Source organism: Proteus terrae (assembly GCF_003144325.1).
GTDB classification, from domain to species: domain Bacteria; phylum Pseudomonadota; class Gammaproteobacteria; order Enterobacterales; family Enterobacteriaceae; genus Proteus; species Proteus terrae.
Window position 1 is genome coordinate 115,343 of sequence record NZ_PENS01000002.1, and the last position, 53,024, is coordinate 168,366.

Below are 53,024 nucleotides of genomic sequence, written 5' to 3' on the forward strand. Positions count from 1 at the left end.
TTCGTAACGTAACGGATGTGGATGATAAAATCATCAAACGTGCGATTGAAAATAATGAAACATGTGAGCAATTAACGACTCGTATGTTAGCTGAAATGCATAAAGATTTTGATGCATTAAATATTGCTCGCCCTGATTCAGAGCCGCGTGCAACACACCATATTGCTGAAATTATAGAATTAACAGAAGCGTTAATTAAACGTGGACATGCTTACGTTGCCGACAATGGCGATGTGATGTTTGCGATTGATACTGATCCTGATTATGGTTTACTTTCTCGCCAAGATTTAGAGAAACTACAAGCCGGTGCTCGTGTTGAAGTGGCTAACGTAAAACGCAATCCAATGGATTTCGTCTTATGGAAAATGTCTAAACCGGGTGAACCAAGCTGGGAGTCTCCATGGGGAGAAGGCCGCCCGGGTTGGCATATCGAATGTTCTGCGATGAATGGTAAAGAATTAGGACATCATTTTGATATTCATGGTGGTGGTTCAGACTTAATGTTCCCTCATCACGAAAATGAGATAGCACAATCAACTTGTGCCCATGATGGCCCTTACGTTAATTACTGGATGCATTCTGGTATGGTGATGGTAGACAAAGAAAAAATGTCTAAATCACTTAATAACTTTTTTACTATTCGTGATGTATTGGCTTATTACGATGCTGAAACAGTGCGTTATTTCTTATTATCAGGCCATTATCGTAGTCAACTTAACTACACTGAAGAAAACTTAAAACAGGCTCGTACTGCATTAGAACGCCTCTATACTTCATTACGTGGCACTGATGCAGATGCACAACCTGTGGGTGGTGAAACGTTTGAAGCACAATTTATTGACGCAATGAACGATGATTTTAATACACCAGAAGCTTATTCAGTTTTGTTTGATTTAGCTCGTGAAGTGAATCGCCTAAAATCAGTTGATATGAATGCAGCGAATGGCTTAGCCGCGGTATTACGTAAACTTGCTAAGGTATTAGGTTTATTAGAGCAAGAGCCTGAATTCTTCTTACAAAGTGGCGCTAAAGCAGATGATGCTGGTGAAGTTGAAAAAATTGAATCGTTAATTCAACAGCGTAATGATGCTCGTAAAAATAAAGATTGGGCTGCTGCTGATGTTGCTCGTGACGCATTAACAGCGATGGGGATTGTTTTAGAAGATGGTCCTCAAGGAACAGTTTGGCGTCGTAATAATTAATACAATGATTGAGTAGTTACACTTAATACATGTTTAATATAAAAATATCGGATATTTAATATCCGATATTTTTTGTCTGATGATTAATTTATTGACTAATAATACTAGTTTTTCTTTCGTTATCTTTTTGTTTATCTTCAAAATAAGAAATCACATTTTCAGAGAAAAAAAGCCGATGTGTTAAGATAACGATAATAGAAAAAACAACAAAGCCAATCTCTGACATATTTGTTAATGACATCGAAATACTAAGCATAAAAAAGAGCGAAATAGATAAACATACCCATGAAATTTTCAAAAAAGAGTAAGCATTTCTACTATTTCTAGCTAGTTTTATCCATGCTGTAACTTGCATTATCATTGTTATAATTAGACACAGCATGATGAAAAAACCCACTAGCATTGTTTGGCCGCCACCCATTGCCATTGCTAATAAATAAATTGGTGCCCCGGCAACTAATATAAATAAACTTACACCTAAAAATAATACCGAAATAACTTGGATCCATAAAAGTACTATGGGCCTTTCCATAACTTCTCCTAAAAACAGAAATAAGTTTTTATTGGCTTTAGAATATCTTTATCAAATTTTATTAAAGTGAAGTTTATCGAATAAATAGAAAAAATAAAGTTTGATTTAATAATAAATAAATATTAATCAATTTAAGAGATTCTATTTTAGAGCTTTATAACATAGCGTTAATATATTTAATGAAGGCAGTGGTAATTCTACTTAATATTATTCAACTTACCACCGAATGTTATTACTTATAATTTTAGAGGAGTTAATTCTACTTCTGCCATCATTTTTGCTAATTGTTCACGATCGTGAATACCAACATTGGTTTGGCTTACAGCAAGCGCAGAAACAGCAGTAGCTAGACGTAAGGTGTGCTCACTGGTTTGTCGCATCATTAAACCATAAATTAAACCACCCACCATTGAATCTCCAGCACCAACTGTACTTACAACATCACATTTAGGTGGTTTTGCCATCCATGCACCTGATGCATTTACCCACATAGCACCTTGTTCACCTAATGAAATAACAACATGGGCAATACCTTGCTGACGTAATGTTTGTGCCGCTTGTACAACATCAGAAAGTTCAGGTAAAGGTCTGCCTGCCCAAATCTCTAATTCATGATGATTAGGTTTAACTAACCAAGGAGAGGCTTTTAATCCTGCGACAAAAGCATCTCTGCTACTGTCGAAGATCAAGCACATACATTCGCGACGTAAGCGTGTCATCCACGCAGTGAAATCATTGAGATCAACACTCGGGGGAACACTACCGCTGACACAAATCATATCAAATTGACCCGCCCAACTTAGCGTGTCGTTAACAAAGCGAGTCCAGTCTTGTTTTGTGATTTCAAAACCTGAAAAATTGAAGTCAGTCACTTTGCCATTAGGCTCTGTGAGTTTGACATTAATACGAGTACGGCCTTCAACCATTTGAAAACGGTTAGCGATACCGGAGTCACTGAACTCTTTTTGGAATCCATCTTGGTTTTCTTTGCCTAAAAAACCGCCAACAGTAACATCAACGCCAAGGCTTTTTAAAACCTTAGCCACATTGATGCCTTTACCAGCAGCATGGAAGCCAGCCGTTTTAACACGATTAACTTCACCAAGTTCAATGGGATTACTTAAACCAACAAGATCATATGCAGGGTTAAGTGTGATGGTTGCTACTCTGCGTTTCATGCTAGTTCCTTACCTTAAATAAAAGAACAGGCATCGGTTTTTGCTGTAATTTAGCAAAGACAGAGATACCTTGAGTGGGTAAGTCGAGCATAAAATCTCCTGTTAGATAAAGGGCAAGAAAGACTTAAATATCACAAAATAACAACTAAAATAGTGCTGTTAGGCTGAATCGTTTCAAATTATAACCTGTAATTTAGTACAAACAATGTTCTTTTGCCTAATGAAAGTAGAAATAAATTAGATCTAAATCACATTTAAGGGCATTTAAACATGAATAAACGGATAAAAATATCAATAAAAAGGGTTGTTGCTGAAGTTTTACAGTAATGGTTAAAAAGTGTTATCCATATATAAAATAATAACTTATAGCATTTCTTTTTATCTGTTTTTTTATAAAATGTACAATTTGCTGAACTGCGAAAGGAGATTATAACCATAGATCGGCTTAAAAATGATGATCTAAATTTAAATAAATTAAATTAAATTTTATTATTTTATTTTAATTCAATTGGTTATATTGATTTTTCTTTTTGGAATATGACTAAATAAGAAAAAAGAGGGAGAAAATGCGAATTAAAGGCAAAAAAGGATTAAAAAGAAAAAAGCGAGGCTAAGATAGCGACGCTTTTTCAATATTAATTAATTTGCTGATTATTTGCTGACGCTAACGGAAAACTCACCAAAGGTGACCACTTTTCCTGCAACAATTTTACAGCGTTTACGGGTTTCAACTTCGCCGTCAACACTCACTAAACCTTCAGCAATGACACTTTTAGCAGAAGCTCCGCTTTCAGTCCAACCTTGAAGTTTTAATAAATCACAAAGCTCGACATAGTCATGCCCATCTAATTGAAATGTTTCCATCGATTAATTATTTCCTGTTTCAGGGTCGTGATACTCTTCGCATGCTTGCAAAGTATTTTGAATAAGTGTGGCTACTGTCATTGGACCTACACCACCAGGGACAGGAGAAATCCAGCCCGCACGTTGAGATGCTGCCTCAAAATCAACATCCCCGACAACTTTACCACTTTCAAGACGGTTTATACCGACATCAATCACGATTGCACCCGGTTTAATCCACTCACCAGGAATAAAGTTAGGCTTACCTACCGCCACAACAACTAAATCCGCGTGCTCAACATGAAAGCGCAGATCTTTAGTAAAACGGTGAGTAACCGTTGTTGTACAACCCGCAAGTAATAGTTCTAAGCTCATCGGGCGACCAACAATATTTGATGCACCAATAATAACGGCATTTAAGCCATTCATAGGAATATTACAACGCTCTAGTAGTGTGACAATACCACGAGGTGTGCAAGGGCGTAATTTAGGTGCTCGCTGGCATAGGCGACCGATATTGTAAGGGTGAAAGCCATCCACATCCTTATCAGGATGAATGCGTTCTAAAACCTTAACATTATCAATTCCGGCAGGTAAAGGGAGCTGAACGAGGATACCATCGATGGTGTTGTCTGCATTAAGCTGGTCGATAAGATTTAATAAATCAGCTTCACTGGTAGTATCTGGTAAATCATAGGAGTGAGAAATAAAGCCTACTTCTTCACAAGCGCGACGTTTACTTCCAACATAAATCTGTGATGCTGGGTTATCACCCACTAAAATAACAGCTAAACCAGGCGCTCGTTTTCCTGTATTAATACGTTGTTTTACTTTTTCTGCAACTTCACTTCTGATGGTCTGCGCAATCGATTTCCCATCTATAATTCTTGCTGACATCTATACATCCAAATTATTCAATTACGGTATTGGTCTATTTTGTCAGATCAAGAGCAATCTGTCAGTCGAATACTTGCCATATTTTGACCATATAGTTTGATATCGTTGAAAAAGCGTTGACTCTCAGAATGTTGAACGTATAATTCACACCCGTTATCAGCAGTGATTGCTGACGTCTAAGTTCCTCTAGGCGCCCTTAGCTCAGTTGGATAGAGCAACGGCCTTCTAAGCCGTAGGTCACAGGTTCGAATCCTGTAGGGCGTACCATTTAAAATCAAACGCTTACATTCATTTTAGATTCTCTACTTTTCTCAAGTGGGACGGATTTGGGACGCAAGTGCCAAAAATACTGTCTATTTGCTTTGCATGTTCAGTTAAATGATTGGGAGCTAGGTGTGCATACCTTCTAACCATATCAACTGATTCCCATCCGCCCATTTCTTGCAATACTGAAAGCGGAACTCCGGACTGAATTAACCAACTCGCCCACGTGTGGCGCAGATCATGAAAGCGGAAGTTTTCTATTCCTGCTCTTTTTAACGCTGCCCTCCATGCCGTGTTAGAATCAACTCGCATTTTCCTAACGCTTGGCGTTAATGTTCCGTCTTGTCTCTTCTTTGATTCAGTATGAACAAATACCCATTTGTGATGGTTTCCTATTTGCTCCTTAAGAACCTGACAAGCAGTGTCATTTAAAGCAACACCAATTGCTTGGCCTGATTTGCTATCCTCTGGGTTTATCCATGCAACTTTCCTTTGCATATCAATTTGACTCCACTCTAAATTGATAATATTTGATCGCCTTAATCCAGTGGCTAATGCAAATGTAACTACGGATTTCAGTGGTTCAGGGCATTCTTGAATCAGTCTTTTAGCTTCATGATGCTCTAACCACCGAACCCGCTTTTCTCTGATTGTTGGAACTTTGATAACTGGAGATTTTTCTAACCATTTCCAGTCACGTTCAGCAGCTCTTAACAGAGATTTCATGATGGCGAGATGCTTTGCCTTGGTGGCATTGCTGACAGGAATATCAGTAAATGCAGGAATTTCCTTTCCCTTTCTTTTTGCTGATCCAACTTGTTTTTCCCATCGCTCCCTTGCTTTTCTGTTTACCATCTTATTGATAACGGAATATATTTTTGCTTCTGTAATATCCTTAAGTCGGTATCCTTCAAAGTGATCTAACCAAAAAGAAAGCCGACCTTTATCGTCATCCAGTGATTTTTTGTCCGCTTTCTCTTCAATCCATCGAACTATAGCCTCTTCGAAAGTAACATCAGGGAAGTCACCAAGACGTTCTATGCGCCATAACTCGACCTTTCTTGTGTCGTGCAACTCCTGCGCGAGCTTCTTGTCCTCTGTGCCAAGAGATTCCTTGATTCTTTTACCGCTTGGCGTCGTGTAGTTTCCGTACCATATTTTACCTCTTCTGAATAAAGACATGACTTTCCCTCTCGTGTCTCACCAGCGTTCACTGGTATATTGTGAATTGATTTATTAGCTGCCGCAATACACGCAGCTCTCGTAAATAGATATGGTGAGTTTTTCTTTGATGGATCCTTTCTTGTGTATGCAATCAATCCTAGCTTGCACCAACGAGAAAGGGTATCTTCTGATATACCAATAAATTCCGCAGCTTCTTTTCTAGGTATGGTTATTCCTTCCATTCTTCTCTTCCTTTTGCAGATTTCTGATGTATTGGCACATAACATCTTTGGTATTGTACTTTGTGTGATTTAATGGTTTAAACTTCGGTGTGTATTTATCGAGGATCTGAGTGGTTAGTTTGTCGTTTGGTATTCCATGGCTTCTTAGTTCGATTAAGCATTCCTTTGCTATTTGTCGTCGCGCGTTTTCCATTGCTTGTGCATTCATAGCCTTTGCCTTTTATTACGCAAAGTGACCATATATGATTTACGACAGTTTTCTATTTCGACTGGGTAGATATTCTTTCCTATCTTTATTTTGTGGCTAACGATTATTCCTGTTCTATTATATTTCTTTTTATGGGCTTTCAGTGCCTCATTAATAGCAATCCTTTCTATGGGTGTGACTTCACCGAGAATTATTAATCTCATAATTCACCTATGCTATTTTCCATTCATTTAATATTCTATTGCCGATATTAATTATTAAACCCTATATCCTTTAACCGATATATTCCCGTTTTTCTTTCTAACTATCCATACTTGCATATCATTAAGAGAATAAGCACATTCTTTATATTTAAGGTCAATGAAATTAGATAAGCACCAATGTGAGTATGCAATTAATTCAACATCATCTTTATTTTTAACTGTTGTTGTTATTCTCATTCTCCGCATCCTTGATTAATAGAAATAATTCCATAGCCTTGCGATAAAAATTATCATTGTAATTTTCCAATCCATTCCACACGCTTAACTCTGGGTATTTAGCGCAACTAACATCCCACGCTATTCCATCATGAGTTATAGATATGAGGTTATCTTTAATAATCGGCATTGCGTCAGATGGGTTATTGCAGGGGTCGAATGTGCCATACACATTGTACTCATCGGTATCACCTAAAAATCCAATTAACTCTACCGTTTTTGCATGTTCGTTGAGATTGTAATCACATGGCAAATAATGACTAGCAACCTTTTTATTAATCTCGAAGTCAGATAGTTCGGTGTATTTATTCATTATCAGCCTCTAATATTTCATTAATAGTATTTCTGATATCAATTAAGTCTTGTTTTGTAACGTCCATATTCCAAGATGGAGTATTTAAAATAAAACAATCCTTTGTTGTAGGTTCAATTTCAATGCAATCTTTGTAATTTTCTAGTCCAGCATAATATTTATCTTTCATTCCATACCTCTCCACAAACAACCTCAATATTCTTCACTGACATTAAATATTCAGCACGTTTATTGCATTCCGATTGCGTGTATATATCTTCCGTTACAGGTACAGCAGAACCCTGTATTAGCATGAGTAATACATATCCGATTATTTGCATGGTTATTTAGTTTTATATGTGTGGGCTACTTTGAATTTAGAGTTTAAGCTATTAGCTCTTTTTTCCGCATCTACAATTGAAATAAATCCTTTTTCAATCATATTTCCATTTAATAAAATAACTGGTTTGCCGTTAATTATTTCTGCCTTATATTTATCATTCATTTTTTATTTTCACTCCATTGCTGATTAATATATCCGCGCATACGTCAAAGCCTGTATTTACCCCATCTTCATATGAGTAAAAGCTTGGTTGGAATTTATATGGTAGCTCGACCTCCAAACTCTCGCGTGATGCTTGCCATATATCAAACGGAGAAATATCGTATAAATCCTTTCCGTCAGACCATTCTTCAAACTGCTGTCTTGATTTATCCATCACTCCACCTTTCTAAACTCAATAACCCACGCCCACGGATTAGATGACCAACTGTCAAAACCATAAATTGATTCCCACAACTTTGAAAAAATATACTTGGACAATACCGAAATATTGGTGATACCTTCAGCAATAGCATCTTGTTCACTTATATCCTGCAGTCGCTCTACGCGAACATTAGTAATTTCTAACGTAATGCGCGAATATCTACGAGGCATGTGTATAGATGGAGTCCACTTAATTTCTTCATACCATCCTTCCTCTAAATCAGATGGTTTATGTGTAGCTTTATATGCAATTGTTGATTCCGTGCATACCCCTGTTTTAAATGTTTCACGAACCCAAAGGCGATCACCAACCTTGCCAAGAGGACAAGGAAACCAACCGCTGGTATCGTTATGTAAATCGCCAGCCCATCTGAAATTAAAATCATCCTGTTGTACGGAAATAGTTTCTCCTGATAGTGTGCAAGGCTGGTTGTTCATTACTCTACGAGTTTGAGTTTTACGCCCATCGAGAATGGCACGAACCATTTCAGCATTAAAAATAATTCCACGCTCTTTCATATTCATTCCTCTTCATTGCATCCCTGCGAGTTAAATTAAGCTGTCCGTAGCTTTTCGATTTCAGGGTAACGCGAACGAATTAATTTAAATGCCTCATCTAAACTAATTTCGCCCTCCATTCGCTTATCGAACTTATCGAACCAAGCTTGAATATCTTCTGAATTCCCGTCACTATCATCTAGGTCATCAAAGATGTTTACATCAGTTCCCCACTCTAACGCGCCAAGTAGCCAGTCCTTAGCTTCAATTGTTTTTCCTTTCTCGATTAAAAAGGATGCAATTTGAATAGTTAAGGAGAGCCTTACCATGATGCATACATCAATATTTGCCATTGCAGCTCTGCCTTGAAGTGCGTTAATTTCTTCTTTGAGTTTATCTGTCATATCTATCTCCTGTTTGCATCCTTGCACTGAGTCCGTGGTTAATTGATGTTTTTCTTTATTAGGTAGGAAAGAAAACGCAATGCTCGTTGATAGAATTCAGGTCTATCATCCCAAATGTTGTAGCCAGCATATCCAGTGTCGGATTCTGGTTTTTCAGATGGGTATTTCTTGAATATTCTCGCTTTGGCTTCAGCTTTAATCGCAGCTTCCTTGCTGAAATATCGCCTATTCCTAGCTGGCGAGTAATAGACTTTCACCACCTTAGTAGTTACAGGCATGGTTATATCCTTTGGTTAAACGGGCGGTTAGGCACCTTGACCTACTTCTTCAAACTCACCTTCAAATACAGATGAGTTTTCCTGATCGACATTAGCCTCTGCTTTTTCATCAAGAATGACTGCTTTTTGCATTTCAATAGAAACAGGTAGGTATTTAAAAAGACGGCGAATAACTGTTTTCTTCGCCATTTCTTCCCAATGAGAAACCCAAGGACCATTTTGTCCTGCCTTGCTTGACGTCCTTACTTTCTCAATTTGGTTATGCGTCATGACCTCAAACTGAACACCGCCATCTTTCAACCTTGCGACAGCGTAAACGTGAGTAATTGGTGAGTCCTCATTTTCACCCGGTACGTGCGTTAAGTTTTCATTCAACCCGTACTCAAAGTGGAAACTATCACCTTGTCTTACTGTTCTTGCCGAAATACTTACTATCTGACCTGAGCGACGAGCAAGATCAATCATTCCTCGGTAGCCGATAATTAACTGCGCATCAGTCCTGACAGTTACCCACTGATTACCTTGTTTTCTTTTTTTCTCGAAAGGTAGTATGTATGCATGCCCCAGTGCGTTACCAGGCTCTAATCCTAACTGCGAGCATTGAACCACAGCACCAACAAAACTTTGCATATCACAATTGGCTAATTCTGGCGTTTTTCTAATTTCCGTTGTCACAATGCGGATCATTCTATCCGGTGCCATGTGACGAGGAAGTGCAGCTGCTAATTGTGCTTTCATATTTGGCTTGTTAATAAACTCAACCAGCATTTGATCTTTGGTTTTTTCCCTTACCTCTGTACCTTGTGTTTTTTGTAAGTCAGCTTGAGCTAATGGTGGGTTACTCATTCCTTAATTCCTTAGCCCAGTAGGGCAGTGATAATGTGCGTATGCCTGCCCATTCGTCCGTTTTTAGGCATTCTGCATACGTTCTTAAATTTTGTTTGTAGGTTGTTCGACCAATATCTTTCGCTTGTTGGTCTAAATTGAAAACTCTAACGGGGTATCTACCACAGTCGATAGTCGTGCTTACAACGAGGAAGACAAAGACAGGGGATTCGCCTGTTAATGATTTATATCCATCAGAATAAAAAGAGTCCTGTACGTGGTAACGATATTCGTACATAGAGCGGTCAAATCGTTGAATGTCAGCGGAACTTTTTACATCAACAATCCAATGGTGATCTTGAATGAGCTTATCTGGTCTACAACGACAAAGAATATCCGTATCTTCATCATTCCAATAAATGCTACTTTCAGCTACTCCATTAGCTTCTAAGCACCATCTTGCGATAGGGTGTGCTATTGCACTATCTCTCATGAGCATCAACTTCCTGTTATCGTCATGAGTAATTGGTGTGATACCTTCTTTTTCACACATTTCGAGAAATTCCTTTTCCTCTTGCTTCCCTGCGTTTGTTCTACGATTTACATCAGGGCCTATCTTGTATCGCTTACTGTATTCATCTGGTTCTAGCAAAAGACAATGGATAGCAGTCCCGAAATCCAATACCTTTATTTTTTCTTCATCAACAGGGGCTTTCTTGCTCCAAATATATTCGGCCGGCATTTCGCTTATTAAATCCAACTGAGATTTACTGATCCCTAATCCATGGTGATAGTCCTCATTTGAAATGTCATAATAGATACCGGGTTTCATCCTAAAACCTCCTTATCTATACCAATCTGAATCGCTGTTTTAATTCCATTTAAAACCGCATCCAGCGCCTGAGGGCTAATTTCAAATACCGGGTTTAACTTCCTTGCTAAATCCATGCACAGTAGTTCTTCTGGTAGGCTATCCATAACCTCATCAACTGATATTTTCTCTTCCTGAGAATTAACAAACGCCTCTCGTTCCATTTGGCGTTCGTGCCAGTCGTTTCTGAGTCCGTATGCGTTGGTTAACATAAAACCCCCTTAGATAAACGCGCGCTCCTTGCGTGTGTTAATTTCGTTTTGAATCAGGCGGGTCTTTTCTTTGCTGATGCCCATTTTCCATTCGAAAACCAAATCATCTAATTGATCATCAGTTAGTTCAGACTCTCGTAATAGTGCGAATATCTGATGCTTTACGTGCTTCTGTTTTGCGTTCATTCTGTACTCCGTATGCTTTTTTTAATGTTTCGTTTGCTTCGCTCCATCCGTTCTCATCCTTGAGATAACGGGCAATTCCAGCTTTGCTTTGGGCTACACGTAATTTGTATTTATCAATATTCATGCTTACCTCTGGATGTGCGAAACCCTCACTTATCGATTGATAGCGATTGTTATTTGGTTTCTCTGGTGTTGGTGCGGTGGGTTACTGCTGAGGTATTTCTTTGATATCTAATTCCGTGATGTTTGCCTTAGCTCCAATTACTGCCCATAGATAAATGTGCTCTGCACAATCGCCTTCATCCTCTGCTTCAATATCTTTTTCCCAAGGCTTACCATTCCATTTGCAAGTTACTTTAAACATTGGCATGTCATACTCCCTCCGTTATTAACTAAACACGATGCTAGTCGCCTTCTGGATAAAGCATTTCCTGTAATTCTTCGGGCGTTGGTTTTTTCCAGTTTGTTATCTTCCCTGTTTCAATGTCGATGTCTAACATCAGATAATCACCGTAGTGGTCACCGGGGAAAAAGTTAGGAACATAGTAGCTATAGTTTTCTACTTTATTCCCGTTAGCATCAAGAATGTCACAGTTGAAGCTATCAGAAACTTTAATGCAGGTTCTTAGCGTTTTAATGTCAACCTTCGCTTTTGTATTTACTTCAATTTCCATCTCTATCTCCTATCTATTAATCAACTCACCAACCTATTGATAATCCACACTCTCGCAGTGGACGCGCTCATGCCCTTGAGTTCATGCCGCTCAATCGCCCCAACATAATTAAAAGGATTGAATTAATGGATGTAGGTTTATTTATTTCTTCGATTAAAAATGCCCTTGGTGCTCTTTCTACTGTTCAAACTAATGAGGTACTTAGAGAGAGAATCACTTTCATCTACGAGCAGATTGAAGTAATTCAAAAAGCCAACGAAGCCACCGAGAAAGAACTTGCCGAGCTTAAAATAAAGAACAGCGAACTTGAGAAGGAAGTAGCGAGTTATAGGGAAAAGGATCAATTTATCCAGCATATGGGAGCGACCTTTAGAAAAAATCCCTCTGGCGGCTACATTCGGGCTGTGTATTGTCCCAACTGTCTTAAATCTGTCGGTTCCTACTTTAATGATTTTCCGTTTCATTGCGAATCCTGTGGTTGGTCTTCCTCATTTGAGGGTGGAGAATTAGACTCTGTTATTTCATCAATTCCTGAGTAATCAACACTAAGCCCATCCGTGGGCTTTATCTCGCCGTAACCCCGAACTCACTGCTCGGCTGTTTTGTTTTAACTCCTGAAAATACTGCTACATTAGGTAAGCAACAGTTGTCTCCACTTGGATAATGCTTTGTTGGTTTGAGAGAGAGAACAGGGCGTTCTTTCTTCTCTTTCACTGAGTTAGCTTTAGCAATCTCTTCTTCTTTCAGTTTGTTAGCTCTGAAAGATGCATATCTAGCGTACTGGCGCGCTTTGAATGAGTTGCTGTTAACTTTCTTAACGCTAACTGGTGTTGGATTGCCTTTAAATTTCTTTGGTGGTTGATAGTAAATTTCCACATATCCTCCGTTATTCTTTTACTCACCATAGGTCACTCATTGAATGACCTATAATTAGTATTAAACACCTGACCTTGTCCGCCGCTTGCCCGAGAATGCCATGCCCCCTTGAAGGCTGGAGATTGTCGAGGAGCTGAGTTATGCAGATCTCTCCGCTCAACGCCAAGTGTGATATCCAAATTGTTAAAGAACATTAGGCTGTATTTCATGTTGCTTGCCTTTGATGTGATTAAATGTATACGATAAGTAGACGCATGTAAATACTAAATGTAGACATTTGAGATAAATAAAAGTCAACTATCTGTATTTTCAGATAATTTATTTTCAAATAAATCTCAGATTGGAATGCAGATCACTTCTTTGGAGGGGAGAGGGCACAAAAAAGCCCTCGCGGGGAGGGCTTTTTATAAATCTATGGGTCTACCAGTTATTACGCAACTTTTTTACTACGTTTAGTAGCTGCACGTTCTTTGATTTCGCTCATAATTTTTTCAAGCTTTAATGCACTGGCATATAATTTGTTTAATTGTGTCATAGTATGTTCCTCATCATTCCATCACATCTTGATTGATGCAGTGGCTTACCTCATTTAAGTTATTCAGGATTGTTCCACATTGGGGTTATCAATGTATTTTTTCTGATATCATCATGCGCTTTATTGCAAGCATCGATATTGAATTTCTCAACACCAATCAGCAAGGATTCAGCGTATAACAAACCTTGTTTTACATTTTGTAGGAGCATTCTGGCTGAAATTGCATTTTCATCATCGGAAGATAAAAGATGTTTTTCGTATGCATTCGCATATCCATTCATTTGAGAAACTAATTTTTTCAGTTGCTCAATTGATGGATCTGTTAACTCATGCATTCCATCAATACCAAATTCTACAAATAATTCAGTTAAATCGTTTAGTGTATTTCTAACAATATTAACTATTTTTTCAAATCGAGCCTGTTCAATTTCAGTCATATTAAATTCTTGCATTTGTAAATTTACATTTAAACCACAAGCAAAGGTGAAATAGAACTAAGCTTAAAAATTGTTCATACACTATATATAATGGTTCTAGCTCACTTTTACAAGTGATTCACTGGAAAAACTGTGAATAACTTTTCTTAGTGGAGCGATAATTTACACTATGTGAATATAAAAATTAAGATGTATTTCCCTTATTTATGATCGATTTATCAAAACCTGTTGATAAGGCGAAGAAAATATTTTTACCTTAATGTCCACACCCTAAAACGTGTCGTCAGGCCATTGTGACTTGATTACCTTACCTATGATTGTGCAGTTCCCGTTAATAGGGATCAGGTCATAGCGTGGGTTTAATGGCTCTAGATACTCAACTCCACCTTCTCTAATCAATCGCTTGAATGTGAACTCATCATTCAGTAGACGAGCAACACAGAAGTCTCCGAACTCCACCTCTTCCTCAGGATCAACCAAGATAAGCATTCCTTCTGGAAAACTTGGTTTACCTCCTGGTGGTGCTGTCATTGATTGACCTTCAACTTCTAACCAGAAAGAACGCTCACTGGCTTTCTTCGCTGTCGGTATCCACGACACAGCATCTTTCTGAGTATATGAGTTAAATTCTGTTGAGAAAGCGCCAGCCTGTACCTTAGTGAAGAGAGGGTATTCATATGTTGGCGGCTGATGACTAATATCTTCTTTTTCGATACTAATCGAGCCATCTGAATTAATAACTGCGTTATTTACACCAACAAATGCCAGTATTCCCGCTATATCATGCAGAGATGGTTCTCTCTTTCCTGTCATCCAATGGCCAACAGCACCCTTCGAAACCGAAAAGCGCTCAGCTAAATCATCATAAGTAATGCCTTTGTCCTTCATCAAGGATTTGGCTAGTTCGTACCATTTCATTTTCATACCAAGATTATACGTTATGTATACATATATGTGGACACACAAAATGTATACTTTAATGTTGAGTTATCGGATACTTTATGTATACTAACCTAATTGCAATAAGGAGGTTCTAATGAACAATTTAAGTCGATACAGAAAAAAATTGGGAATCACCCAAAACGACTTAGCCAAAGAGCTTGGATGTACAAAAGGAAATGTCAGCCATTACGAAAATGGTAGACGTAAAGCTGACTTAGACGTTTGTAGAAAGCTCGTTGTTTTCTTTAATCAAAAAGGTGTGAAAGTCACTATTGATGATTTATTTCCACCAAAAGTTGCTTAGCTTTACCCGCTCTTTAAAAATTCACGCCATGCCTTTTGACTTCAATCGGCAAACTATTATCAACAATCCGCTCATATGGAATGAGCCATGGATCATTACTGCTGTTCCCAATATGGGAAGTAATCTAAGAAGGAATTTAACAAATGGAACTATCAAAAACTATCAAAGTTGAATGTTCGTCAAATGAATTGATGAGCTTCTATCTAAAACAAATGTATTCAGTCGGAAATAACGGGCTGGCAAAAATGCTAGGCGTTCATCCATCAACTTCGAGTCGTGATAAAAATCGAATATTTGAGCTTGCTTGCAAAGCAATAACAGAGCTTGGATTGCCACCTGATTCAGTCGCTATTAGTGAGAAACCAACAAAGGTTGTCATTGAAGGTGATTACGCAGAGAGATTAATTCAGATGCTTGAAGGGAAGGGGAAGATTAAAAGAAAAACCTCAGCGGTAACTGAGGCTTCTCAACAAATGGACTTAATTTAACAACAACCCAATGAGGTAATTATGAATCAAATAACTACTTTAGTAAACAGTGGTGAATTAACCATGAGTAGTCGTGAAATTGCAGACCTTACAGGCAAGAGACACGACAATGTGATGGCTGATATCCGTAAGATGTTGGTTGAAATTCAATCTCCTGAAAAGTTAGGAGATTACATAGACACTAAAAATAGAACACAGCAAATGCTTCTGCTTAACAAAGAAGAATGCCTATGTTTGATTTCTGGTTACAGCATCAAGTTAAGAATGGCAATCATTAAACGCTGGCAAGAACTTGAATCTCAAAAATCCCTCATACCTCAAACGCTGCCAGAAGCTTTACGACTCGCTGCTGACTTGGCAGAGCAAAAACAAATCGCAGAACAGAAATTAGCAATCGCAGCGCCTAAGGCTGAATTTGTTGATCGCTATGTTCAAGCTACTGGATTACTGGGTTTTAGAGAGACAAGCAAACTGTTAAAAGTGAAAGAGAACTTCTTTAGAGAGTTTCTACTTTCAAAACGAATTATGTACAAACTGGCTGGTAAATTAACACCTTACTCAGAACACCTTGAAGCAGGGCGTTTTGATGTAAAAACAGGTGAGAATCAAATCAACGGTCACGCTTACACACAAGTTAAATTCACACCTAAAGGAATTCAGTGGATCGCTGGGTTGCTGGCTAGAGAGCAATTGGAGGCAGCATGAGTAAGGGAATAGGGATAAATAAAAAGGAAATTACTCACGGAAAGTATGGCTGTAAATGTGCTTACTGTGGAACACATCTCTCAATCAATGAAATGCATATAGATCATGTTGTACCAAAAAAGTTAGGCGGTAAAAACAATATAAAGAATTTAAACCCATCCTGTCAGAGCTGTAATTCAACTAAGGGAGCAAAAAGCTTAGAGGATTACAGAATTCACTTAATGATAAAAAAATCTAAGTTCTCCGGTGTTATCAACGTCTCACAATGGAGAGACCTTTGTCGATTAGGTGTGTCAATTCAATTACCAAGTCATTCATTTTATTTTGAGGAGATTAATTATGAGCAGAATAGCTACTGATTGGGCATGGAGCCTAGACTTAAAAGCTCCTCAAAAAATACTGATCTTATCTTTAGCTGATAGAGCTGATGAGTATCACTGCTGTTATCCAAGTATACAGCGGTTAGTAAAGGATACAGGTTTAGATAAAAAGACTATTGGTAAATGGATAAACCTAATGATTGAAGATGGTCTGATATCAGATACAGGCGAAAGGAAAGGGCCAACAAAAAGAGTAAGAGTTCTACGTTTAAACATTGAGCCTGAATGTACCCAAAAACGTGATGATCCCAAAAGTGGGAATGTACCCAAAAACGGGTCTTTGAATGTACCCAAAAACGGGTCTTTGAATGTACCCAAAAACGGGTCTTTGAATGTACCCAAAAACGGGTCACAGAATCAGTCACTAGAAACAAACAATGAACCAAAGAAAAAGGGATTTGATGCGAAGAAGGAATCTATCCCTGATTGGTTGGATCGTGAAATTTGGTTCAACTGGATTGATTACAGGAATGAAATTAAAAAACCTATCAAAACTAAAAAGACCTTTGAGTTACAGGTTAAGTTTTTACTGGAATGTCTCGAAGGGGGTTATTCTCCTGAGGAAATAATTAATCAATCCATAGCTAATGGCTGGCAAGGGTTGTTCAAACCTAAAAATAACCATCAGGCAATAACATCTCAGCAAGGTAGCTGGAACACGCCGGAGGCATGGAGGGATTTCATTTGAAAACCAATTTAATGGCGGTAATCAATAATCGTGATGCTGGCGCTTTAGCCAGAATGTCACAGGGAGATATCACAAAAAAAGTAGTCAATTCAAACGCTGAAAAGATGGTTGATTCACTATTCAAAAGTTTAAAGCAACTCTTTCCTGCGTCAGTTAGTACCGTTTTTAAAAATGCAAATGACGAAATGGACGCTAAGAGACAATGGATCGCCGCATTTGCTGAAAATGGAATTACTACCAGAGAGCAACTTCAAAACGGCATGCGACATGCTAGAGCAAGTGATAACCCTTTCTGGCCTGCTGTTGGTCAATTTATCAAGTGGTGCAAGGAAGAAGATTATGTAGCTCTTGGTTTGCCTGACGAGGATCATCTTTACGAACTATATCGAGAATACTGCAAAATGCGTGGCTGGCGTGAAATGAAATGGCCATCAAACGCTTGCTACTGGATGGTTACCAAAATTTACTCTGAGATGCGAAGTAAAAGTCTAACGGATAGTGAGGTTAAGAAGCTTTGCGCCAAAGAGTTGCGGAGTATGACAGCAAGAATTAAATCAGGTGAAACTATTCCAGCGCCAGTGCTTCAAGTCGAACACAAGATCACACCAACAAGTCGTAATAAATCACTGTCAATAATCGCAAGTTTGAAGCAAAAGCACGGCTTCAGATAGCCAAAAGGAATTTAAAAATGAGCAAACACAGATTTGGTAAACCATATGTTAGACGTTTACGTCCTGATGATATTCCAGAATCAGAACAAGCTAAGTGGGCTATTAGCTATATAAATCATCCACAACACCACTTATCAACGACTAAAGCGTATGCGGTTTGCATGTATGGGTTTAAAGGTGTTTTTCAGGTGTGCCTATGCAAGAGATCATTAATGAAGTTAGTAAAAATGACATTGAATGATGCTTAACACGCAAGAGGATTTTTAGATGAAAGGAATATTGTTTCACAAGGATTATCCATATCCAGATATAGACTACTGCTACAAAAATTACGATAGATTAATTGATAACCAGCAGTGGATAAATAACCCACTCATAAATATGTCAGAAACCTCTCTTAAAATTAAAGTTACTCCACTGAGAAGAAAAATGGATAGATGCTTTCCAAGGGGTAAGGCATACATGCGAGTTAGTATGCGTGAAATTACGGCTGGCAATTAAGCGAGGTGTTGAGTGATGATTAAATTATTGAGAAAAGGGCTGGATGTTCCAACTGAGTATTTCAACTGGACTGGTGTTAATGGCGGGCGATTATTGCTAGGAAGAACACTACTAGCCATTCACGGTAAAAAAACAGTGCGAGTATTTCCAATATTCCCATCATTAACTAAAGGCGCTTGCCTTAAATCTGATGGTGTTATCTGTTTTCTGCCACCAAAAAACAAAGGCGTAATTATTTACAGCGGCATTTTCCAATTAATCAAAGGAGTGCTAACTAATGCAGGGAACTAATTGGGTTAAGACAAAGGACAAATTACCAACCGAAGGCGAGGCGGTAATTGTTATCTATGGCGAACATATCCAGAACATAACATACGAGCTAATTTCATGTGGTGTTGACTGCGAAGAACTTAGATGGATACCACACAATAACAGCGACTATGATTCGGCTCCATTGGAAACATTCGACTACTGGATGTACATCAAAGACCTGCCACTCCCACCAATGCCAGAGGGTGAGTGATGGAATCACCACTTGCAAGAATGATTAAGCAACAGTTATTTGACGCCAATGTCGACAGGCTTGTAGCGCTCAATGATGAACAATGGGATTTCATACTGAATGACCAAGATGAACGCGCATGGTCTGGCGGTAATTACTACGGTCACGATTATGACGAATGGGAGATTTTAGTTGCCCACAATATCAAATATGTGAAAACAGGATTACGGGAGCCGTTGTTATGAACAAACTCAAGAAATGCCCGTTTTGCGGGGGTGAAGCTAAATTAGTTGGTTACTTCCTAATGGAAGCCAAATGTAGAAAGTGTAGAGCTTCTTTACCGCCAAAGGAAAGAGAAGAGGCTATATATGCATGGAACAGGAGAGCTAACAGTGAGTGATGAAACATACAAATGGATAGTAGCCACGTTATCAATGATGGGCTACGTGTGGATTGTTACACAAGCGTTTTGCTGGTTCGCAAGTTTGATATTCAGAAAGCTTTTCAAGCGTAAGTCAAAAGAACGAAAGAAGGCTGCAATAGCTGAATTTTATGAGGCTTATGAGCTTGATAAAATAAATGAAAGTCAAATGGTAAGAGTCACAACAAAACACGGACTTGTTATTGTAATTTATCGAGAGCCAAAAGGTGACGATGAATAGGAGGCTAACTTGGAAGCAGATTTTCTCTTCCACGAATCAACCAAAAATACCGCATGGCAACACCTCAAAGAAGTTCTAGCAACAAACCAACCACACCGAATCATTATCAAGCCTTGGAAAAACAAGCGTTCACTATCTCAGAATGCCACTTTTCATATGTGGTGCACAGAGATAAGCAAATATCTATGTAAGAACAACGCCAATTACACACCTGAAACCGTTAAGGAGATGCTTAAGCATACATTCCTAGGTTATGAGGTGGTCGATATGGTTGACGTTACTACACAGCTTACAGAGCGAGTAAGAACACTTCGAAAAACATCAAAACTTGATACAGGTGAAATGTTCCACTTCATGGAGCAGGTTGAACGCTGGGCGGTAGGTATAAATTGTTTCGTGACGATACCTGATAACAGTGAGTATATGAAATTGAAAAGGGAGCAGGACAAATAATTATGGTTAAGAGAAATAACGCACTAGAGAACATGAAAAAGTGGATGGAAGTCATTCCTCAATGCTTGCAAACAGAAAGCCAGAAAACCTTTGAAGATGAAGTCGTTAGTCTTGAGTTGGAAATGACTAAAAAGAAGTTTGTGAAAAGAGGTTTTCTACCTCCTGAATTTAAAAGTGAAAGTGAAAAGCGTAGGTGGCTAGAGGCAGTGGTTGAGCTGGAGCGCCTCGATAAAAAATTGAATCGAGCGCAAAAAGAGGTAGAGCGTTTAGAAGAAAGTCGCCGTGAGCACATTAACCGCAACAACTTAAACAGGAAGTGATTATGACTGAAGAACAATACAGGACTTATGCGCGAGTGATAGTGGTTGGTCGTGAATTTATCTCGTTTAATCACAACACTATTTCAGCGGTAACAGGTTTAACACCCGCAAGAGTCGGAACGATTCTAAGAAAGTTACTTGCATTCCAGTGTGTAGAGCATGTTGAAACAAAGAGCCGTAAACGCACTCGCCCAATTAATAACTACGCAGTAACAGATGATGCAATTACTCGACTGAGAAATCAGTTTGAAAAAGAGCGACTGGCTAACCTTCCACTCTTCCCAAAAGCAAAGAAAGTTGAAGTAAAGAAGCCTAGAAAAGTGCTGGATGATTTTATGTGTGGATTGTCATTTGTTGATAAAGCCAGCGTGTCAGGTATGGGTAATCCGATGTTGATGAAGTTTTATTCATTATTGAGTGGGGTGAGAGTGTGAGTTGGAAAAGTCAAATTGAAGGTCTGAATATTGACCAATTAAAAGATTTCAGGGAAGTGATAAGCCGAGCTATAACACAGAAACAGCGTGAGAAAATGAGGTTGATATGGCGTGTACGCAATCGCTGGAATACCTTTGGTGACTTTCGTGAAGATGATTATTTAGGGGCTGTTAACCGCCTTGTAGAAACCGCCAATAAACTCAATGCTGATGGTGATACTTACTCAATGTCAATTTCAATTGAGCAATGGCCGATTCCTGAGTCTGAATATGAGGATTGGTTTAAATGAACTGCCAGTCATGCAATAGACCACTAACGGATGATGAAATTTACGTGTGTAGCAAGTGTGCTGATGAATACGCTCATTTGGAAGTGATGGATAAAATCAAAGGAGAGGGAGATGCAGAAGCTAAGGCGACGGCGCTGTAAAATATGCCGAGAATGGTTTATTCCAAGGCAGAGTTTTCAAAATTGGTGTAGCCCGGAACATGGATTTGAATTATCCGAGCAACGAAGAAACAAAGATAGAGAAAAAGCATTAGCAAAACTTAAAAAGGAGAAACAGAAAAAAGAACGAGAAGCAAAAGACAAACTCAAAGCCCGCAAGTTAGCAGTAAAACCCCTCTCATATTTCACCAAACAAGCACAGGCCGCATTCAACGCATTTATCAGAGAAAGAGACAAAGACGAGCCTTGCATCTCATGTGGGCGTTTTCACGAAGGTCAGTATCACGCAGGACACTATCGAACAACCGGTGCTAATCCAGAGCTTAGGTTTGATGAAGATAACTGCCATAAGCAATGCGCCCCGTGTAATAACCATCTATCGGGAAATATCGAAAACTACACTCCTCGACTAATAGAAAAAATTGGTCAGGAACGTTTCGATCGATTGATGGGTTCACATGAATTGCCAAAGTGGAAACGCGAGGATTATGAGCGGATACGTGATCACTATCGGAAGAAGTTAAAGGAGCTGAAAGATGTGCACTGACTTAATCGCAGCTATTGAAGAAGCAAGATATTTAAAATCCAAATCAGGCGGTCGAGTTAACTTCTGTGTAATGCAGATTATGGACTATATGGAAGTGGCCAGTGGGTTAATGGATGGTGTCAGGGTTTTATATACAACCGCGAATGATGATTATCACACAGTATTACCGGAGGCGAGATGAGACTTGCAGATTTACCAAAATATTTTTCACCGAAAAGCATTATGTTTAGTGATTCTCCATCTGCAACAGCGACTGATAATCTAACAATCACTGATGTAATGGCCTCGCTTGGTTTGGCGACCTCTAAAGCGAGAATGGGGATTGAGTTGTTTTTGGCTAAACAAGGGATCAATCAACCAACTGAAGCAGTGGAGAGCATTCATCAATATGCAATAACTCAGGCTCACAAATATAGTGCTATTGGAAAACTTAGTGAGAATGATAGAGGAACACTTCTGCAAATACTCGCAAATTATGCATTTCAGGATTATGCAAGAAGCGCAGCCAGTAAAAAGGCATGCCCTGATTGTGACGGCGGGTTTATTGAGGTAGAGGTATTTACCACTAAACAGCACACTCACTTTGCAGCTAAAGAGATTATTAAATTCAGCAAGAAAAGGGGAGTTAAAATAACTCCATCTGACTATTCAAAATACAGGGAGGTTAGAGAAAAAACTAAGGTGATCTGCAAGACCTGTAATGGGAAAGGTGAAGTGAGTCATTCGTGCCGATGTAATGGCAGAGGTGAAACTTTGGATAAGGTGGAAACGAAAAAACAAGGAATTCCAGTTTTTAAAACTTGCCCTAAGTGTTCAGGTCGTGGCTACTCAAGATTGCCGGCAGAAGATGTTAGGCGAGAGATATGCTCACAATTGTTTGCACTGCCAGAAACAACCTGGCGTAGAAACTTTAAACCATTCTACGAGATGTTGATTCAGGAATGCTTTAAGGAAGAGGCTAATGCAGAAAAAGTTCTGCAAAATGTAACAAAAAGAGAAAATGAATACATAAATTAGCTTGTAAATAGAAATAAGTTGATCTTTTGGCGGAGATGGGCTATCGTGATTCTAACGATGGGTTATTGCCATTTCGTTAACGTTAAAAGAATTCAAGACCTCGCTTCGGCGGGGTTTAAAGTTTACGAGACTTGAGGTTTGTGTTTATTCCTCCAGTATCGTTATAGTTGTCTTAAGCAAGTACGGTCGCGGGGTATTGACATCTCCGATCTGAGTGTTATCCCCTGCAAGGGATTATGCTTAATGAAATCCTCACTTCGGTGGGGTTTTTTGTTATCTGGAGTTTATATGTATGACGAATACGATGCTTTCGACGAGCATCCTGATTTTTAATTCCCCCGAATTCGAGGGAATAAGTTATTGATATTGTTCCAGAGTGCTTATTTGCATTGTGGTAATCCAACCATCCGGAATTACCGGATAGTTCACATTCAGAAGATCGCTTAGGCGGTCTTTTTTCGTATATGCCGACCACAGAATCAATCACAACACCTCACATTCACACAAGAGCTGTGAGTCGGTGTTCTATTAACTAATTCCTCCAAATAGGGGGTGAGTATGCAAAATATGAAAGAAACCCCTGAGTTTTGGGATCAAGTATTCCAAGTTATCGCCTCTCATAAGGAGCAAGGAATTAGCGCGTCACTAGCAACTGGTATGGCAATTCTGCGTGGTAAGTACAACGGCGGTGGCTGGAAGAAAACGTTATTTGATGGTGCTATGTGTGCGTTGTTTGCATGGTTTGTAAAAGACCTCTTGACGCTACTTGGCCTTAATCATGAATTGGCATATCTGGCTAGTGTATTCATTGGGTACGTCGGCGTGGATGGATTAAGTAAACTCATTAAGGGTAAGGCAGGGCTGAAAAGTGAGTAAGTTTAGATTAAGCAAACGTAGCGAAGAAAACCTCCGTGGCGTTCATCCTGATTTGGTTAAGGTAGTACATCGAGCATTAGAAATTACCGATATTGATTTTATGGTGATTGAAGGTAAGCGCAATGAAGCCCGTCAACGACAATTAGTTGCAAGTGGTAAAAGCCAAACGATGAATAGTCGTCACTTAACTGGTCACGCTGTTGATTGTGCTCCACTGGTAAATAACCAGATCCCATGGAACGATTGGTCATACTTTAAAAAAGTAGCTGATGCCATGATGCAAGCGGCGAAAGAGCTAGGTGTCGATATCGAATGGGGCGGTAACTGGAAAACATTTAAAGATGGCCCTCACTTCCAATTAACTCATAAGACATATCCCGCATGAACACGCTAACTAAGGTATTAGCTGGACTACTGGCAATATCTGCATTCTGGCTTTGGTGGGTAATAGGTGACTACGACAAATTAAGCAAAGATTACAACACAGCAACCAATCAGTTATCTCGCCAAAACTCAATCACAGAAAACGCCAACCGCACATTCAGGATTATCAATAATGTCTCATCACTTAATAGCGAAGAGCGGAATAGGTCAGCCGTGGATTCTGAAAAAGTTAAAACGGTTATCAAAACTGTTCTTGTCAATAATGATTGCGCCAATACTGCTATTCCTAGTGACGCTCTTATCAGGATGCACGACTATTCAGAAAGAATACGTGCCAGTGGAACATATAGCGATACCGGCACACCTAACCGCTGATTGTCTACTGCCATATATACCCGAACAAATGACGTGGGGAGAATCGTTAATGTTAAACATCTCCCTGTTATCGGTTATTGAGCAATGTAATTCAGACAAGAAAGCAATACGGGAAATTGAACAACAACGAGCCTCGCAATAGCGGGGCTTTTTAATATCTAAAGGAACATAAAATGCAACCACATCAACAACGAGTCGTGGATGAGAAACAAGAGTTAGACGACAAGATCACAAAGCTAATGGCATTTATTGGTGGAGATACCTTTAAATCTTTAGAGCATCGTGATTGTGAGTTATTAGGTCAACAGTTAGGTCATATGCGCAGTTATTCTGAAACACTTTCTCTGCGCATTGAACGTTTTTAATGGAGAAATATCATGGCAGTAGAAGGTTCAGAGAATCCAGTTAAATTCCGTGAAGAACTGGATAAAAGCATTCCAAAAGAATAAAAAAGCCCAGCACGGGAGGCTGGGCAATACTAACAATATATCAATAAAAGTGTAGCGATAGCTACTTAGTATAGCTTAAGTAAATATATATATATCAGCAATTAGATAAGTCGTTTATCCATTAAGGAGAGTGATCATATCTTGACTGCTAGGAACAGACTAGAAGCGACCTGATTAACGTAGTGATACGTGATGATGGTTGCGATTAACTTCACACAGGAACATCAAATGACAGAAATTACAGCACAGAATCAAATGCGCTTAGAGCTATTACGGTTAGTTGGCAACGATACCGCGGCGGCTCAAGCTGCTATCGAGTTCGTAAAAGATGATGCGCTCAAGTTTGAGTTATTCAAAGACGCATACAAAACATGCCAGACAGAAGCTCAGTTTGTATCACGAGCACAGAAAGCCGCACGAGAAGCTCAGGAAGCACTCGACCTATTCACGCAATAGTTAATTACACAGCTCATTTACGAGTGGGCTGGATAATTGATTAAAGGGGGATATATGAAATTACATAAAAAAGTAAAAGTCCCCATATACGGACTTAACATTCATATCTGCGCTACCGAGGATGTTGCAGGTAGTATCTATGGGCCTGGCATACATAGTTCATCAAATATGGGTCAGGTTGTTCAGATTGAAAACACAAAAACTGGTGAGATGCTTATCCTCATTAGCTTTAAAGATATCGATTGTTTTAATGCCGACACTATATCTCATGAGTCAGTGCACGCCGCATGGAAGGTGTTAGAAATAGTTGGCATTAAAGTAGACTACGAAAATCATGAGGCGTTGGCGTATCTAACTGGTTGGATTAGTAATGAGATAAATAAGTTTTATTACAAAATTAGTGCTAATGATTAGGTGGATATATGGCAGCACCAAAAGGAAATAGATTCTGGGAGGTTAGAAGTAGTCACGGAAGAAAACCCATATTCGAGTCTCCTGATGATTTATGGAACGCTTGTTGTGAATACTTCGAGTGGGTTGAAGAAAATCCACTGTATGAAACTAAGGCGTTTGCATTCCAAGGGGCAGTGACTAAAGAGACATTGCCTAAAATGCGAGCCATGACGCTATCAGGGCTTTGCTTGTTCATCGATATACACGAAGACACATGGCGACTGTATCGAGCCAGAGAAGATTTTATCGAGGTCACTACGCGAGCTGAGAAAGTTATTTACGATCAGAAATTCTCAGGCGCAGCCGCTGACTTGCTGAATGCAAATATTATTGCTCGTGATTTAGGTCTCAAAGACAGACAAGAGGTCGAGGATGTAACTCCAGATAAGGGAGACCGTGACAAGAGACGCTCTCGAATTAAGGAGTTATTCAACCGTGGAAAATCTGGATCAGATACTTGATAACCTGAGTGAAGAAGAACTGTTCGAGCTACAAGAGTTATTGGAAGAAGAGGAAGAGTACAGAAAAACGCATCGCTTATTTGAATACTCTCCCTATGACAAGCAAAGAGAATTTATTGAGGCTGGCAGTGATTACTTCGAGCGCTGTTTTATGGCGGGTAACCAGCTGGGTAAATCATATACAGGTGGCGCCGAGGTTGCATTCCACTTAACCGGAAGATATCCGGGCACTAAAGGCTATCCCGAAGATGGTGCATGGAAAGGCGAATGGAAAGGTAAGCGGTTCCTTGAGCCTAATGTATGGTGGGTTGGTGGTGAGACCAACGAAACAGTAACCAAAACAACTCAGCGTATCTTATGTGGTCGAGTAGAGGAAGCAGGCGAGATAGGTTACGGCTCAATTCCAAAAGAAGATGTTATTAGTTGGAAAAAATCACCGTTTTACCCAAATCTTGTAGATCACATACTTATCCGACACCGCAACGCCGAAGGTGTGGAAGATGGGATGTCAATCTGCTACTTCAAACCTTACTCTCAAGGTCGAGCTAGATGGCAGGGTGACACAATACATGGCGTGTGGTTCGATGAAGAGCCGCCATATTCCATTTACGCTGAAGGACTCACCCGCACAAACAAATACGGTCAGTTTTCAATTCTAACATTCACCCCGTTAATGGGTATGTCCACGGTAGTAGAGAAGTTTCTCAAGAATCCATCTAAAGCTCAGAAAGTAGTCAACATGACTATCTATGATGCTGAACACTACACCGAGGAAGAGAAAGAACGGATTGTTGCTTCATATCCTGAACATGAAAGAGAGGCTCGTGCTCGTGGTATTCCAACAATGGGTAGCGGTCGAATTTACCAAATACCTGAAGAGTCTATTAAGTGCCAGCCTTTCGAATGTCCTGAACATTTTTACGTTATCGATGGTCAGGATTTCGGCTGGAATCACCCACAGGCTCATATCCAGTTGTGGTGGGATAAAGATGAGGATGTTTTTTATCTCGCTAGAGTGTGGAAGAAATCGGAAAACACAGCAGTTCAAGCGTGGGGCGCTGTTAAACCCTGGGCTAATAAAGTTCCTGTAGCATGGCCGCATGATGGACATCAGCACGAGAAAGGCGGTGGTGAGCAGCTAAAAACTCAGTATGCGGATGCTGGCTTCTTAATGCTAAAGGAGCACGCAACATTTGCAGAGGGTGGCAACTCAGTAGAGTCAGGCATTAATGAATTACGTGATCTGATGCTTGATAACAGATTTAGAGTATTTAATACCTGCGAGCCATTCTTTGAAGAGTTCAGGCTATATCACCGTGATGAAAACGGAAAGATAGTCAAAACAAACGACGACGTGCTTGATGCTGTTCGCTACGCTTACATGATGAGGCGCTTCGCTAAGCAGTTGCGTGATATCAAAAAGCCTAAAGAAAAGAGAATTCCCGCCCCAATTAGACCTATTAGGAGATAGAGATGGTCGACAGAAACGAGCGGCTTGAGAAAATACTTCGCAAATTCGACCTCGATTACTCTGCATCTGAAAATGCCAGAATGGAGGCGAGAAACGATTTATTCTTTAGTCGCGTTAGTCAGTGGGACGACTGGCTGGAAAACTATGTCACATTGCAATATCGAGGTCAGTTTGACGTAGTGCGCCCAATGGTTCGTAAGCTTGTTGCTGAGATGCGTAAGAATCCTATTGAGGTTCAGTATCGACCGAAGGATAGCGCGCCAGCCGATGCCGCCGATATTCTTATGGGCATGTATCGAACTGACATGAGGAACAATAGCTCAAAGATTGCCGTTAACGTGGCAGTGAGAGAGCAAATCGAGTGTGGTTACGGTGCTTGGCGTTTAGTTACTGAGTACGAGGACGATAACCCAACCAGTAATAACCAGATTATCCGACGTGTTCCAATGCATGAGTCTTGCACTCACGTTATTTGGGATTGTAATGCTAAGGCAATGGATAAGTCGGACGCTAAGAATTGCACCATCATTCACGCGATGAATGTTAATGGGTGGGAAGAATTTGCTGAACAGTACGGGTTAGATCCTAGTATTCAACCATCATTCCAATCACCGAACAATGACTTACTATTCACTTGGTCGAATGGAAAGACAATTCATATTGCTGAGTATTATGAGGTAGAGGAAAAGAAAGAGTTAGTATTTGTCTATCGTGACCCGCTAACTAATGACCTTCAAACTTATTCAGCAAAAGAAGCGAAAGAAAAGATTGATGAACTGGCTGATGCTGGTTATGAAAAAGTAGGTGAGCGCAGAGTTAAAAAACGCAGAGTCTATAAGTCAATCATCACTAGCACAGGTGTCCTGAAAGATAGAATGCCGATAGCTGGCGAGCATATTCCAATTGTTCCTGTGTATGGTGAGTGGTCATTCTTTGATGATAATGAACTGTATGAAGGAGTTGTCAGATTATCAAAGGATGCTCAACGACTGCGTAACTTCATCTTATCCAAGTCTGCTGACACCGCTGCTAAGTCACCTAAGAAGAAGCCTTTCTTTTTCCCTGAGCAAATAGCAGGGTATGAGCACATGTTTAGTGGTGAGGATGACTATCCCTACTATCTACTCAACCGTACTGATGAGAACAATGCTGATCTTCCCCCTTCACCTGTTGCTTATATGGAGAATGCCGAGGTTTCACAAGCAGACGCACTACTCCTAGAGGTTGCAACCGAAGCTGCTAAGTCAACAGCTCGTGTCGGTGTTGATACTGAGGCGGCTAATGGGCAAGTAGCGTTTGATACTGTCAATCAGCTTAATAGCCGGATCGACCTAGAAACCTATGTATTTCAGGATAACTTAGCTATCGCAATGCGTCGTGATGGTGAAATTTATGCATCAATTGCAGCTGAGATATACGACACAAATCGAACAGTAACAACAACCGCCGAGGATGGAGGTGAGAGTCAGATTGAGCTAATGCAGGAAGAGTTAGACTTCCGCAAAGGTGAAATGATTGTTCGCAATGATATCCGAGGCAAGTACGAAACATTTACTGATGTAGGACCATCTTTCCAATCACAAAAAGATGCTGCTAGAGCTGAGATAGGCGAGCTTATCACCAAGGTTCCAGTAGAGCATCCAATGTGGAATGTCATGATGCTGACATATGCAAATATGATGGAAGGTAAAGGCGTTGAATACATCAGAGATTACGCCAACAAGGAATTGATTGTTAATGGCTTGAAGAAACCAGAGACCGAGGAAGAACAACAATGGTTGATGGAAGCTCAGCAAGCAGCACAAAGCAATCAAGATCCAATGATGGTGGCAGCACAAGCCGAGCAGAAGAAAGCAGAAGCCGAACTGGTTAACGCACAGAATCGCATGGCTGAAACACAAATCAAAGCATTTACCGCTCAGAATAATGCACTTGAATCACAGGCTAACACTACATTGACATTGGCTAAGGCTGAGGACTTGAAGCAAGGCGCAGTGATGCAAGCAATCAAACTTCTGAACGAGGTTGCACAACAGCAACAACAAAACATTCCTACCGACAATAACGTCGAGAATAATCCTCAATCCATGTAAGAGAGTTAAATATCATGAGTACAACCACCGAAATTCAGAATAACTCTGAAGAATTAAACCTGCCCGACGATCAGGCGGCGGCATCCGTAGAAAGTCAGTCTGCTGAAAATGCCAACTCAGCAGCAGGACAGGAGGAAGGCTTCGAGATTATCCTGAAAGACGATGAGAAAACACAGGAAGGAAAACCAAGCAATAATGCTATCCAAGCAGCGAAACGCATCGCTCGTAAACGTCAGCGAGAAATTGAGCAACAGATAGCAGCAATTGAAAATGGCGAACTTCCTGAAAACTTGCGGGTAAATCCTGAGCTACCAGAAATGCCTAAGCTGGATGATTTTTTATCTGACGAGGCACTCGGTAAATATGACTATGATACGCATAAGGCTAACGCTGCGTTTCAGGCTGAGTTGCTGAAATGGCAAAACAAGGCTTTAGATGCAAGAAGTAAAGCTGTGGCGGATCAGGGTCGTAAAACTCAGGAATACACACAGCAAGGTCAACAAATCGCTAATGCAATCAAGGCTCATTATGATGCGGCTGAGAAGTTAAACCTGCCTGACTATCAGGAAAAGGAAGATTCAGCGTTGCAAGTATTACCTCAAGGTGTTTATGAGGGTATCGCGCAGAACTTTCCCGAAAAATCAGCCGCTATCATTTACTACCTAGGTGCAAACCCTGAAAAAGCACAAGATCTATTTAGCAAAAATCCAGTTCAAGTCACTATCGAACTCACTCGATTAGCTGATCGTTTAACTCTCAAGCCTCGCGGTACACAACGTTCATCTGCACCACCCGCTGACGAACCTATTAGCGGTGATGTTACGGCGGCAAATGTCGCGGCATTACAAAAGCAAATGGATGATGCAGCAAGTAAAGGTGACGTTCAAAAGTACCGCGCAATCAAGGCTAAATTACAAGGAATAAAATAATGGCTTTAAATGAAGGTCAAATCATCACCTATATGGTGGATGAAGTAGTAAACACTATCGAAAATAACTGTCCAATGGCTCAGCGTGTAGGTAAATACACACCTCCAGCTGGTGATATGCAACGCTCACAAAACACTATCTGGATGCCAGTAGAGCAAGAAGCGCCAACGCAGAAAGGGTGGGATTTAACAGATAAAGAAACTGGCATCTTGGAATTGTCTGTTAAATGTAACATGGGCGTTCCTGATAACGATTTCTTCGGTTTACGTGCTGATGATGTTCGTGACGAAACGTCTTTACGTCGTCGTATTCGTGCATCAGGCCTTAAGCTGGCAAATAACGTCGAAACATCCATTGCTAAACAGGCCGCTGAAACGGCATCTTTAATTGTTACTGATGCTGAATATGTTTCCGCTGAAAATAAGGCTTGGGATATGATGTCTGACGCAGAAGCTCTTATTTTTTCTCGCGAGCTAAACCGCAGTCAGGGATTAAGTTACTTCTTTAATGCGGAAGACTACAAAAAAGCGGGCCTTTCTCTTGTTGGTAAGGATATGTATGGACGTATTCCTGAGGAAGCATACAAATCAGGAACTATCCAAAAGCAAGTTGCTGGTTTTGATGATGTCCTCCGTTCACCTAAATTACCAACTTTAACCGCTGGAACAGCAACGGGTGTTACTGTCGATGGTGCTCAGAAGTTCAAACCTGAGGCGTGGAAAGAAGATGTAACTGATGGCAACCGTGAGAACGTTGATAACCGCACAGCAGTAGTTAAAGTTAGTGACGGTTCAGCATTTAAACGCGGTGATAAGATCAGTTTTGCTGGTGTTAAGTTTATTTCGCAAATGGCGAAAGACTTACTGACTCAGGATGCAACGTTTGCGGTTGTTGGTGTTGAAGGTAACAACATTACCATTATGCCTAAGCCAATTGCACTTGATGATGCAGATTTAAAACCAGAACAACGCGCATATGCCAACGTGAATACATCTCTTGCAAATGGCGCGGCAATTAATGTCCTTAACGTGAAAACGTCTAAGACAAACATCTTCTGGGCTGATGATTCAATTACTCTGTTATCTCAACCTATCCCGCTTAACCATGCGCTGTTTAGTGGCATGAAGACAGAGGCATTTAACATTCCTTCTGTTGGTTTAAATGGCGTTGTTGCATATCAGGGTGATATCTCAACACTGGAAGGTAAATGTCGTATTGCGGTTTGGTATTCTGCATGCACCAAACGCCCTGAAGCAGTTGGTGTTGGGCTGACTGGTCAAAAATAAACCCTCGTTGTTATTCGGGAGCTTCGGCTCCCTTTTTTTATTGGAGATACCCATGTTCGTTAAAAAGCAATTGCCATCTTTGCCAGCTACTTATATTCAGGCAGGTAGTTTCCGTAGCGATAAGGATAAAGAAGGATACGCCAGTCAAATTTTTATTGATGGTGAGGCATTTAACTTGGCTGATGGCGAGTTGGTGTATTTACTGACTGATAATGGGGTAATTATTGATTCAGTAATGGGGGTAAGAAAATGAAAACGATGCTTTATAAAGCTAATGGTGATGTGAAAGTTTGGGGGATGAGCCTTCAAATTATCACTGTCAACGATGATGAAATTGAAAGTCATTTGAAAGATGGTTGGTGTAAAAATCCAAACGACACCAAGAAGAAGGCTGAAGATAAACCCGCTACCAAGAAAAAGGCGGTGAAAGATGCAGATCACAACGAAGGGTGAGTTAGTCATCGCGGCACTGCGTAAACTAGGTGTTGCTTCTGATGCTACATTAACCGATATCGAGCCACAGTCATTAGAAGATGGCGTGGTTGATTTAGAGTCAATGATGTATGAGTGGTTTGAAGATGGTGCTGGCATTCACACTGGTTATAAGTTCGCTGATGAAGATACACCTATTGACCAAGGTGATGAGCACGGGTTGCACAAGCAAGCCATCAATGCGGTCATCTACAACCTAGCTACTCGTATCGCTCCCGATTATCAAATTATCCCACTCGATAAAGTTATTACAACTGCTAGATATGGAAAAGAAAGACTCATGCGCGGTTGTGCTTTAAAGAGAGCTAAAAATGCCAGATCTCATCATCCAGATGGTTTCCCTATTGGCTCAGGTAATCGCCTATTAACGATGACTGGTCAACGATACTTCCACAGGAGAAAACCACATGACAAGGATTCAGATCCCTCTTGCTAGAGGTTTGCGAAAAGACCCGCACACAGCAGATTATATTGATGGTCTTCCTGTTAATATGTTGGCAACACCGAAAGAAATATTGAATGCGTCAGGATATTTGCGTTCGTTCCCTGCACTAGAAAAGCGTCATAGTGTTGATGGCGTGTCTCGTGGTGTTCAGTACAACACGAAAAACAACACGGTCTATCGAGTATGTGGTAACAAACTTTATCGTGGACAGAATGCTATTGCTGATATTCAAGGTAAAGATAGGGTGACTATGGCGCACTCTGGTTACAGTCAAGCAGTAGCGTCAGGCGGTAAGTTAAAACTCTATCGCTATGACGGTGAGGTCAAAGAATTAACTAACTGGCCTGAGGAAAAGGTAATTACCGAAGGCTATAAACGTGACGTTAAAAAATGGACTCACAAAGAAGGTAATGATGATTTTGTACCGCTCACAAAGAATGATCTAGATGGGTTCTTAACGTTAAAAATCACGCCTAAAACTTCTGATGGTAAAACCGGTAATGAGATGCTTATCACTGAGCAAATGGTAGGCGTTAAATTATCTCAGCAGGAAGAAGATGATAAACCTTATCTTACTGATGTTCTGGTGGAAGGTGTTAAGCGTGCTGGCGGTAAAATTACAGTCACGTATAAAATTAACCTTGCTAAATCTAGCGAACAAACAGCCAAAGACGTTACTGAATTTGCAATGACACAAGAAGTGTTAGAGGTAGTTGAAAGATACCCTCAATACGAATTAGGTGATGTTGTCGATGTTGCTCGTAATCGTGGTCGTTATATTTGGTTACAGAAAGGCGGTGAAAGGTTTGGCGTTACTGACTTAGAAGATGAGTCAAAACCTGATCGCTATCGTCCATTCTACACTGCTGAATCTCAACCTGACGGCATCATTGCTATCGATTCTTGGCGAGACATGGTGCTTTGCTTTGGTTCGTCAACCATTGAATACTTCACTATTACCGGCTCAACGAGTGCGTCACAAGTAATATATGCGCCACAGCCATCTTATATGGTTCAGATGGGTATTGCTGGTCGTGATGCTAAGTGTAAGTTCGGGGAATCATTTGCATTCATCAGCAACCCAGCAAACGGCGCGCCATCTGTCTATATCCTTGGCTCTGGTTCTGCTAGTCAAATATCTACAGCAAGCATTGATAAAATAATTCGTAGTTATACACCTGACGAGTTGTCGCTGGCGGTTCTTGAGACTATTCGCTTCGATGGTCATGAGTTACTCATTGTTCACTTACAGCGCCATACACTTTGCTTTGACGCAGCGGGAAGCCAGCAATATCCGCAGTGGTGCATTCTAAAGTCTGGACTGTATGACGAAACCTATCGTGCAATTGATTTTATGTATGAAGGTAATCAAATCACTGTTGCGGATAAAACCGAGGGGATTGTTGGTAATCTTGCCTTCAATAAATCATCTCAGTATGACAAGCAAGTAGAGCATATTTTATACGCACCGATGGCTAAAGCCGATAACGCAAGGGTGTTCGATTTAGAGCTTGAGGCATCAACAGGCGTTGCCCAGATTGCTGATAAGTTATTTCTCTCCGCAACGACTGATGGCATTAACTTTGGTCGTGAGCAAATGATTGAACAAAACTCACCATTCCAATATGACCGCCGTGTGTTATGGCGACGAGTAGGAAGAGTGAGGAAGAATATAGGGTTTAAGGTTCGCGTTATTACTAAGTCACCTGTAACACTGAGCGATCTATCGATGAGGGTTGAATAATGGCAAGTGAAAACCTTTCTAAACCCATAGAAATTCAATCCGCTTATATTGTTCCAGATATCCTACCTACTAATTTCAGTGAAACATATCGACGCATAGTGCTTAGTGGTGCTGATGATATGGCAAAGGTAGCTGGTCGTGCAAATGAGGCTGGTGCTGAGGCTTTTGATGCTCAATCTAGAAATGATGAGCAAGATATTGTTCTTGAAGATCATGAAGAGAGAATTGGAAAAGCTGAAACAAAGATAGAGATACATGAACAACGACTAAATGATCATGAATTAAGAATTACTTCTGCTGAAGAAAAGATAATTGAGCATGAAATCAGGCTTAATGACATTGACGTTAAAGTTGAAAATCATGAACAGCGAATAACAACCGCCGAAAGTGACATTGATTATTTAACCGAAAAAACAGCAGAGATTGATGCAGATTATGTGTCCCTGTCGAAGTTGACCAAGCAAACTCTTAAATCTCCTATCGATGTTTCAGCATCCTACTCAGTAAACGGAACTAAAGTTGTTGGCACTCGTGTTACTGGCTTTACATCAGCAACGGGTACAGCACTTAAGGGATCGTTTAATGCTAACCAGTCCTACTCATTCAGTGCTGATTACACTCGGTCAGAAATACAAACCCTAGCAAATGGGTTAATTGAGGCTAGACAGAGAATCAAGGCGCTAGAAGATGCACTTCGCTCACACGGATTAATAGACTAATGGAAATTAAAATTATTAATAACCCTATTCGGCTATCTGAGTTTTTAAATGATAAGTCGAACACGGGAAATATCGTTGATAGCAATGATCAGTACTTCATTAAACCTGATGCGCTTTACTTGGGTATTTATGAAGGAGTTCTATTGGTTGGTGTTTTCGAGGTGCGTAATTTTTGGCATACGGTTGTTGAGTGTCATGCCATCTTTGATGCTGGATTCCGTGGCAAGTACGCCTTTGATGCACACAAATTATTCTGCAAGTGGTTGCTGGAAAATAGTCAATTCACTAACTCAGTAACTATGGTTCCAGATACCACAAAATACGGTCGCGTTATTGTGAAAATGCTTGGTGCTATACGTGTCGGTCATTTAGATGATGCATATATGAGTAACGGCAGGCCAGTAGGTGTCACCATCTATCAACTAAAACGCGAACAGTACGAGGAGTTATTAAAATGCTGATTATTTCAGAGAAATTCAGAAACTCACTGCTACCCATGCATGGATATATGAAAGGTGGTGGTGATGGTGGTGCAGGTGCTCAAGCTGATGCGACTCGCGAAGCCACGGCATTACAGCGTGAAATGTGGCAAACGAACATGCAAAACCTTGCGCCATTTACTCCACTCGCTCAACAGTATATTGGTCAATTGCAAAACTTATCTTCTTTAGAAGGTCAGGGTCAAGCATTAAACCAATACTACAACTCTCAAGCATTTAACGATTTATCAAACCAAGCACGTTATCAGCAATTAGCCAGTGCAGAAGCTACCGGTGGATTAGGTTCAACAGCAACAAGCAATCAACTTGCATCTATCGCCCCTACGCTTGGACAAGGTTGGTTGGCTGACCAAATGAATAACTACCAGAACTTAGCCAACGTTGGTCTTGGTGCTTTGCAGGGGCAGGCTAGTGCCGGTCAAAACTACGCAAACAATATGGGGCAATTGCTACAACAAAATGCAAATGCTCAAGCAGCTATGGCTAATCGACCGTCATCTATGCAACAAGGAATGATGGGAGGTCTTGGTGGTGCTATGGCTGGCGCTCAACTTGGTAGTGTTGTTCCTGGTCTTGGTACTGCGTGGGGAGCTGGTATCGGCGCTGGCGTTGGTTTATTGGGAGGATTGTTCTAATGGCTACATGGCAACCATCAGTTAACTCAGGTGGGTTTCTTGGTTCGATAGGTCAATTTAATGATAACGCACCGAGAGCCAGTGATGCAAATCCTGTTATTAACTCAATTAATCAAAGTAATGAGCTGGCTCGTTCTGGTGCTAATAACATGGGTCTGCAAGCATTAAATGGACTTGTAGGTCTTGCTGGTATCTATCAGGAAAATAAAGCCAAAGAACGTCTTGGTGAATTCCAAAAAGCATGGGGTGAGGCGTACGCGAATAGTGATCGTGATGGCATGAGACAGTTGCTGGCTACTTATCCTGAATACGCTCAAGCTATCACTGGCGGTATGCAAGGTGTTTCCGCTGATGTTCGCGAATCTTTGGGTAACTTATCATCTGGCTATCGCAATGCGGTAATGAATGGTAATGCCACTGATTACGTTAGACAGAATGCAGATACATTTCGTCGCCTTGGCATTGATCCAATGGAGGCTGTATCTATTGCAGAGAAAGACCCTAAAGCGGCTGTTCAATTAGCTGATCATATTGGCATGTCATCATTAGGCATTGATGATTATTTTAACCTACAAGATAAACAACTTGGCAGACAGATTGACCAAGGTCGTTTAGATGAGCAAATCAGAAGCAATCAAGCTGGTGAAGCACTAACAAGAGAGGGTCACCAGGTACAGGTTCGTGGCCAGAATATTTCTAGGGCGAATGCACTAACATCAGCCTATGCCCCAACCTCTGCAATGCAAAACTACTCTCAATATGCTCAGATGTTAAAAACTGACCCAGAAGGAGCTAAGGCGTTTGCTCAAGCTGCTGGGATAAATCCATCAGAAAAGAAATTATTTAAAGTTGAAGAAGCTCCTGATGGAGGAATAATTAAATATTATTCAAATGGCGATGAGGAGAGGGGCTCTATAAATCAACCTGTTCAAATTGATGGAATGGGGAATCCAATATCTGTAAATCAAGCCAATAGAATAATGGAAAAATCAACAGGTGAGCAAAGAAAGGCGGCTGGGTTTGCCTTTAGGGTTAGAAATGGTATTGATACAGCTAACTCATTAGTAGATTCTGGAAAAGTGTCACCGCAAAGAGCGGCGGCTATTAATTCAGCCCTAAGGGATGGAACATTTGCAAGGATGGCTTTATCTGGTGATGAACAGTCATACATAGCATCAATGCAGGATGCAGTTTTAGCTATTCTTCGTAAGGAGTCAGGCGCTGCTATACCTGATTTTGAAATGGAGCGTTATTTTAGAACATACACCCCCCAGTTAGGTGATGAAAGCGCTGCTGTAAAAACAAAGGCTAGACTTCTTGAAAATCAATTCAAGGCAATTAGAGCAGAATCAGGCAAGGCATTTGATGCCATGATGGTTATCAATTCTGGATATGAAACACCACCTAACCAGCAGACGAGTAACACTAACGAGCAACAGCAACCTCCAAAAACAACTGTTGAAAATCAGCGGGGAGGTCAGTCAGGCTCAATCTCAGAAGGAACTACCGCAACCAACCCAAAAACAGGGCAAAAAATAATTTTTAGAGGTGGTCAATGGCAACCGATTTAGGATTACCTGATGGATTCGTTTTGGATGAGCCTGTAAATAATAGCCTGCCAGATGGTTTTGTTTTAGATGAACAACAAGAACAAGGCCTTCAACCACCACAGCCAGAAAACAGCTATATCGCTGGCATGAAACAAGCCAACCAGAACCTTTCTCAAGGGTTACAGCAATCGTCTGATGATGCTAAAGGCTTCCGTGAAAGCGCAATAGATGCCTTTACTGGTGAAAGTAAGATGACTCCCGAAGTTCAAGGGCTAGAGGGGATCATGTCATCACCAGAAATGAATGCATTTAATACTGATGCAATGAAAGCGGCTTGGGTGCAAATGTTCGGTAATGATAACGACTTTGTAAAAGTTATCAGCAATATGGGTGGGCAGGTATCTCAAGATGAGAAGGGAAATTTACTGGTTGATTTACCTTCTGGTCGCTACGCATTAAATAAGCCGGGCCTATCATCTGAAGATATCATGCCATTTATCGCGAACGCAGTTGCATTCACTCCAGCGGCTAGAGCGCCAACAATTGTTGGCGCAACAGCTAGATCAGCAGGAACGGATTTAGCACTGCAATCATCTGTTAATATGGCAGGCGGTGGTGATATTAATCCGTGGCAAACTGCATTGTCTGCTGGTATTGGTGGTGGGGGAAAGGCTATTGAGCGCGGGCTTAGCGGTCTATCTCGCGCAACAAGTGGAAATATCGCGCCAGAAACTCAGCAGTTATTAAGGAATGCTGAGCAAAATGGAATAGATGTACTGACAACAGATGTTTTGCCACCAAGAACGTCAGTAGGAAGGCAGCTTCAACAGGCAGGCGAGCAAAGTATTGGTGGTACTGGTAACCGCAGGGCAATACAAGCAGAGCAAAGAGAAAACTTTGTCGAGTCTATTCCACAGATGATTGAACAGGAGTTCGGTATTTATGCTCCACATGTTATGCAGGGAGAGGTTAGCGCAGGATTACGCAGAGCTAAGGATATGCACGGTGGCGTGATAAATAACATTACTCAACAAATGACAGGTGTTCCAGTCACACCAATCAGATCTATTCCAGCAATTGATGAGGCATTACAACGGATAGGAAATGGTTTAGCTCCAAATAACGCAGCTGTGCAAATACTAACGAACCTCAGAAATAGGGTTGCAAATGGCGCTAGCTTTGAAGAGCTTCGTAATTTACGAACAGAGCTTCGTCAAAGTCTACAGGGAGATAACTTAGCTATGCCAACAGCTCTTGAGTCTGCATACAACAGAATAAATACTGCCATGACAAATGACATGAATAGATCTGTTGGTCAGAACTTAGGTGCTGGCACATTAAACCAGCTTCGTCATGCTAATAACGAATATCGAAACATAGCAAGAGGGATAGAGAAAACAGGGTTAAAACGTGCATTGGAGAAAGGTGATATCACTCCAGAGCTAATCAATAATATTGTTTACAGTAAGCGTCCTAGTGACATCGCTAGAATATTCAACATGGTTAATGAAAATGGCAGAAACCAATTGCGATCTGCTTATTTGACTCGTGCCTATGAGAAAGCTAATGGCTCTCCTCAGAGGATGGTTACTCAATTAAATCAGTTAATCAATCAGTCAAATAGTCAGGTGTTTAATACAGTATTTAACCAGCAGCAACGCAGGATGGTTGAGGGAATGCGTGATGTTCTCGAAGCGACAAGAAGAGCCAGCACGGCAAATCAAGTTACTCAAACAGGCATGTCACTGATAACTCCAACACGAACAGCGGCCACATTGTTAACCGGAGGAACCTCTCTTGGCATTGAAACTGGAACCGGTTTAATCGCTAGAATGTATGAATCACCAGCGATAAGAAACATGTTATTACGCCTACACAACACACCACGAGGAAGTACTGCCAGAGATAGAGCGATAACTAATATAATCAATACTCTAACTGCTACTGGTCAAGCCGAAAGCAGAAACTAATCAACTAGGTTATGGACAACCTAAAAAATAACAACACCGCTTAATTGCGGTTTTTTTACGTCCAAAATACACCAGATTAATCTGGTGTGACTACTCACGCTCGGAGAAAGCAATGTCAGATATTATTCCTAATGTCGTAGTGTCAATGCCGTCACAATTATTCACTCTCGCAAGGAAATTCCAAGCGGCGAGTAATGGTAAAATTTATATTGGAAAAATTGATACCGATCCAACACTACCAGAAAATCAAATTCAGGTTTATTTAGAAAATGAAGATGGTTCTCACATTCCTGTACCGCAGCCTTTAATTATCAATCAGGCTGGATTCCCTGTTTATAATGGTCAGATTGCTAAGTTTGTGACAGTTGAGGGTCACAGTATGTCTGTGTATGACAGTTACGGATCGCAGCAGTTCTATTATCCGAATGTGTTGAAGTACGATCCTGACCAGTTTGATATAAAAACAACTCCAGTGATAAATAGTAAAGTACAGTATTTTGATGACATAGAATCACTAAGAAACAGTGAAAATATAAAATCTAGATCACTATATGTTATTGAGTATTTCAAAGGATCATCTATTGGTGGTGGGTGTTTTTATATAGATTATGACGATAAGTTATCACTGGATAATGGCGGTACAGTGATAGTAAACAATGATGGATTCAGAATAAAAAGATTAACAGATACCATTAGACTTTCTGAATTTGGAATATTTAATAACTCACCATTAGTTACAAAGGAAAATTGTGAGGCTGCATTTAAATGGGGGTTTGAAAACGGCTATACTAAATTTGAAACATCTATATCAGAAATAACTTTAGACTTTCCGTTACATATAAAAATTCCTGATGATTATATTTATGACTCAATAGAAATTAATTCATCAGGTGTTCATAAATTTAAGTATGATTTGGTTATACAAATCCCTGAGTGGCAACATAAAAAGACTGATTACCTATACGCAATATTTGGGAATGGCAAGACTAGAGTTAATATAAATCTTAATTTTGATAATTCTGGAATGGGAAACTCAAAACCAAACACTAGAGGAAAAACAATAGGTTTGAGGATTGATGATTGCCCAAATTCATATTTAAATGTATTTGGTAAAAATAATAATGGATATGGTGTCTGGATTGTATCTAGTGACAATACAGAAATAAAGTTAGTTGGTAGAAATTTAGATGGATATCAATCTACTGACGTTAAAGATGATTCTGGTAATTTAGTGGCATTTGATGATTACGGGGATGCTTTGTATATTGTGTCAAATAATATAACAGTATCTTATTTGGATGTTAGAACAGACAGAGGCGGTAGAGCTGGTGTTGTTTTTGAGGGGACATTCACAAAAAGTGAAAGCGTTAATGGTCAATTAAATAATTTTAACATTGTTGGTTATGATAGAGGAGTGCACATAGAAAGCACGAAAGAAAATATGGGAAGTATATTTATCAGCAATGGAAGATTGTTAAACAATAATACTCAAATACTTTCTTTTAATGGTAATTCGGATAAGGTTAAAAACAGAATAGATGTTTCAGTAGATAACGTTCAATTTTTATATGATCATCAAATATCACCATATATCACTGAAGGCAGAGATTTTTTTTCCAGAGGTGCATTCATGTTATCAGGCTCAAACATGAATTCATCAAACTGCGTCTTTGGAATGAATGATTATCCCAGTGTTATTTCTGGAAATGGTACTTACAAGAGCGTTAATGACACGTACATGTTAGATTCTAGCGGGTTACAATTATCTTATGGAAGTGTTGAGATAAATAACTTAAACGCAAGAGCTACAAAAAAAGACTTTAAATTTAATGGAAATACTCTAATAAGAGATAGTGTATTTGGTGGTAATGTGTATTTAACTGAGATTTGGGGGAGATATCACATTGATAATGTTACATTTTCAGGAAACAACACATCACCATCAGGACACTTAATATTTCCATATATTCGCAGAGCTGGTTATTATTCAAATATTACATTTGATTATGTAATAGATTATGCTATTGATAATAGGAATGAAAATAGTAAATTTAACCTTCCATTAATAAATTATATCAGAGTGTTATCTGGTGATGATGCTGGAAGATTGTTTTTACCAACAAACACAACAACAAATAACAGATATATAAGATCAGTGCCATCATACACATTGTTTGGAACGATTGAGTCTGAAGTGGTATAAATGTTAGCCCTGATATTCAGGGCTTTCACCTAACTATTTAATATATGTCTCGCCTTCTTTATTGACCACTTTTCTACTGTTGAGTAAAGAATGAAAGATATTAAGATTGAAAATGATAATTGCATCACCACCAAAGACATACCGCTCTTCACTTGTATTGAGTTTATATTATTTAATACAAGAAGAGATATTGGGTGTGATATATAGAATGAGTATGATATATCACCAAGTAATGACAGGATCATTATCTTCTTAAATCCGTTTACCTTTTCAATTAGAGATAATGACACCAAAAGAATAAAGCAAGGTATACCTATTGACATAGGGCCATGCCCGCTAAATAAGAAAATGCCAGATATTGAAAATAATGATAAACATATTAACACTCCATATATTTTTGTGGCTATTTCCTTTGTTGTTATGTTGTATATTTTCGCGGCAACCATCCCCATTACAAACTCAAAAAACATTGGGCTTGATAATAATGACAACACTCCTCCATCACTCCATCTGGAATATGGATTAATTAGTGATTGCTTTGACGATAGAAAGTACAATGTAATAACCATTATAAATATAAATATTGAACATAATTCTGCTCTATATTTATGTGATACCATCATTGATATTGAAAAAATAATATAAAAAACAATCTCGTATGTTAACGTCCATGCTGTTGTTATAATGGAGAATCCAAAGAAAGGAGGAACGCCATCAAAATTCAGAGGAATTAGAAAAATAGACTTTGTTATTTTTAATATGTCTATACCATATCCTTTGTTTAATATAAAAATATTTACAATTAGGAATGATAACAAACAAACCCAGTACAGTGGGAATATCCTAAAAAATCTCTTTACATAAAAAGATTTCATGCTGCGGCTGTTGTTTGTCGATATATATATAACAAATCCACTAACCATAAAAAACAGGTCAACTCCAAAATAACCATTTCCGAACAATATACTTCCAAGATCTCTCTGAGCGTACGTGTTATTTAAAAGCCCTCTTGTGTGATACATAAATACCAGTAGAGCAGCGATGCCTCTCAAGTAATGTATTGAATAAATCAAACTGCTTTCTTTTTTTTCCATAATTTTATTCTTAAAAAAATTTAACGAATGATATCATTTAGAATTATTTAAATCACTAATCACTCTGTTTTCAAATACTGCACCGAATTCGCATCAGGCAACTTCTTACTTCTCTCACGATAAAACGCTAGTCGTTCATTAAAGTACGCTCTCAAATGTGCTGGCTGTTGTCGTTCAACTTCGGATGCAACAACTGGCATATTGAGACGTTCTTTATATGCGACACCACTTGCGGCTAAATCGACATTTATTTTATCTTTTTCTTCTTGAGTTAGGTTTGCGAGGTTCATAACAGATCCGGTTAGTTTTTGGAGAGTATAGCAGGGTGTGGATATTGATGGGACGTATTTGGGACAAGCAACATGAAGTAGCCTAAGGCAACTTCAAGTAACTTTAGGTAAGGTGGGACGTGTGAACGCTTGGTGAGACTGTATTTAGTTGATATTAAAGCATAATTCTACGCTCTTCTAAGCCGTAGGTCACAGGTTCGAATCCTGTAGGGCGTACCATTTAAAATCAAGCAGTTATTCTCCTTTAAATTCAACTAGATTTCCTCCTTGTGTCATGTTTGTGTCGTTATCATTAAAACGCCATCAATTTTGCACGCATGCTCTGTTTTCTATTAGGCTATAATCGGGCAGTAGCGATCATGTTTTTTATACGACAAAAAAGACCTGCATCAACACGATGATGATCTTGATTAAGTCATTTATTGATAACATTAATGGATTGAAAACATAAAAAAATAATATGGTTATGTATGTTAATCCCATTTTTCGGTATGACTAAGGATGAGTCTGATGTTGTTTACACTCCTTTAGAGTTATTGGAGATGACCGTTGCGAATAAAATCCCAGATAGCAAAACGCCCATTTTGGATAAATCTGATAGTTCTAAAATATTATTTACTGAATGCAAATCAATAGCGAAGACCGTAATTTCTAATTTCAGTAATGCTTACCCAACAGTGATTGACGTTGATAGTGGAACATACTTTAAAGTAAGAATCGGATCAGTAAATGAGGTGTTTATCCTAGAGTGCGTTAATGGTGAAAAACGAGTTTACAGGGCTAAATATAAACCCAAAAGTAATTAGTTTTTATGTGGAATAGCTGATTATTTGCAGAATAATAATGATGATTTTCGGACACGTTAGAAAACCCATAAAAGCGAGATGGATAGCGACAAAAATAAACGTTGAACCCTGACAAATCTTAACATTTTTTAATGCCAAAAACCTAAGGGATCCTAAGATTATTACTGGGGAGATATTAACAATTGTAAACGTTTGGATGATAATATTTGATAACGTATTTCCATGAATGCCATTTCACGAAACCTTATGTCATTGATATTTTACTACTAGCCAAAACTAGTCTTGCTACTTCATAAAACTTCAGGTTGAAATTAATTATCTCTACAATATATGATGTACTAAAATGATTAGATTAATAATTTATTTTCCCAGAAATACTCTTGTACGTTTCCATTTTTTCATAAAGAAATACTAAAGTAATACAACGTTTGATAAGGCATGCTATTTTCAAATATTTCAACAACTAGAGCTATCCATAAAGCCCTTATGAAATCAGCCTTCGGTATTCTGATATCTATTGATGTCTATCAGAATTTGAACCTATCTAATTCCTAATGTGAAAGCGATGCCATGAGCATTGTCACTTGATAGATAGCCAATCCCTGCTTTTATTTTCACTTGGTTATCATAAAATTTAATAGGAGTTTCTAATGCAAATGAAGTATTGTTAATAAAACCAAATGATAATTCTCTATAGCCTTCTCCATAGAATCCACCAATATCATTGGATAAAATTAAATTAAAATTTACACCATTTAAGTTAATTAGGTCATTCATAATATATTCGCCACCAATAGACCATGTCCCTGTATTATTATTGATGTTTAGTTTTTTTTCATTGCCAAAGCTATTAGTAAACATATATGATATATGACCATATATATTAAATTCATCATTGTTATTTAATTTGTTATTATTTCTTAGCCCAAGTTTTGGTGTTATATGAAATGTATTTATGCTCCAATCTAATAAACCCTCTTCACGCAATATCTCTTTCATTTGTTCATTACCATGAAATGAAGATTTATTATTCATATTTGAATAACCAAATTCTAATTCATTTTCTATGCTAAATTTTTCATTTATTGGGTAGGTGATTTTTGGGGTAGCAGATAGGCTAAAAACATCCCAATGAGCACGCAGGTTACCTAGAGAGTCAATATTGGCTGGTGAGGATTTAATTTTAAGATAGTTACCGTTTAATTTCATAGATAAGAAATAATCTTTTGTTACATAAAGATTTTTGAATTCATAGGGTAAAGAATATTTGTCATAGCTAAGTTCATTTGAGTTTAGTTTTGACGCGCTAATATCATCAGTCAATGAAAGAGCTAGTAACTTTGCATAGGCTGCATTTAGATTTTCATCAGCATAAGTGCTACATGCATATAATGCATAAAACAAGAATAGTAATTTTGAAGATAATGATTTCATTATATATTCCTATGATTAAGTGGTAACACTATGATGCTTTTATTCATTTTTATTTTCATTATGTTAGCTTAGTAAGCTAATTGAAAGAGTAAAATAGCAATAAGTAAATTAAAAAAAGAGATTTGCTAAGGATATATTACAATATTAAATTCACTGTAAAAAAATAACACATTATGATGATAACAATATGAGTACTTTAAACGTAAAAACAATTAAGAATATCATATTAATAACAGCAATAAAATACTATAAGAAACGACAAGAAAAATAATAAGATTATTCGCAAAATTAACTTAATTCAGATTTTTGTGATTATGTTCAATAGATAAATGAAAATGAGTTAAAAATAGATTTAATAAAGAGTAATGTTGAGATGGTTTTATCTATAGAGAGTTAATTAATATTGTTTGTTTTATATTATTAATGAGGGGTCGGATATAAAATCTCTAATACTAAAAATATTCAATTAAATACGTTTAACTTACAAGGTGTTAATAATTGATTATTTTTTTTAACAAAGAAATCAAGCGATTGATTTTATAAATAGATGAGGTTTTATTTAAATAAAAGAAGATGAAAAATTGCGATATTCTTTAACTAAAATAGTTTAAATATTAAATTAGATAGCGCTAAACAATATTGTTGCATTCTTATCTAAGATTACGGCGTTTCTTATTTCTTGAAACAACAATCTCATTTGATGACAAAGTTGTTTCAGCCCAAGCATTTAGCATTGGTGACATTATTTCGGGTGTAATCAACAAACTTTGTGGCGATATTCCTAATATTAAAGCAATAGCAATAAGCTGATCGACGGTTATCTTAAGATGCCCATTTTCCAAACGCGAATAGTGTTGCTGACTGATACCAAGCCTTCTTGCTATCTCGATACCTGTTATTTTTAGCTGCTTTCTTTTCTGTTTAATTCTCTGACCTACAACAATATTAATTGAACTCATATTAATCCCTCTTTTTAAAAGAGATTACAGTAAAAATACTTAAAGATCGATATGAGCGATCAAAAATAGATTATTAATAGTTATTATCTATCAGTTTTTATTTATTAAAAGATTTAAACCGTTTTACCTAAATCAAATAATTAGATAAATTACATTAGTTTTTAGCAGTATTTTTGTTTGTTAATGACGAAATAAGAGTGTTGATTAAGAATAATATGAGTTAATTGGAGGTTAGTGAGAATGGAAGGCTCCATTTTGCAGTGCTTGTTTGAAACGATGGATGATGATCCGTATCCGATAAGAATAAGTTAATTTTTTTTAAATGGTTATTTGATTAATCTATTGGTTATTCAGATTTCTATCATAAAATAGTGTTTTCTTTACCCCTGTTTTCCATTCAATGAGATATGTGTTTTGATAGAATTTATATTCTTGATTGTCATCGTTCAATGCATTTCGAGGATACTATTCTGTTTAAGCACAAAAAACCACGGTATTTCAGTATTTATAGAGCTACTGTGATAAGGTTTTAAATATAATATTAATAATACCAAGACAGTAGGAAGAAAAGATGAAAAAAGGATATTGGATTACATTATTTCTACTGACTTTATTTTTCATTCTTATTTTTTGGATATTAAAAGATATTAAAAATACAAAAGAAAGAGGTTACATCTACACTGAATATAATGTTTTTTATTATTATTTTAATACTTCCTCTGTGATTAAATCAGTACCTAGAATATCAAATAATTATTTTTTTACTGGTGATGGCATTATTGATAGAGGATTTAGAAATAGTAGTGTGACATTTTGTCTTATTAATGATTGGAATAAAGCATATCAACAATTAAGAGAGTATACTGATAAATTAGATTTTCCAGTTTATTATGGAAATCCTAAAGTAAGAGATAGTGAGCAATATCTTGAGGTTTATAAATATGATAATTGTTTACATATAACTTATTCTGAAAATTATTTTTGATATTAGAGGGGGGGAGTATTTTAGTTAATTTTATGTGGTTATTTAATAACAGTAGAGAAAGCTTTTGAAAAAATTTTATTTAAGTCATCAGTTGAACGTTGTGCTGAGCGCTTTTTAGAGGCTGTGAGGCTATTGGAATCGAATGTAATTCGAGATACAACCGAAAGGAAAGGGCTACCGCATAGGCTTTTTCTTTAGAACTATTATTAATTTTAGCCATTTATTTTGCTTCTTATTTTTTTATTTAGATGAATTCTCACATAAAATAAATTTGTTATAAATAGGTGAGCACTTAACTTAATATTTTTTTATTTCTCTTTTTAAAAATTGGTTATATAAAGAGATAAATATGATCTTAAGTATGGTCATTCCAACTATCTTCTTATTTTCTTCTGAATCACCATTGAATAACCATTCCCTTGTTATGTTTCTTATCATTATCTCCTTTTTATGTATTCAATTTATTGTTTTAGTAACATTAGTGATTTTGTGGATTATTTGTTAACCAATTTATTTTATCCAGCTTGTTTATTTGTAGTTTGAATGTGTAATCAACCTATGTTTAACAGATGGTTTGTAGGTCTTTAATAGTGAAAAATTTTATATTTTGATGAAAAAACCAAGAAAACAACTAGTTTGATATGCTCTCATTTTACTTAGTGTGCTTAAATAATCGATAAAAAACAAAGTTATAATTAATCCCCTTGTTTGTATAAGTAAATTAAATAGTACGGATTTTTAAGAAAAAAACAGATGAAAAGATTTACAAATACTTTACTAATAGTTTACAAATGAAATAAGATATCGTTATTATTTTAATGCTAATAATTCATTGAGTAAAAGGAACGTGTAAAATGGCGATATCTAGAAGAAAATTTATCATTGGTGGAACAGTAGTGGCTGTTGCTGCTGGTGCGGGTATTTTGACACCAATGTTAACTCGCGAAGGGCGCTTTGTTCCGGGTACGCCAAGACATGGCTTTGTTGAAGGTACTGAAGGTGCTTTACCAAAACAAGCTGATGTTGTTGTTATTGGCGCTGGTATTCTTGGCATTATGACAGCGATTAACCTCGTAGAACGTGGTTTATCTGTTGTGATCGTTGAGAAAGGTAACATCGCCGGTGAGCAATCTTCAAGATTCTATGGTCAGGCGATTAGCTATAAAATGCCTGATGAAACGTTCTTATTACACCATTTAGGCAAACATCGCTGGCGTGAAATGAATGCAAAAGTAGGTGTTGATACTACTTATCGAACACAAGGTCGCGTTGAAGTTCCTTTTGATGAAGAAGATTTAGTTAACGTAAGAAAATGGATTGATGAAAGAAGTAAGAATGTTGGCTCAGATATTCCATTTAAAACCAGAATTATTGAAGGTGCTGAATTAAATCAACGTCTTCGTGGTGCAACAACAGATTGGAAAATTGCAGGCTTTGAAGAAGATTCAGGTAGCTTCGATCCAGAAGTTGCAACCTTTGTTATGGCTGAATACGCCAAAAAAATGGGCGTTAGAATTTACACTCAATGTGCGGCTCGTGGCTTAGAAACGCAAGCGGGTGTGATTTCTGACGTTGTCACTGAGAAAGGTGCAATTAAAACTTCTCAAGTTGTTGTTGCTGGTGGTGTTTGGTCACGCCTATTTATGCAAAATCTCAATGTTGATGTTCCAACACTGCCTGCATATCAGTCTCAACAGTTAATCAGTGGCTCACCAACGGCACCGGGTGGTAACGTTGCTTTACCGGGGGGAATTTTCTTCCGTGAACAAGCTGATGGTACTTATGCAACCTCTCCTCGTGTTATTGTGGCGCCAGTAGTGAAAGAATCCTTCACTTACGGTTATAAATATCTGCCATTATTAGCTCTACCTGATTTCCCTGTGCATATTTCTTTAAATGAACAATTAATCAATTCATTTATGCAATCAACACATTGGAACTTAGATGAAGTTTCTCCGTTTGAACAATTTAGAAATATGACTGCATTGCCTGATTTACCTGAGTTAAATGCTTCATTAGAAAAATTAAAAGCAGAATTCCCAGCCTTTAAAGAATCGAAATTAATTGATCAATGGAGTGGTGCAATGGCTATCGCACCAGATGAGAACCCAATTATTTCAGAAGTTAAAGAGTACCCAGGTTTAGTGATTAATACTGCAACAGGTTGGGGTATGACAGAAAGCCCAGTATCAGCAGAGTTAACGGCCGATTTATTACTTGGTAAAAAACCTGTTTTAGATCCAAAACCATTTAGCCTTTACAGATTCTAATCGATATAGTTTAGAAAAAACTTCAAATTTGAAGGTGACTCCATAAAATTGGGGGCGTTTATTCAGTAGATTAAAAAACCTGATTTCGATATTTAATCGAAATCAGGTTTTTTATTTTTTATAAAATTATTATTTAAATAAAAGGCGTGTTTTTTGTACTTAGGATATATCTAATTCACGATTATGATTTATTTATATTACATTAATTCATAGAAGGAAAAATAAGTTTATATTTATTTTTATAAGTAAGTCCTAATTTGATAGGTGGGACATAATGAGGAAAACACATTTAGTAGGCATAACATTACTTTTTTCATCAGCTGCATTAGCGACAGAACCCCAAGAAACAAGTGCAATAAAAGAGGAGGTAAAACCTTCACGTCTAATTTAACTATTGTAAGTAAAGATGACCTATCTGGATTAATGGATGGAATTGACGAAGAACGTCAATCTGGTAGCAGTGTAGACGGAGCAGCCATTATTTATGATAAAGATAACCTGAAAAAATACACAACAGTTAGAACGCTTTTTGTTGAGTCTATAGGTGGAAATAATTATTTAGTCACTCTTGCTGTTAAAAATAACTCTGACTCTCTTATCCGTTTAACAAGCTTAAATGAAAAGAAAAATATTTATGCTAAAGATGCTGATGATTTTGTAGAATATTTAGGTGGTATTCAAGAAGATGTAAATATTCCAAGTAAGACAGCGATAAAATTGCGCTTAATTTTTAAAGATGCAGATGATGAACCCATAAAATTGCGTTTTTATGATGAGGAAATTGAATTAAAGAAAAAATAAAATACTTGCGGTTTTATTTTAAACCGTAGATATATACTAGTATTGAAAATTTTTATAAAAAACAAAGAATGAAAATATTATAAATATTATAAATATTATAAATATTATAAATATTATAAATATTTAATTTATTTTATCTAATAAGTAACCAATCTATATTTTCATAAAATTTATTGTTTATTAATAATAAATATGTCCGCATAAAAAACATTGATTGTATCTATGGTTTTTAGAGTAAATCTCTCTTCTTCTATAAAATCACAACTAAAAATCATCTAACTTATTGATATTTATTAATTACACATTCGATATTTAATACTATTGTGTTATTCTAAATTTGACGAATGTTAAAATAACATATAGATATGTAAATTATTTTAAATTTTAAATATCGGAATAACCTTATTAACAGAATTAATAAAAGTAAGTAATGTTACGGTTATCCAACAACTAATGATTAAGTCTTTTCAGTTTATAGTTTGATGGTCTATAAACTATAATTCGGTGTTTTATCGATGTAATCATCTAATAAAAGAAGGAGAGTAAAGGGATGATTAACACCAAAGTTGGGAATAGAATCAAAATGATAAGAAGACAATTGAAAATAACAGAAAATGAGATGTCTAAAAGGTTGGGAATAAGCATGCTACATTATTCTCAATTAGAAGATGGGCATCAAAAAATAACAGTAGATCAATTGATTACTATTTCTTATATACTTGGTGTTACACCTCAAAGTCTTATCTTAGAAGCCACTAAAACAGATTTTATGGTTTTTGAGGATAAGCAGTCGATAACGCAGCCAAGTGAGATAGTTATATTTAGAAAGAAGAAAGTAGTTTAAAAATAGTGTTGTAGTATTGTTTATATTGAATTCTGATAAATATATTGAATCGTTTTTTAGTTGCTTTAATTAAAATTCTATTTCTCAAAACTCAATGACTAATAGAACAAAAGCCATCTTATTATAGGATGGCTTTTGTGTATTTAATGGCAGGATGTTGTACCTGTTATATGATTTATAGCACCGTTTCTGATCAACAGTCTCTGCATATCTTTAAGATTATTTTGGCAAGCATAACTTAACGCACTGTGGTTATAAGAGAATAATGATTTATCTTGCGTTGTAGTAACAAGATTAACATCTGCACCTTTAGAAATAAGGTATCTTACAGTATCAAGACGATTATTTCTGGCTGCAATCATAATAAATGTTTCACCATCGTCTTCTACTCTTTGGTTATTGAGCTCGATATCGCTTCTCATTAAGTCGTGAATTTTTTTTACCACATTGACATTATTTCCTAAGACTGCTGATTTAAAAACATTATAAACATTGTCTTTATCCGTAGCCCAAAGGCTTGCACCTTGAGAGATGAGATATTCTACCATCTCTTCATCACCAATAAACGCAGCCCATCCTAGAGCTGTTTGTTCTAGGCTTCCCGTGTCTTTTGCTTCAATATTTTGACCATTGGCAAGCATCTTTTTAACTTCATTTAAATCACCATGTTTTACAGCATCAAACCATAGTGCATTCTTGCCTGTACTTGGTGAAGTATAGAATACCCGATGTGGTAAACGTGATTTATTAGCCAACTCAATCATATCAGAATAATTTGATTTAAAAGATTGATACTCTGGTGGATTATTTTCATTAATAATCAATGCTTGTGCGCCAAAAGAGATCAATGACAATGAAATAACAAACATTTTTATATTCATTTAAACACCTTACAATCTAAATAATTAATAAAACTTATTACAATTAGTTTATTAAAAATTAATATTTATTAGTGTTGACAATTGAAACAGAATGTAATTAAGGTGTGTTTTAGTAATACGTATTTTTAATAAAGATAAATCTTATTAATTGATTTGTTGCTTTAGTGATTAAATATACGTATTTTTACTTGTATTTTATTGAATATAATGAGAATTATTTATTTTTAGTCATTATATGACAATT

General features: G+C 38.0%; 77 protein-coding genes and 1 tRNA gene (1 of these 78 cut by a window edge). 51 read left to right on the top strand and 27 right to left on the bottom strand.

All coding sequences use genetic code 11. From position 1 onward, the window contains the following. On the top strand, positions 1-1,202 hold the 3' portion of the coding sequence (gene cysS / locus DK857_RS02370) for a cysteine--tRNA ligase (protein ID WP_109401426.1). 190 nt of this gene lie to the left of the window's left edge; 1,202 of the gene's 1,392 nt are visible here — the last part of the coding sequence; its start codon lies off the left edge, out of view; its stop codon occupies positions 1,200-1,202. Between the two features lie 88 nt (positions 1,203-1,290). Here the strand turns inward: cysS and DK857_RS02375 are convergent, their stop codons facing one another. The 4 genes from DK857_RS02375 to folD form a co-directional block, all read right to left on the bottom strand. Further along, positions 1,291-1,734, bottom strand: a complete 444-nt coding sequence (locus tag DK857_RS02375; protein ID WP_109395570.1) for a hypothetical protein — start codon at positions 1,732-1,734, stop codon at positions 1,291-1,293. Positions 1,735-1,970: 236 nt separating this feature from the next. Further along, complete coding sequence (fruK, locus tag DK857_RS02380) at positions 1,971-2,912, bottom strand: 1-phosphofructokinase (protein ID WP_109401427.1); 942 nt, start codon at positions 2,910-2,912, stop codon at positions 1,971-1,973. A 651-nt stretch (positions 2,913-3,563) separates the two neighbouring features. Further along, the gene (ybcJ, locus tag DK857_RS02385) at positions 3,564-3,776 is read right to left on the bottom strand and encodes a ribosome-associated protein YbcJ (RefSeq protein WP_109401428.1); all 213 of its coding nucleotides are present in this window, start codon (positions 3,774-3,776) and stop codon (positions 3,564-3,566) included. A 3-nt stretch (positions 3,777-3,779) separates the two neighbouring features. Further along, a complete protein-coding gene (gene folD / locus DK857_RS02390; RefSeq protein ID WP_109395572.1) occupies positions 3,780-4,652 on the bottom strand; it encodes a bifunctional methylenetetrahydrofolate dehydrogenase/methenyltetrahydrofolate cyclohydrolase FolD in 873 nt (290 codons plus the stop codon). A gap of 190 nt (positions 4,653-4,842) precedes the next feature. Between folD and DK857_RS02395 the strand changes: the two genes are divergently transcribed. Continuing rightward, positions 4,843-4,919 (top strand) — tRNA-Arg (locus DK857_RS02395). 21 nt (positions 4,920-4,940) lie between these two features. On the opposite strand, the gene DK857_RS02400 is transcribed toward DK857_RS02395, so the two are convergent. The 15 genes from DK857_RS02400 to DK857_RS02465 form a co-directional block, all read right to left on the bottom strand. Beyond that, positions 4,941-6,098, bottom strand: coding sequence for a tyrosine-type recombinase/integrase (locus DK857_RS02400; RefSeq protein WP_109401429.1), 1,158 nt, complete (start codon positions 6,096-6,098; stop codon positions 4,941-4,943). A gap of 428 nt (positions 6,099-6,526) precedes the next feature. Next, a complete protein-coding gene (locus DK857_RS02410; RefSeq protein ID WP_109401431.1) occupies positions 6,527-6,733 on the bottom strand; it encodes a DUF4060 family protein in 207 nt (68 codons plus the stop codon). Between the two features lie 214 nt (positions 6,734-6,947). After that, positions 6,948-7,322: a phage protein NinX family protein gene (locus tag DK857_RS02420; protein ID WP_109401433.1), complete on the bottom strand. Its 375-nt coding sequence runs from the start codon at positions 7,320-7,322 to the stop codon at positions 6,948-6,950. Further along, positions 7,315-7,491 (bottom strand): hypothetical protein, encoded by a 177-nt coding sequence (locus tag DK857_RS19190; RefSeq protein WP_167394829.1) that lies wholly within the window; start codon positions 7,489-7,491, stop codon positions 7,315-7,317. The genes DK857_RS02420 and DK857_RS19190 overlap by 8 nt, the downstream gene beginning before the upstream one ends. 153 nt (positions 7,492-7,644) lie before the next feature. Then, complete coding sequence (locus tag DK857_RS19095) at positions 7,645-7,806, bottom strand: hypothetical protein (protein ID WP_157957586.1); 162 nt, start codon at positions 7,804-7,806, stop codon at positions 7,645-7,647. Beyond that, entirely contained in the window at positions 7,799-8,020 is a 222-nt protein-coding gene (locus tag DK857_RS02425) for a hypothetical protein (RefSeq protein ID WP_109401434.1), read from the bottom strand. Before DK857_RS02425 ends, DK857_RS19095 begins: the two co-directional genes overlap by 8 nt. Further along, positions 8,020-8,586, bottom strand: a complete 567-nt coding sequence (locus DK857_RS02430) for an ASCH domain-containing protein (protein WP_109401435.1) — start codon at positions 8,584-8,586, stop codon at positions 8,020-8,022. Before DK857_RS02430 ends, DK857_RS02425 begins: the two co-directional genes overlap by 1 nt. Before the next feature lie 35 nt (positions 8,587-8,621). After that, on the bottom strand, positions 8,622-8,969 hold the full coding sequence (locus DK857_RS02435; protein ID WP_109401436.1) for a hypothetical protein: 348 nt from the start codon (positions 8,967-8,969) through the stop codon (positions 8,622-8,624). Between the two features lie 38 nt (positions 8,970-9,007). Further along, entirely contained in the window at positions 9,008-9,247 is a 240-nt protein-coding gene (locus DK857_RS02440) for a hypothetical protein (protein WP_109401437.1), read from the bottom strand. A gap of 27 nt (positions 9,248-9,274) precedes the next feature. Continuing rightward, positions 9,275-10,093, bottom strand: coding sequence for a recombination protein RecT (recT, locus tag DK857_RS02445; RefSeq protein ID WP_109401438.1), 819 nt, complete (start codon positions 10,091-10,093; stop codon positions 9,275-9,277). After that, the gene (locus DK857_RS02450) at positions 10,086-10,904 is read right to left on the bottom strand and encodes a PD-(D/E)XK nuclease-like domain-containing protein (protein ID WP_109401439.1); all 819 of its coding nucleotides are present in this window, start codon (positions 10,902-10,904) and stop codon (positions 10,086-10,088) included. The genes recT and DK857_RS02450 overlap by 8 nt, the downstream gene beginning before the upstream one ends. Beyond that, positions 10,901-11,155: a hypothetical protein gene (locus DK857_RS02455; protein ID WP_109401440.1), complete on the bottom strand. Its 255-nt coding sequence runs from the start codon at positions 11,153-11,155 to the stop codon at positions 10,901-10,903. Before DK857_RS02455 ends, DK857_RS02450 begins: the two co-directional genes overlap by 4 nt. Before the next feature lie 127 nt (positions 11,156-11,282). Then, positions 11,283-11,465 (bottom strand): host cell division inhibitory peptide Kil, encoded by a 183-nt coding sequence (gene kil, locus DK857_RS02460; protein ID WP_109401441.1) that lies wholly within the window; start codon positions 11,463-11,465, stop codon positions 11,283-11,285. 81 nt (positions 11,466-11,546) lie between these two features. Next, a complete protein-coding gene (locus DK857_RS19100) occupies positions 11,547-11,711 on the bottom strand; it encodes a hypothetical protein (RefSeq protein ID WP_157957587.1) in 165 nt (54 codons plus the stop codon). A 34-nt stretch (positions 11,712-11,745) separates the two neighbouring features. Then, entirely contained in the window at positions 11,746-12,015 is a 270-nt protein-coding gene (locus DK857_RS02465) for a hypothetical protein (RefSeq protein WP_109401442.1), read from the bottom strand. Between the two features lie 125 nt (positions 12,016-12,140). Here DK857_RS02465 and DK857_RS02470 point away from each other — a divergent pair, with 125 nt between their 5' ends. After that, on the top strand, positions 12,141-12,554 hold the full coding sequence (locus DK857_RS02470) for a coiled-coil domain-containing protein (protein WP_109401443.1): 414 nt from the start codon (positions 12,141-12,143) through the stop codon (positions 12,552-12,554). A 25-nt stretch (positions 12,555-12,579) separates the two neighbouring features. Here DK857_RS02470 and DK857_RS02475 read toward each other — a convergent pair whose 3' ends face one another. The 3 genes from DK857_RS02475 to DK857_RS02485 all read right to left on the bottom strand — a co-directional run bounded on the left by DK857_RS02475 (position 12,580) and on the right by DK857_RS02485 (position 14,817). Then, positions 12,580-12,891 (bottom strand): hypothetical protein, encoded by a 312-nt coding sequence (locus tag DK857_RS02475; protein ID WP_109401444.1) that lies wholly within the window; start codon positions 12,889-12,891, stop codon positions 12,580-12,582. Positions 12,892-13,485: 594 nt separating this feature from the next. Further along, positions 13,486-13,863 carry a hypothetical protein gene (locus DK857_RS02480; protein WP_049264714.1) on the bottom strand — a complete coding sequence of 126 codons (378 nt, stop codon included), beginning with the start codon at positions 13,861-13,863 and terminating at the stop codon, positions 13,486-13,488. Positions 13,864-14,133: 270 nt separating this feature from the next. Next, positions 14,134-14,817 (bottom strand): LexA family protein, encoded by a 684-nt coding sequence (locus DK857_RS02485; protein WP_073969828.1) that lies wholly within the window; start codon positions 14,815-14,817, stop codon positions 14,134-14,136. An 82-nt stretch (positions 14,818-14,899) separates the two neighbouring features. Here DK857_RS02485 and DK857_RS02490 point away from each other — a divergent pair, with 82 nt between their 5' ends. From DK857_RS02490 to DK857_RS19320, 42 genes are all read left to right on the top strand, one after another. Continuing rightward, positions 14,900-15,109 (top strand): helix-turn-helix transcriptional regulator, encoded by a 210-nt coding sequence (locus tag DK857_RS02490; protein WP_049257589.1) that lies wholly within the window; start codon positions 14,900-14,902, stop codon positions 15,107-15,109. A 143-nt stretch (positions 15,110-15,252) separates the two neighbouring features. Then, positions 15,253-15,597, top strand: coding sequence for a hypothetical protein (locus DK857_RS02495; RefSeq protein WP_109401445.1), 345 nt, complete (start codon positions 15,253-15,255; stop codon positions 15,595-15,597). A 21-nt stretch (positions 15,598-15,618) separates the two neighbouring features. After that, entirely contained in the window at positions 15,619-16,302 is a 684-nt protein-coding gene (locus DK857_RS02500) for a phage antirepressor KilAC domain-containing protein (protein WP_109401446.1), read from the top strand. Then, positions 16,299-16,661, top strand: a complete 363-nt coding sequence (locus DK857_RS02505; protein WP_052124540.1) for an HNH endonuclease — start codon at positions 16,299-16,301, stop codon at positions 16,659-16,661. Before DK857_RS02500 ends, DK857_RS02505 begins: the two co-directional genes overlap by 4 nt. After that, positions 16,642-17,370, top strand: a complete 729-nt coding sequence (locus DK857_RS02510; protein WP_109401447.1) for a helix-turn-helix domain-containing protein — start codon at positions 16,642-16,644, stop codon at positions 17,368-17,370. Before DK857_RS02505 ends, DK857_RS02510 begins: the two co-directional genes overlap by 20 nt. Further along, entirely contained in the window at positions 17,367-18,041 is a 675-nt protein-coding gene (locus DK857_RS02515) for a replication protein P (protein WP_109401551.1), read from the top strand. The genes DK857_RS02510 and DK857_RS02515 overlap by 4 nt, the downstream gene beginning before the upstream one ends. Before the next feature lie 17 nt (positions 18,042-18,058). After that, a complete protein-coding gene (locus DK857_RS02520) occupies positions 18,059-18,289 on the top strand; it encodes a hypothetical protein (protein ID WP_109401448.1) in 231 nt (76 codons plus the stop codon). 268 nt (positions 18,290-18,557) lie between these two features. After that, positions 18,558-18,833 (top strand): hypothetical protein, encoded by a 276-nt coding sequence (locus DK857_RS02530; RefSeq protein ID WP_048606437.1) that lies wholly within the window; start codon positions 18,558-18,560, stop codon positions 18,831-18,833. Continuing rightward, positions 18,820-19,065, top strand: a complete 246-nt coding sequence (locus DK857_RS02535; protein WP_109401450.1) for a hypothetical protein — start codon at positions 18,820-18,822, stop codon at positions 19,063-19,065. Before DK857_RS02530 ends, DK857_RS02535 begins: the two co-directional genes overlap by 14 nt. Then, positions 19,065-19,289: a hypothetical protein gene (locus tag DK857_RS19105; RefSeq protein WP_157957588.1), complete on the top strand. Its 225-nt coding sequence runs from the start codon at positions 19,065-19,067 to the stop codon at positions 19,287-19,289. The genes DK857_RS02535 and DK857_RS19105 overlap by 1 nt, the downstream gene beginning before the upstream one ends. Then, entirely contained in the window at positions 19,286-19,444 is a 159-nt protein-coding gene (locus DK857_RS19540) for a Lar family restriction alleviation protein (protein WP_157957589.1), read from the top strand. The genes DK857_RS19105 and DK857_RS19540 overlap by 4 nt, the downstream gene beginning before the upstream one ends. Continuing rightward, positions 19,437-19,706 (top strand): DUF4752 family protein, encoded by a 270-nt coding sequence (locus tag DK857_RS02545; RefSeq protein ID WP_064497299.1) that lies wholly within the window; start codon positions 19,437-19,439, stop codon positions 19,704-19,706. The genes DK857_RS19540 and DK857_RS02545 overlap by 8 nt, the downstream gene beginning before the upstream one ends. Positions 19,707-19,715: 9 nt before the next feature. Then, positions 19,716-20,159, top strand: a complete 444-nt coding sequence (locus DK857_RS02550; RefSeq protein ID WP_109401453.1) for a YbcN family protein — start codon at positions 19,716-19,718, stop codon at positions 20,157-20,159. A gap of 2 nt (positions 20,160-20,161) precedes the next feature. Beyond that, the gene (locus DK857_RS02555) at positions 20,162-20,479 is read left to right on the top strand and encodes a hypothetical protein (RefSeq protein WP_109401454.1); all 318 of its coding nucleotides are present in this window, start codon (positions 20,162-20,164) and stop codon (positions 20,477-20,479) included. 2 nt (positions 20,480-20,481) lie between these two features. Next, positions 20,482-20,913: a hypothetical protein gene (locus DK857_RS02560; protein ID WP_109401455.1), complete on the top strand. Its 432-nt coding sequence runs from the start codon at positions 20,482-20,484 to the stop codon at positions 20,911-20,913. After that, the gene (locus DK857_RS02565) at positions 20,910-21,203 is read left to right on the top strand and encodes a hypothetical protein (protein WP_109401456.1); all 294 of its coding nucleotides are present in this window, start codon (positions 20,910-20,912) and stop codon (positions 21,201-21,203) included. The genes DK857_RS02560 and DK857_RS02565 overlap by 4 nt, the downstream gene beginning before the upstream one ends. Further along, positions 21,200-21,343 (top strand): protein NinF, encoded by a 144-nt coding sequence (locus DK857_RS19110; RefSeq protein WP_157957590.1) that lies wholly within the window; start codon positions 21,200-21,202, stop codon positions 21,341-21,343. The genes DK857_RS02565 and DK857_RS19110 overlap by 4 nt, the downstream gene beginning before the upstream one ends. Beyond that, on the top strand, positions 21,315-21,908 hold the full coding sequence (locus DK857_RS02570; RefSeq protein ID WP_109401457.1) for a recombination protein NinG: 594 nt from the start codon (positions 21,315-21,317) through the stop codon (positions 21,906-21,908). The genes DK857_RS19110 and DK857_RS02570 overlap by 29 nt, the downstream gene beginning before the upstream one ends. Beyond that, complete coding sequence (locus DK857_RS02575) at positions 21,898-22,089, top strand: hypothetical protein (RefSeq protein WP_109401458.1); 192 nt, start codon at positions 21,898-21,900, stop codon at positions 22,087-22,089. The genes DK857_RS02570 and DK857_RS02575 overlap by 11 nt, the downstream gene beginning before the upstream one ends. Beyond that, positions 22,086-22,925, top strand: a complete 840-nt coding sequence (locus tag DK857_RS02580) for an antitermination protein (protein WP_109401459.1) — start codon at positions 22,086-22,088, stop codon at positions 22,923-22,925. The genes DK857_RS02575 and DK857_RS02580 overlap by 4 nt, the downstream gene beginning before the upstream one ends. A 567-nt stretch (positions 22,926-23,492) precedes the next feature. Next, a complete protein-coding gene (locus DK857_RS02585; protein WP_193524904.1) occupies positions 23,493-23,801 on the top strand; it encodes a phage holin, lambda family in 309 nt (102 codons plus the stop codon). Further along, positions 23,794-24,186 carry a M15 family metallopeptidase gene (locus DK857_RS02590; RefSeq protein WP_109401461.1) on the top strand — a complete coding sequence of 131 codons (393 nt, stop codon included), beginning with the start codon at positions 23,794-23,796 and terminating at the stop codon, positions 24,184-24,186. Before DK857_RS02585 ends, DK857_RS02590 begins: the two co-directional genes overlap by 8 nt. Beyond that, complete coding sequence (locus DK857_RS02595) at positions 24,183-24,560, top strand: hypothetical protein (protein WP_109401462.1); 378 nt, start codon at positions 24,183-24,185, stop codon at positions 24,558-24,560. Before DK857_RS02590 ends, DK857_RS02595 begins: the two co-directional genes overlap by 4 nt. Further along, entirely contained in the window at positions 24,448-24,702 is a 255-nt protein-coding gene (gene lysC, locus DK857_RS19630) for an Rz1-like lysis system protein LysC (protein ID WP_081213227.1), read from the top strand. Before DK857_RS02595 ends, lysC begins: the two co-directional genes overlap by 113 nt. A gap of 31 nt (positions 24,703-24,733) precedes the next feature. Further along, a complete protein-coding gene (locus tag DK857_RS02605) occupies positions 24,734-24,925 on the top strand; it encodes a crAss001_48 related protein (protein ID WP_109401463.1) in 192 nt (63 codons plus the stop codon). Between the two features lie 276 nt (positions 24,926-25,201). After that, positions 25,202-25,465 (top strand): DUF2560 family protein, encoded by a 264-nt coding sequence (locus tag DK857_RS02610; protein ID WP_405124799.1) that lies wholly within the window; start codon positions 25,202-25,204, stop codon positions 25,463-25,465. A gap of 54 nt (positions 25,466-25,519) precedes the next feature. After that, a complete protein-coding gene (locus DK857_RS02615) occupies positions 25,520-25,879 on the top strand; it encodes a hypothetical protein (RefSeq protein ID WP_109401464.1) in 360 nt (119 codons plus the stop codon). A gap of 8 nt (positions 25,880-25,887) precedes the next feature. Continuing rightward, a complete protein-coding gene (locus DK857_RS02620) occupies positions 25,888-26,379 on the top strand; it encodes a DNA-packaging protein (RefSeq protein ID WP_109401465.1) in 492 nt (163 codons plus the stop codon). Next, positions 26,354-27,850 carry a terminase large subunit gene (locus DK857_RS02625; RefSeq protein WP_109401466.1) on the top strand — a complete coding sequence of 499 codons (1,497 nt, stop codon included), beginning with the start codon at positions 26,354-26,356 and terminating at the stop codon, positions 27,848-27,850. The genes DK857_RS02620 and DK857_RS02625 overlap by 26 nt, the downstream gene beginning before the upstream one ends. A 2-nt stretch (positions 27,851-27,852) precedes the next feature. Further along, positions 27,853-29,943 carry a portal protein gene (locus tag DK857_RS02630; protein ID WP_109401467.1) on the top strand — a complete coding sequence of 697 codons (2,091 nt, stop codon included), beginning with the start codon at positions 27,853-27,855 and terminating at the stop codon, positions 29,941-29,943. A 14-nt stretch (positions 29,944-29,957) separates the two neighbouring features. Then, entirely contained in the window at positions 29,958-30,872 is a 915-nt protein-coding gene (locus DK857_RS02635; RefSeq protein WP_109401468.1) for a scaffolding protein, read from the top strand. Beyond that, entirely contained in the window at positions 30,872-32,158 is a 1,287-nt protein-coding gene (locus DK857_RS02640) for a P22 phage major capsid protein family protein (protein ID WP_109401469.1), read from the top strand. The genes DK857_RS02635 and DK857_RS02640 overlap by 1 nt, the downstream gene beginning before the upstream one ends. Before the next feature lie 52 nt (positions 32,159-32,210). Next, entirely contained in the window at positions 32,211-32,411 is a 201-nt protein-coding gene (locus tag DK857_RS02645) for a hypothetical protein (protein WP_071233440.1), read from the top strand. Next, positions 32,408-32,611: a hypothetical protein gene (locus DK857_RS02650; protein ID WP_109401470.1), complete on the top strand. Its 204-nt coding sequence runs from the start codon at positions 32,408-32,410 to the stop codon at positions 32,609-32,611. Before DK857_RS02645 ends, DK857_RS02650 begins: the two co-directional genes overlap by 4 nt. Continuing rightward, positions 32,589-33,086: a packaged DNA stabilization gp4 family protein gene (locus DK857_RS02655; protein WP_109401471.1), complete on the top strand. Its 498-nt coding sequence runs from the start codon at positions 32,589-32,591 to the stop codon at positions 33,084-33,086. Before DK857_RS02650 ends, DK857_RS02655 begins: the two co-directional genes overlap by 23 nt. Next, entirely contained in the window at positions 33,058-34,839 is a 1,782-nt protein-coding gene (locus tag DK857_RS19520) for a packaged DNA stabilization protein (protein WP_227003105.1), read from the top strand. Before DK857_RS02655 ends, DK857_RS19520 begins: the two co-directional genes overlap by 29 nt. After that, positions 34,839-35,558 (top strand): coiled-coil domain-containing protein, encoded by a 720-nt coding sequence (locus DK857_RS02670; protein ID WP_109401472.1) that lies wholly within the window; start codon positions 34,839-34,841, stop codon positions 35,556-35,558. The genes DK857_RS19520 and DK857_RS02670 overlap by 1 nt, the downstream gene beginning before the upstream one ends. Next, positions 35,558-36,019, top strand: coding sequence for a DUF2824 family protein (locus DK857_RS02675; RefSeq protein ID WP_109401473.1), 462 nt, complete (start codon positions 35,558-35,560; stop codon positions 36,017-36,019). Before DK857_RS02670 ends, DK857_RS02675 begins: the two co-directional genes overlap by 1 nt. Then, on the top strand, positions 36,013-36,693 hold the full coding sequence (locus DK857_RS02680) for a DNA transfer protein (RefSeq protein ID WP_109401474.1): 681 nt from the start codon (positions 36,013-36,015) through the stop codon (positions 36,691-36,693). Before DK857_RS02675 ends, DK857_RS02680 begins: the two co-directional genes overlap by 7 nt. Further along, positions 36,693-38,264 (top strand): phage DNA ejection protein, encoded by a 1,572-nt coding sequence (locus tag DK857_RS02685; protein WP_109401475.1) that lies wholly within the window; start codon positions 36,693-36,695, stop codon positions 38,262-38,264. Before DK857_RS02680 ends, DK857_RS02685 begins: the two co-directional genes overlap by 1 nt. Next, positions 38,249-40,213 carry a hypothetical protein gene (locus DK857_RS02690; RefSeq protein ID WP_109401476.1) on the top strand — a complete coding sequence of 655 codons (1,965 nt, stop codon included), beginning with the start codon at positions 38,249-38,251 and terminating at the stop codon, positions 40,211-40,213. Before DK857_RS02685 ends, DK857_RS02690 begins: the two co-directional genes overlap by 16 nt. Positions 40,214-40,325: 112 nt before the next feature. Continuing rightward, the gene (locus DK857_RS19320) at positions 40,326-42,416 is read left to right on the top strand and encodes a phage head-binding domain-containing protein (RefSeq protein WP_227003106.1); all 2,091 of its coding nucleotides are present in this window, start codon (positions 40,326-40,328) and stop codon (positions 42,414-42,416) included. A gap of 29 nt (positions 42,417-42,445) precedes the next feature. Here the strand turns inward: DK857_RS19320 and DK857_RS02700 are convergent, their stop codons facing one another. Together DK857_RS02700 and DK857_RS02705 are read right to left on the bottom strand one after the other, a co-directional pair. Beyond that, the gene (locus tag DK857_RS02700) at positions 42,446-43,510 is read right to left on the bottom strand and encodes an acyltransferase family protein (protein ID WP_109401477.1); all 1,065 of its coding nucleotides are present in this window, start codon (positions 43,508-43,510) and stop codon (positions 42,446-42,448) included. A gap of 59 nt (positions 43,511-43,569) precedes the next feature. Then, positions 43,570-43,800 (bottom strand): DNA polymerase III subunit theta, encoded by a 231-nt coding sequence (locus DK857_RS02705; protein WP_109401478.1) that lies wholly within the window; start codon positions 43,798-43,800, stop codon positions 43,570-43,572. A gap of 470 nt (positions 43,801-44,270) precedes the next feature. On the opposite strand from DK857_RS02705, the gene DK857_RS02710 reads away from it, so the two are divergent. Further along, entirely contained in the window at positions 44,271-44,606 is a 336-nt protein-coding gene (locus DK857_RS02710; protein ID WP_109401479.1) for a hypothetical protein, read from the top strand. A gap of 540 nt (positions 44,607-45,146) precedes the next feature. Here DK857_RS02710 and DK857_RS02715 read toward each other — a convergent pair. Continuing rightward, positions 45,147-46,040, bottom strand: coding sequence for a hypothetical protein (locus DK857_RS02715; protein WP_109392785.1), 894 nt, complete (start codon positions 46,038-46,040; stop codon positions 45,147-45,149). A gap of 650 nt (positions 46,041-46,690) precedes the next feature. Next, the gene (locus tag DK857_RS02720) at positions 46,691-46,999 is read right to left on the bottom strand and encodes a helix-turn-helix domain-containing protein (RefSeq protein ID WP_109392786.1); all 309 of its coding nucleotides are present in this window, start codon (positions 46,997-46,999) and stop codon (positions 46,691-46,693) included. Between the two features lie 571 nt (positions 47,000-47,570). Between DK857_RS02720 and DK857_RS02725 the strand changes: the two genes are divergently transcribed. The 5 genes from DK857_RS02725 (at position 47,571) to DK857_RS02740 (ending at position 51,899) form a co-directional block, all read left to right on the top strand. Then, a complete protein-coding gene (locus tag DK857_RS02725; protein ID WP_109401480.1) occupies positions 47,571-47,984 on the top strand; it encodes a hypothetical protein in 414 nt (137 codons plus the stop codon). 349 nt (positions 47,985-48,333) lie between these two features. Beyond that, positions 48,334-48,489: a hypothetical protein gene (locus DK857_RS19115; RefSeq protein WP_157957591.1), complete on the top strand. Its 156-nt coding sequence runs from the start codon at positions 48,334-48,336 to the stop codon at positions 48,487-48,489. 349 nt (positions 48,490-48,838) lie between these two features. Further along, positions 48,839-50,254 (top strand): NAD(P)/FAD-dependent oxidoreductase, encoded by a 1,416-nt coding sequence (locus DK857_RS02730; RefSeq protein ID WP_109392788.1) that lies wholly within the window; start codon positions 48,839-48,841, stop codon positions 50,252-50,254. 423 nt (positions 50,255-50,677) lie between these two features. Next, complete coding sequence (locus DK857_RS02735; RefSeq protein WP_109401481.1) at positions 50,678-51,055, top strand: hypothetical protein; 378 nt, start codon at positions 50,678-50,680, stop codon at positions 51,053-51,055. Between the two features lie 550 nt (positions 51,056-51,605). Further along, positions 51,606-51,899 (top strand): helix-turn-helix domain-containing protein, encoded by a 294-nt coding sequence (locus DK857_RS02740; protein WP_109392790.1) that lies wholly within the window; start codon positions 51,606-51,608, stop codon positions 51,897-51,899. A gap of 143 nt (positions 51,900-52,042) precedes the next feature. Here DK857_RS02740 and DK857_RS02745 read toward each other — a convergent pair whose 3' ends face one another. Beyond that, positions 52,043-52,780, bottom strand: a complete 738-nt coding sequence (locus DK857_RS02745; RefSeq protein ID WP_193528583.1) for an ankyrin repeat domain-containing protein — start codon at positions 52,778-52,780, stop codon at positions 52,043-52,045. Positions 52,781-53,024: the final 244 nt, after the last annotated feature.

What these genes read in the sequence shown, in the direction of transcription:
- DK857_RS02375 (WP_109395570.1), bottom strand. Translation starts at nt 1,734, where the DNA reads ATGGAAAGGCCCATAGTACTTTTATGGATCCAAGTTATTTCGGTATTA.
- fruK (WP_109401427.1), bottom strand. Translation starts at nt 2,912, where the DNA reads ATGAAACGCAGAGTAGCAACCATCACACTTAACCCTGCATATGATCTT.
- ybcJ (WP_109401428.1), bottom strand. Translation starts at nt 3,776, where the DNA reads ATGGAAACATTTCAATTAGATGGGCATGACTATGTCGAGCTTTGTGAT.
- folD (WP_109395572.1), bottom strand. Translation starts at nt 4,652, where the DNA reads ATGTCAGCAAGAATTATAGATGGGAAATCGATTGCGCAGACCATCAGA.
- DK857_RS02400 (WP_109401429.1), bottom strand. Translation starts at nt 6,098, where the DNA reads ATGTCTTTATTCAGAAGAGGTAAAATATGGTACGGAAACTACACGACG.
- DK857_RS02410 (WP_109401431.1), bottom strand. Translation starts at nt 6,733, where the DNA reads ATGAGATTAATAATTCTCGGTGAAGTCACACCCATAGAAAGGATTGCT.
- DK857_RS02420 (WP_109401433.1), bottom strand. Translation starts at nt 7,322, where the DNA reads ATGAATAAATACACCGAACTATCTGACTTCGAGATTAATAAAAAGGTT.
- DK857_RS19190 (WP_167394829.1), bottom strand. Translation starts at nt 7,491, where the DNA reads ATGAAAGATAAATATTATGCTGGACTAGAAAATTACAAAGATTGCATT.
- DK857_RS19095 (WP_157957586.1), bottom strand. Translation starts at nt 7,806, where the DNA reads ATGAATGATAAATATAAGGCAGAAATAATTAACGGCAAACCAGTTATT.
- DK857_RS02425 (WP_109401434.1), bottom strand. Translation starts at nt 8,020, where the DNA reads ATGGATAAATCAAGACAGCAGTTTGAAGAATGGTCTGACGGAAAGGAT.
- DK857_RS02430 (WP_109401435.1), bottom strand. Translation starts at nt 8,586, where the DNA reads ATGAAAGAGCGTGGAATTATTTTTAATGCTGAAATGGTTCGTGCCATT.
- DK857_RS02435 (WP_109401436.1), bottom strand. Translation starts at nt 8,969, where the DNA reads ATGACAGATAAACTCAAAGAAGAAATTAACGCACTTCAAGGCAGAGCT.
- DK857_RS02440 (WP_109401437.1), bottom strand. Translation starts at nt 9,247, where the DNA reads ATGCCTGTAACTACTAAGGTGGTGAAAGTCTATTACTCGCCAGCTAGG.
- recT (WP_109401438.1), bottom strand. Translation starts at nt 10,093, where the DNA reads ATGAGTAACCCACCATTAGCTCAAGCTGACTTACAAAAAACACAAGGT.
- DK857_RS02450 (WP_109401439.1), bottom strand. Translation starts at nt 10,904, where the DNA reads ATGAAACCCGGTATCTATTATGACATTTCAAATGAGGACTATCACCAT.
- DK857_RS02455 (WP_109401440.1), bottom strand. Translation starts at nt 11,155, where the DNA reads ATGTTAACCAACGCATACGGACTCAGAAACGACTGGCACGAACGCCAA.
- kil (WP_109401441.1), bottom strand. Translation starts at nt 11,465, where the DNA reads ATGAATATTGATAAATACAAATTACGTGTAGCCCAAAGCAAAGCTGGA.
- DK857_RS19100 (WP_157957587.1), bottom strand. Translation starts at nt 11,711, where the DNA reads ATGCCAATGTTTAAAGTAACTTGCAAATGGAATGGTAAGCCTTGGGAA.
- DK857_RS02465 (WP_109401442.1), bottom strand. Translation starts at nt 12,015, where the DNA reads ATGGAAATTGAAGTAAATACAAAAGCGAAGGTTGACATTAAAACGCTA.
- DK857_RS02470 (WP_109401443.1), top strand. Translation starts at nt 12,141, where the DNA reads ATGGATGTAGGTTTATTTATTTCTTCGATTAAAAATGCCCTTGGTGCT.
- DK857_RS02480 (WP_049264714.1), bottom strand. Translation starts at nt 13,863, where the DNA reads ATGACTGAAATTGAACAGGCTCGATTTGAAAAAATAGTTAATATTGTT.
- DK857_RS02490 (WP_049257589.1), top strand. Translation starts at nt 14,900, where the DNA reads ATGAACAATTTAAGTCGATACAGAAAAAAATTGGGAATCACCCAAAAC.
- DK857_RS02495 (WP_109401445.1), top strand. Translation starts at nt 15,253, where the DNA reads ATGGAACTATCAAAAACTATCAAAGTTGAATGTTCGTCAAATGAATTG.
- DK857_RS02500 (WP_109401446.1), top strand. Translation starts at nt 15,619, where the DNA reads ATGAATCAAATAACTACTTTAGTAAACAGTGGTGAATTAACCATGAGT.
- DK857_RS02505 (WP_052124540.1), top strand. Translation starts at nt 16,299, where the DNA reads ATGAGTAAGGGAATAGGGATAAATAAAAAGGAAATTACTCACGGAAAG.
- DK857_RS02510 (WP_109401447.1), top strand. Translation starts at nt 16,642, where the DNA reads ATGAGCAGAATAGCTACTGATTGGGCATGGAGCCTAGACTTAAAAGCT.
- DK857_RS02520 (WP_109401448.1), top strand. Translation starts at nt 18,059, where the DNA reads ATGAGCAAACACAGATTTGGTAAACCATATGTTAGACGTTTACGTCCT.
- DK857_RS02530 (WP_048606437.1), top strand. Translation starts at nt 18,558, where the DNA reads ATGATTAAATTATTGAGAAAAGGGCTGGATGTTCCAACTGAGTATTTC.
- DK857_RS02535 (WP_109401450.1), top strand. Translation starts at nt 18,820, where the DNA reads ATGCAGGGAACTAATTGGGTTAAGACAAAGGACAAATTACCAACCGAA.
- DK857_RS19105 (WP_157957588.1), top strand. Translation starts at nt 19,065, where the DNA reads ATGGAATCACCACTTGCAAGAATGATTAAGCAACAGTTATTTGACGCC.
- DK857_RS19540 (WP_157957589.1), top strand. Translation starts at nt 19,286, where the DNA reads ATGAACAAACTCAAGAAATGCCCGTTTTGCGGGGGTGAAGCTAAATTA.
- DK857_RS02555 (WP_109401454.1), top strand. Translation starts at nt 20,162, where the DNA reads ATGGTTAAGAGAAATAACGCACTAGAGAACATGAAAAAGTGGATGGAA.
- DK857_RS02560 (WP_109401455.1), top strand. Translation starts at nt 20,482, where the DNA reads ATGACTGAAGAACAATACAGGACTTATGCGCGAGTGATAGTGGTTGGT.
- DK857_RS19110 (WP_157957590.1), top strand. Translation starts at nt 21,200, where the DNA reads ATGAACTGCCAGTCATGCAATAGACCACTAACGGATGATGAAATTTAC.
- DK857_RS02570 (WP_109401457.1), top strand. Translation starts at nt 21,315, where the DNA reads ATGCAGAAGCTAAGGCGACGGCGCTGTAAAATATGCCGAGAATGGTTT.
- DK857_RS02575 (WP_109401458.1), top strand. Translation starts at nt 21,898, where the DNA reads ATGTGCACTGACTTAATCGCAGCTATTGAAGAAGCAAGATATTTAAAA.
- DK857_RS02580 (WP_109401459.1), top strand. Translation starts at nt 22,086, where the DNA reads ATGAGACTTGCAGATTTACCAAAATATTTTTCACCGAAAAGCATTATG.
- DK857_RS02585 (WP_193524904.1), top strand. Translation starts at nt 23,493, where the DNA reads ATGAAAGAAACCCCTGAGTTTTGGGATCAAGTATTCCAAGTTATCGCC.
- DK857_RS02595 (WP_109401462.1), top strand. Translation starts at nt 24,183, where the DNA reads ATGAACACGCTAACTAAGGTATTAGCTGGACTACTGGCAATATCTGCA.
- lysC (WP_081213227.1), top strand. Translation starts at nt 24,448, where the DNA reads ATGATTGCGCCAATACTGCTATTCCTAGTGACGCTCTTATCAGGATGC.
- DK857_RS02605 (WP_109401463.1), top strand. Translation starts at nt 24,734, where the DNA reads ATGCAACCACATCAACAACGAGTCGTGGATGAGAAACAAGAGTTAGAC.
- DK857_RS02610 (WP_405124799.1), top strand. Translation starts at nt 25,202, where the DNA reads ATGATGGTTGCGATTAACTTCACACAGGAACATCAAATGACAGAAATT.
- DK857_RS02615 (WP_109401464.1), top strand. Translation starts at nt 25,520, where the DNA reads ATGAAATTACATAAAAAAGTAAAAGTCCCCATATACGGACTTAACATT.
- DK857_RS02620 (WP_109401465.1), top strand. Translation starts at nt 25,888, where the DNA reads ATGGCAGCACCAAAAGGAAATAGATTCTGGGAGGTTAGAAGTAGTCAC.
- DK857_RS02630 (WP_109401467.1), top strand. Translation starts at nt 27,853, where the DNA reads ATGGTCGACAGAAACGAGCGGCTTGAGAAAATACTTCGCAAATTCGAC.
- DK857_RS02635 (WP_109401468.1), top strand. Translation starts at nt 29,958, where the DNA reads ATGAGTACAACCACCGAAATTCAGAATAACTCTGAAGAATTAAACCTG.
- DK857_RS02640 (WP_109401469.1), top strand. Translation starts at nt 30,872, where the DNA reads ATGGCTTTAAATGAAGGTCAAATCATCACCTATATGGTGGATGAAGTA.
- DK857_RS02645 (WP_071233440.1), top strand. Translation starts at nt 32,211, where the DNA reads ATGTTCGTTAAAAAGCAATTGCCATCTTTGCCAGCTACTTATATTCAG.
- DK857_RS02650 (WP_109401470.1), top strand. Translation starts at nt 32,408, where the DNA reads ATGAAAACGATGCTTTATAAAGCTAATGGTGATGTGAAAGTTTGGGGG.
- DK857_RS02655 (WP_109401471.1), top strand. Translation starts at nt 32,589, where the DNA reads ATGCAGATCACAACGAAGGGTGAGTTAGTCATCGCGGCACTGCGTAAA.
- DK857_RS19520 (WP_227003105.1), top strand. Translation starts at nt 33,058, where the DNA reads ATGACAAGGATTCAGATCCCTCTTGCTAGAGGTTTGCGAAAAGACCCG.
- DK857_RS02670 (WP_109401472.1), top strand. Translation starts at nt 34,839, where the DNA reads ATGGCAAGTGAAAACCTTTCTAAACCCATAGAAATTCAATCCGCTTAT.
- DK857_RS02675 (WP_109401473.1), top strand. Translation starts at nt 35,558, where the DNA reads ATGGAAATTAAAATTATTAATAACCCTATTCGGCTATCTGAGTTTTTA.
- DK857_RS02680 (WP_109401474.1), top strand. Translation starts at nt 36,013, where the DNA reads ATGCTGATTATTTCAGAGAAATTCAGAAACTCACTGCTACCCATGCAT.
- DK857_RS02685 (WP_109401475.1), top strand. Translation starts at nt 36,693, where the DNA reads ATGGCTACATGGCAACCATCAGTTAACTCAGGTGGGTTTCTTGGTTCG.
- DK857_RS02690 (WP_109401476.1), top strand. Translation starts at nt 38,249, where the DNA reads ATGGCAACCGATTTAGGATTACCTGATGGATTCGTTTTGGATGAGCCT.
- DK857_RS19320 (WP_227003106.1), top strand. Translation starts at nt 40,326, where the DNA reads ATGTCAGATATTATTCCTAATGTCGTAGTGTCAATGCCGTCACAATTA.
- DK857_RS02700 (WP_109401477.1), bottom strand. Translation starts at nt 43,510, where the DNA reads ATGGAAAAAAAAGAAAGCAGTTTGATTTATTCAATACATTACTTGAGA.
- DK857_RS02705 (WP_109401478.1), bottom strand. Translation starts at nt 43,800, where the DNA reads ATGAACCTCGCAAACCTAACTCAAGAAGAAAAAGATAAAATAAATGTC.
- DK857_RS02710 (WP_109401479.1), top strand. Translation starts at nt 44,271, where the DNA reads ATGTTAATCCCATTTTTCGGTATGACTAAGGATGAGTCTGATGTTGTT.
- DK857_RS02715 (WP_109392785.1), bottom strand. Translation starts at nt 46,040, where the DNA reads ATGAAATCATTATCTTCAAAATTACTATTCTTGTTTTATGCATTATAT.
- DK857_RS02720 (WP_109392786.1), bottom strand. Translation starts at nt 46,999, where the DNA reads ATGAGTTCAATTAATATTGTTGTAGGTCAGAGAATTAAACAGAAAAGA.
- DK857_RS02725 (WP_109401480.1), top strand. Translation starts at nt 47,571, where the DNA reads ATGAAAAAAGGATATTGGATTACATTATTTCTACTGACTTTATTTTTC.
- DK857_RS19115 (WP_157957591.1), top strand. Translation starts at nt 48,334, where the DNA reads ATGATCTTAAGTATGGTCATTCCAACTATCTTCTTATTTTCTTCTGAA.
- DK857_RS02730 (WP_109392788.1), top strand. Translation starts at nt 48,839, where the DNA reads ATGGCGATATCTAGAAGAAAATTTATCATTGGTGGAACAGTAGTGGCT.
- DK857_RS02735 (WP_109401481.1), top strand. Translation starts at nt 50,678, where the DNA reads ATGGATGGAATTGACGAAGAACGTCAATCTGGTAGCAGTGTAGACGGA.
- DK857_RS02740 (WP_109392790.1), top strand. Translation starts at nt 51,606, where the DNA reads ATGATTAACACCAAAGTTGGGAATAGAATCAAAATGATAAGAAGACAA.
- DK857_RS02745 (WP_193528583.1), bottom strand. Translation starts at nt 52,780, where the DNA reads ATGAATATAAAAATGTTTGTTATTTCATTGTCATTGATCTCTTTTGGC.